This window comes from Kiloniella laminariae DSM 19542 (assembly GCF_000374005.1).
GTDB classification, from domain to species: domain Bacteria; phylum Pseudomonadota; class Alphaproteobacteria; order Kiloniellales; family Kiloniellaceae; genus Kiloniella; species Kiloniella laminariae.
Map to the genome: position 1 here is coordinate 631,523 of NZ_KB893134.1, position 54,376 is coordinate 685,898.

At 52.2% G+C, this 54,376-nt stretch carries 60 protein-coding genes and 1 tRNA gene (1 of these 61 only partly in view); 27 read left to right on the forward strand and 34 right to left on the reverse strand.

Annotated features, from left to right (window positions below; translation table 11 throughout):
• Positions 1-139: the 5' end (the start) of a polyhydroxyalkanoate synthesis repressor PhaR gene (gene phaR, locus B152_RS0103050; RefSeq protein WP_020590908.1), read on the reverse strand. Its footprint begins 464 nt before the window's first position; only the first 139 of its 603 coding nucleotides appear in the window; the start codon lies at positions 137-139; its stop codon lies beyond the left edge, outside the window.
• A 291-nt stretch (positions 140-430) separates the two neighbouring features.
• Here phaR and B152_RS25940 point away from each other — a divergent pair, with 291 nt between their 5' ends.
• From B152_RS25940 to B152_RS0103075, 5 genes are all read left to right on the forward strand, one after another.
• Positions 431-853, forward strand: a complete 423-nt coding sequence (locus B152_RS25940) for a hypothetical protein (protein WP_020590909.1) — start codon at positions 431-433, stop codon at positions 851-853.
• A complete protein-coding gene (locus B152_RS22295) occupies positions 825-1,928 on the forward strand; it encodes an alpha/beta fold hydrolase (RefSeq protein ID WP_020590910.1) in 1,104 nt (367 codons plus the stop codon). Before B152_RS25940 ends, B152_RS22295 begins: the two co-directional genes overlap by 29 nt.
• A gap of 222 nt (positions 1,929-2,150) precedes the next feature.
• Entirely contained in the window at positions 2,151-3,326 is a 1,176-nt protein-coding gene (locus B152_RS0103060; RefSeq protein WP_020590911.1) for an acetyl-CoA C-acetyltransferase, read from the forward strand.
• Between the two features lie 194 nt (positions 3,327-3,520).
• Positions 3,521-4,246, forward strand: a complete 726-nt coding sequence (gene phbB, locus B152_RS0103070; protein ID WP_020590913.1) for an acetoacetyl-CoA reductase — start codon at positions 3,521-3,523, stop codon at positions 4,244-4,246.
• A 177-nt stretch (positions 4,247-4,423) separates the two neighbouring features.
• Positions 4,424-5,107: an HAD family hydrolase gene (locus B152_RS0103075; RefSeq protein WP_020590914.1), complete on the forward strand. Its 684-nt coding sequence runs from the start codon at positions 4,424-4,426 to the stop codon at positions 5,105-5,107.
• A 44-nt stretch (positions 5,108-5,151) separates the two neighbouring features.
• Here B152_RS0103075 and B152_RS0103080 read toward each other — a convergent pair whose 3' ends face one another.
• The 3 genes from B152_RS0103080 to gloB all read right to left on the reverse strand — a co-directional run bounded on the left by B152_RS0103080 (position 5,152) and on the right by gloB (position 7,107).
• Complete coding sequence (locus tag B152_RS0103080) at positions 5,152-5,574, reverse strand: cupin domain-containing protein (RefSeq protein ID WP_020590915.1); 423 nt, start codon at positions 5,572-5,574, stop codon at positions 5,152-5,154.
• A 75-nt stretch (positions 5,575-5,649) separates the two neighbouring features.
• Positions 5,650-6,267 (reverse strand): glutathione S-transferase N-terminal domain-containing protein, encoded by a 618-nt coding sequence (locus B152_RS0103085; protein WP_026261233.1) that lies wholly within the window; start codon positions 6,265-6,267, stop codon positions 5,650-5,652.
• Positions 6,268-6,339: 72 nt separating this feature from the next.
• Positions 6,340-7,107, reverse strand: a complete 768-nt coding sequence (gene gloB, locus B152_RS0103090) for a hydroxyacylglutathione hydrolase (protein ID WP_020590917.1) — start codon at positions 7,105-7,107, stop codon at positions 6,340-6,342.
• A gap of 172 nt (positions 7,108-7,279) precedes the next feature.
• Between gloB and B152_RS22300 the strand changes: the two genes are divergently transcribed.
• On the forward strand, positions 7,280-8,041 hold the full coding sequence (locus B152_RS22300; protein WP_020590918.1) for a class I SAM-dependent methyltransferase: 762 nt from the start codon (positions 7,280-7,282) through the stop codon (positions 8,039-8,041).
• A 110-nt stretch (positions 8,042-8,151) separates the two neighbouring features.
• On the opposite strand, the gene metW is transcribed toward B152_RS22300, so the two are convergent.
• Both metW and metX read right to left on the reverse strand, forming a co-directional pair.
• On the reverse strand, positions 8,152-8,760 hold the full coding sequence (gene metW, locus B152_RS0103100; RefSeq protein ID WP_020590919.1) for a methionine biosynthesis protein MetW: 609 nt from the start codon (positions 8,758-8,760) through the stop codon (positions 8,152-8,154).
• Positions 8,757-9,944, reverse strand: a complete 1,188-nt coding sequence (gene metX, locus B152_RS0103105; protein ID WP_020590920.1) for a homoserine O-acetyltransferase MetX — start codon at positions 9,942-9,944, stop codon at positions 8,757-8,759. The genes metW and metX overlap by 4 nt, the downstream gene beginning before the upstream one ends.
• Before the next feature lie 327 nt (positions 9,945-10,271).
• On the opposite strand from metX, the gene B152_RS0103110 reads away from it, so the two are divergent.
• The 3 genes from B152_RS0103110 to B152_RS0103120 are packed head-to-tail and all read left to right on the forward strand — an operon-like array spanning position 10,272 to position 13,170.
• Positions 10,272-11,108, forward strand: a complete 837-nt coding sequence (locus B152_RS0103110) for a chorismate mutase (RefSeq protein WP_020590921.1) — start codon at positions 10,272-10,274, stop codon at positions 11,106-11,108.
• 48 nt (positions 11,109-11,156) lie between these two features.
• Positions 11,157-12,239 (forward strand): histidinol-phosphate transaminase, encoded by a 1,083-nt coding sequence (gene hisC / locus B152_RS0103115; protein ID WP_026261235.1) that lies wholly within the window; start codon positions 11,157-11,159, stop codon positions 12,237-12,239.
• Positions 12,232-13,170 (forward strand): prephenate/arogenate dehydrogenase family protein, encoded by a 939-nt coding sequence (locus B152_RS0103120; protein WP_020590923.1) that lies wholly within the window; start codon positions 12,232-12,234, stop codon positions 13,168-13,170. The genes hisC and B152_RS0103120 overlap by 8 nt, the downstream gene beginning before the upstream one ends.
• Before the next feature lie 64 nt (positions 13,171-13,234).
• Here B152_RS0103120 and B152_RS0103125 read toward each other — a convergent pair whose 3' ends face one another.
• Entirely contained in the window at positions 13,235-14,308 is a 1,074-nt protein-coding gene (locus B152_RS0103125; protein WP_020590924.1) for a DUF2125 domain-containing protein, read from the reverse strand.
• A gap of 127 nt (positions 14,309-14,435) precedes the next feature.
• On the opposite strand from B152_RS0103125, the gene B152_RS0103130 reads away from it, so the two are divergent.
• Positions 14,436-15,026: a gamma-glutamylcyclotransferase gene (locus tag B152_RS0103130; RefSeq protein ID WP_020590925.1), complete on the forward strand. Its 591-nt coding sequence runs from the start codon at positions 14,436-14,438 to the stop codon at positions 15,024-15,026.
• A gap of 35 nt (positions 15,027-15,061) precedes the next feature.
• Here B152_RS0103130 and B152_RS0103135 read toward each other — a convergent pair whose 3' ends face one another.
• Genes B152_RS0103135 through B152_RS0103155 form a run of 5 tightly spaced genes read right to left on the reverse strand, consistent with a single transcriptional unit; the run spans position 15,062 to position 18,243 of the window.
• Positions 15,062-15,262 (reverse strand): hypothetical protein, encoded by a 201-nt coding sequence (locus B152_RS0103135; protein ID WP_020590926.1) that lies wholly within the window; start codon positions 15,260-15,262, stop codon positions 15,062-15,064.
• Complete coding sequence (locus B152_RS0103140; protein WP_020590927.1) at positions 15,255-15,995, reverse strand: lysophospholipid acyltransferase family protein; 741 nt, start codon at positions 15,993-15,995, stop codon at positions 15,255-15,257. The genes B152_RS0103135 and B152_RS0103140 overlap by 8 nt, the downstream gene beginning before the upstream one ends.
• Positions 15,996-15,999: 4 nt before the next feature.
• Positions 16,000-16,629, reverse strand: a complete 630-nt coding sequence (locus B152_RS0103145; protein ID WP_020590928.1) for a YdcF family protein — start codon at positions 16,627-16,629, stop codon at positions 16,000-16,002.
• Positions 16,630-16,674: 45 nt separating this feature from the next.
• Positions 16,675-17,565, reverse strand: coding sequence for a cell division protein FtsX (locus B152_RS0103150; RefSeq protein WP_020590929.1), 891 nt, complete (start codon positions 17,563-17,565; stop codon positions 16,675-16,677).
• Positions 17,566-18,243, reverse strand: coding sequence for a cell division ATP-binding protein FtsE (locus B152_RS0103155; RefSeq protein WP_211212099.1), 678 nt, complete (start codon positions 18,241-18,243; stop codon positions 17,566-17,568).
• Positions 18,244-18,479: 236 nt separating this feature from the next.
• On the opposite strand from B152_RS0103155, the gene B152_RS0103160 reads away from it, so the two are divergent.
• On the forward strand, positions 18,480-19,286 hold the full coding sequence (locus tag B152_RS0103160; RefSeq protein ID WP_020590931.1) for a zinc-ribbon domain-containing protein: 807 nt from the start codon (positions 18,480-18,482) through the stop codon (positions 19,284-19,286).
• Between the two features lie 112 nt (positions 19,287-19,398).
• Complete coding sequence (locus B152_RS0103165; RefSeq protein ID WP_020590932.1) at positions 19,399-19,779, forward strand: response regulator; 381 nt, start codon at positions 19,399-19,401, stop codon at positions 19,777-19,779.
• An 8-nt stretch (positions 19,780-19,787) separates the two neighbouring features.
• Here B152_RS0103165 and B152_RS0103170 read toward each other — a convergent pair whose 3' ends face one another.
• The 4 genes from B152_RS0103170 to argH form a co-directional block, all read right to left on the reverse strand.
• The gene (locus B152_RS0103170; RefSeq protein ID WP_020590933.1) at positions 19,788-22,346 is read right to left on the reverse strand and encodes a DUF4175 domain-containing protein; all 2,559 of its coding nucleotides are present in this window, start codon (positions 22,344-22,346) and stop codon (positions 19,788-19,790) included.
• 67 nt (positions 22,347-22,413) lie between these two features.
• The gene (gene lysA, locus B152_RS0103175; RefSeq protein WP_020590934.1) at positions 22,414-23,685 is read right to left on the reverse strand and encodes a diaminopimelate decarboxylase; all 1,272 of its coding nucleotides are present in this window, start codon (positions 23,683-23,685) and stop codon (positions 22,414-22,416) included.
• Between the two features lies 1 nt (position 23,686).
• On the reverse strand, positions 23,687-23,953 hold the full coding sequence (locus B152_RS0103180; RefSeq protein ID WP_020590935.1) for a hypothetical protein: 267 nt from the start codon (positions 23,951-23,953) through the stop codon (positions 23,687-23,689).
• Positions 23,950-25,362: an argininosuccinate lyase gene (argH, locus tag B152_RS0103185; protein WP_020590936.1), complete on the reverse strand. Its 1,413-nt coding sequence runs from the start codon at positions 25,360-25,362 to the stop codon at positions 23,950-23,952. The genes B152_RS0103180 and argH overlap by 4 nt, the downstream gene beginning before the upstream one ends.
• A 48-nt stretch (positions 25,363-25,410) precedes the next feature.
• Between argH and B152_RS22305 the strand changes: the two genes are divergently transcribed.
• Complete coding sequence (locus B152_RS22305) at positions 25,411-25,986, forward strand: TlpA family protein disulfide reductase (protein WP_020590937.1); 576 nt, start codon at positions 25,411-25,413, stop codon at positions 25,984-25,986.
• A 94-nt stretch (positions 25,987-26,080) separates the two neighbouring features.
• On the opposite strand, the gene B152_RS0103195 is transcribed toward B152_RS22305, so the two are convergent.
• The 9 genes from B152_RS0103195 to B152_RS0103235 form a co-directional block, all read right to left on the reverse strand.
• Positions 26,081-26,965 (reverse strand): 3-hydroxybutyryl-CoA dehydrogenase, encoded by an 885-nt coding sequence (locus B152_RS0103195; protein ID WP_020590938.1) that lies wholly within the window; start codon positions 26,963-26,965, stop codon positions 26,081-26,083.
• 133 nt (positions 26,966-27,098) lie between these two features.
• Positions 27,099-28,031 (reverse strand): FAD-binding protein, encoded by a 933-nt coding sequence (locus tag B152_RS0103200; RefSeq protein ID WP_020590939.1) that lies wholly within the window; start codon positions 28,029-28,031, stop codon positions 27,099-27,101.
• Positions 28,032-28,033: 2 nt separating this feature from the next.
• Entirely contained in the window at positions 28,034-28,783 is a 750-nt protein-coding gene (locus tag B152_RS0103205) for an electron transfer flavoprotein subunit beta/FixA family protein (protein ID WP_020590940.1), read from the reverse strand.
• A 196-nt stretch (positions 28,784-28,979) separates the two neighbouring features.
• Positions 28,980-29,555, reverse strand: coding sequence for a cob(I)yrinic acid a,c-diamide adenosyltransferase (locus B152_RS0103210; RefSeq protein WP_020590941.1), 576 nt, complete (start codon positions 29,553-29,555; stop codon positions 28,980-28,982).
• Positions 29,556-29,698: 143 nt separating this feature from the next.
• Complete coding sequence (locus tag B152_RS0103215) at positions 29,699-29,896, reverse strand: twin transmembrane helix small protein (RefSeq protein ID WP_020590942.1); 198 nt, start codon at positions 29,894-29,896, stop codon at positions 29,699-29,701.
• Positions 29,897-30,062: 166 nt separating this feature from the next.
• A complete protein-coding gene (locus B152_RS0103220) occupies positions 30,063-30,908 on the reverse strand; it encodes an NUDIX hydrolase (RefSeq protein WP_020590943.1) in 846 nt (281 codons plus the stop codon).
• 129 nt (positions 30,909-31,037) lie between these two features.
• Positions 31,038-31,622, reverse strand: coding sequence for a YceI family protein (locus tag B152_RS0103225; protein ID WP_020590944.1), 585 nt, complete (start codon positions 31,620-31,622; stop codon positions 31,038-31,040).
• Positions 31,623-31,650: 28 nt separating this feature from the next.
• On the reverse strand, positions 31,651-32,208 hold the full coding sequence (locus B152_RS0103230; RefSeq protein WP_026261237.1) for a cytochrome b: 558 nt from the start codon (positions 32,206-32,208) through the stop codon (positions 31,651-31,653).
• Between the two features lie 144 nt (positions 32,209-32,352).
• Complete coding sequence (locus tag B152_RS0103235; RefSeq protein ID WP_020590946.1) at positions 32,353-34,374, reverse strand: protein meaA; 2,022 nt, start codon at positions 34,372-34,374, stop codon at positions 32,353-32,355.
• A gap of 244 nt (positions 34,375-34,618) precedes the next feature.
• On the opposite strand from B152_RS0103235, the gene ccrA reads away from it, so the two are divergent.
• Entirely contained in the window at positions 34,619-35,902 is a 1,284-nt protein-coding gene (gene ccrA, locus B152_RS0103240; protein ID WP_026261238.1) for a crotonyl-CoA carboxylase/reductase, read from the forward strand.
• Between the two features lie 166 nt (positions 35,903-36,068).
• Positions 36,069-37,727: an acyl-CoA dehydrogenase family protein gene (locus B152_RS0103245; RefSeq protein WP_020590948.1), complete on the forward strand. Its 1,659-nt coding sequence runs from the start codon at positions 36,069-36,071 to the stop codon at positions 37,725-37,727.
• A 16-nt stretch (positions 37,728-37,743) separates the two neighbouring features.
• Here the strand turns inward: B152_RS0103245 and gluQRS are convergent, their stop codons facing one another.
• The gene (gene gluQRS, locus B152_RS0103250) at positions 37,744-38,595 is read right to left on the reverse strand and encodes a tRNA glutamyl-Q(34) synthetase GluQRS (RefSeq protein ID WP_020590949.1); all 852 of its coding nucleotides are present in this window, start codon (positions 38,593-38,595) and stop codon (positions 37,744-37,746) included.
• A 42-nt stretch (positions 38,596-38,637) separates the two neighbouring features.
• Here gluQRS and B152_RS0103255 point away from each other — a divergent pair, with 42 nt between their 5' ends.
• From B152_RS0103255 to B152_RS0103265, 3 genes are all read left to right on the forward strand, one after another.
• Positions 38,638-39,267 (forward strand): DNA-3-methyladenine glycosylase family protein, encoded by a 630-nt coding sequence (locus B152_RS0103255; protein WP_211212101.1) that lies wholly within the window; start codon positions 38,638-38,640, stop codon positions 39,265-39,267.
• A 112-nt stretch (positions 39,268-39,379) separates the two neighbouring features.
• A complete protein-coding gene (locus B152_RS0103260) occupies positions 39,380-40,051 on the forward strand; it encodes an alpha/beta hydrolase (protein WP_026261241.1) in 672 nt (223 codons plus the stop codon).
• A 337-nt stretch (positions 40,052-40,388) separates the two neighbouring features.
• The gene (locus B152_RS0103265) at positions 40,389-40,970 is read left to right on the forward strand and encodes an HNH endonuclease (RefSeq protein ID WP_020590952.1); all 582 of its coding nucleotides are present in this window, start codon (positions 40,389-40,391) and stop codon (positions 40,968-40,970) included.
• Positions 40,971-40,992: 22 nt separating this feature from the next.
• On the opposite strand, the gene B152_RS0103270 is transcribed toward B152_RS0103265, so the two are convergent.
• From B152_RS0103270 to B152_RS26270, 3 genes are all read right to left on the reverse strand, one after another.
• Positions 40,993-41,508 carry a disulfide bond formation protein B gene (locus tag B152_RS0103270; RefSeq protein WP_020590953.1) on the reverse strand — a complete coding sequence of 172 codons (516 nt, stop codon included), beginning with the start codon at positions 41,506-41,508 and terminating at the stop codon, positions 40,993-40,995.
• Positions 41,509-41,531: 23 nt separating this feature from the next.
• Positions 41,532-42,113: a YqaA family protein gene (locus B152_RS0103275; protein ID WP_020590954.1), complete on the reverse strand. Its 582-nt coding sequence runs from the start codon at positions 42,111-42,113 to the stop codon at positions 41,532-41,534.
• Positions 42,114-42,306: 193 nt separating this feature from the next.
• Complete coding sequence (locus B152_RS26270) at positions 42,307-42,810, reverse strand: cold-shock protein (protein WP_020590955.1); 504 nt, start codon at positions 42,808-42,810, stop codon at positions 42,307-42,309.
• A 454-nt stretch (positions 42,811-43,264) separates the two neighbouring features.
• Between B152_RS26270 and B152_RS0103285 the strand changes: the two genes are divergently transcribed.
• From B152_RS0103285 to B152_RS0103300, 4 genes are all read left to right on the forward strand, one after another.
• Positions 43,265-43,349 (forward strand) — tRNA-Leu (locus tag B152_RS0103285).
• A gap of 364 nt (positions 43,350-43,713) precedes the next feature.
• A complete protein-coding gene (locus tag B152_RS0103290) occupies positions 43,714-44,751 on the forward strand; it encodes an isopenicillin N synthase family dioxygenase (protein ID WP_020590956.1) in 1,038 nt (345 codons plus the stop codon).
• Between the two features lie 6 nt (positions 44,752-44,757).
• Positions 44,758-45,387 (forward strand): LysE family translocator, encoded by a 630-nt coding sequence (locus tag B152_RS0103295; protein ID WP_020590957.1) that lies wholly within the window; start codon positions 44,758-44,760, stop codon positions 45,385-45,387.
• Positions 45,388-45,484: 97 nt separating this feature from the next.
• Positions 45,485-45,991: a hypothetical protein gene (locus B152_RS0103300; RefSeq protein ID WP_157230788.1), complete on the forward strand. Its 507-nt coding sequence runs from the start codon at positions 45,485-45,487 to the stop codon at positions 45,989-45,991.
• Positions 45,992-46,027: 36 nt separating this feature from the next.
• On the opposite strand, the gene B152_RS0103305 is transcribed toward B152_RS0103300, so the two are convergent.
• The 3 genes from B152_RS0103305 to B152_RS0103320 form a co-directional block, all read right to left on the reverse strand.
• Entirely contained in the window at positions 46,028-46,837 is an 810-nt protein-coding gene (locus tag B152_RS0103305) for an ABC transporter permease (RefSeq protein ID WP_020590959.1), read from the reverse strand.
• Complete coding sequence (locus B152_RS0103310; RefSeq protein ID WP_020590960.1) at positions 46,830-47,597, reverse strand: ABC transporter ATP-binding protein; 768 nt, start codon at positions 47,595-47,597, stop codon at positions 46,830-46,832. The genes B152_RS0103305 and B152_RS0103310 overlap by 8 nt, the downstream gene beginning before the upstream one ends.
• 109 nt (positions 47,598-47,706) lie before the next feature.
• Positions 47,707-48,732, reverse strand: coding sequence for an ABC transporter substrate-binding protein (locus tag B152_RS0103320; RefSeq protein WP_020590962.1), 1,026 nt, complete (start codon positions 48,730-48,732; stop codon positions 47,707-47,709).
• Positions 48,733-49,111: 379 nt separating this feature from the next.
• Between B152_RS0103320 and B152_RS0103330 the strand changes: the two genes are divergently transcribed.
• Together B152_RS0103330 and B152_RS0103335 are read left to right on the forward strand one after the other, a co-directional pair.
• Positions 49,112-49,651, forward strand: a complete 540-nt coding sequence (locus B152_RS0103330; protein WP_020590964.1) for a DUF2975 domain-containing protein — start codon at positions 49,112-49,114, stop codon at positions 49,649-49,651.
• A gap of 9 nt (positions 49,652-49,660) precedes the next feature.
• Entirely contained in the window at positions 49,661-49,867 is a 207-nt protein-coding gene (locus B152_RS0103335; protein WP_020590965.1) for a helix-turn-helix domain-containing protein, read from the forward strand.
• A gap of 9 nt (positions 49,868-49,876) precedes the next feature.
• Here the strand turns inward: B152_RS0103335 and B152_RS0103340 are convergent, their stop codons facing one another.
• On the reverse strand, positions 49,877-50,794 hold the full coding sequence (locus B152_RS0103340; protein WP_020590966.1) for a LysR substrate-binding domain-containing protein: 918 nt from the start codon (positions 50,792-50,794) through the stop codon (positions 49,877-49,879).
• Positions 50,795-50,921: 127 nt separating this feature from the next.
• Between B152_RS0103340 and B152_RS0103345 the strand changes: the two genes are divergently transcribed.
• Together B152_RS0103345 and B152_RS0103350 are read left to right on the forward strand one after the other, a co-directional pair.
• Entirely contained in the window at positions 50,922-51,335 is a 414-nt protein-coding gene (locus tag B152_RS0103345; protein WP_020590967.1) for a VOC family protein, read from the forward strand.
• Positions 51,332-52,267 (forward strand): 2-hydroxyacid dehydrogenase, encoded by a 936-nt coding sequence (locus B152_RS0103350; protein ID WP_020590968.1) that lies wholly within the window; start codon positions 51,332-51,334, stop codon positions 52,265-52,267. Before B152_RS0103345 ends, B152_RS0103350 begins: the two co-directional genes overlap by 4 nt.
• Before the next feature lie 15 nt (positions 52,268-52,282).
• Here the strand turns inward: B152_RS0103350 and B152_RS0103355 are convergent, their stop codons facing one another.
• Complete coding sequence (locus tag B152_RS0103355; protein ID WP_020590969.1) at positions 52,283-53,470, reverse strand: BaiN/RdsA family NAD(P)/FAD-dependent oxidoreductase; 1,188 nt, start codon at positions 53,468-53,470, stop codon at positions 52,283-52,285.
• Between the two features lie 67 nt (positions 53,471-53,537).
• Here B152_RS0103355 and B152_RS0103360 point away from each other — a divergent pair, with 67 nt between their 5' ends.
• Positions 53,538-54,335, forward strand: a complete 798-nt coding sequence (locus tag B152_RS0103360; RefSeq protein ID WP_020590970.1) for an NnrU family protein — start codon at positions 53,538-53,540, stop codon at positions 54,333-54,335.
• Positions 54,336-54,376: the final 41 nt, after the last annotated feature.

Below are 54,376 nucleotides of genomic sequence, written 5' to 3' on the forward strand. Positions count from 1 at the left end.
AATCCACATCCTCTTTCACCATCTGGCAAAGGTGGTCAAGTGTCACATAACTGCTGGTCGCGGTGTTGTAGAGCCTTCTGTTCGCATATTTTTTTATAACGATCGGGTCGTCGGTTTTTTCTGTTTTTGAGGTCGCCAAGTTCCTCACCTCCAATGCTTTTTCTTCCACCTGCCGAATAGCTCAGCAGGTGCGACGGTGATTGTGCACTGCTACCAAATATTGCTGCGCTGCGATGGGGTCTGTCAATGAAGAGCGTGTAAAAGCTTCAAAAAAATTGTGTTTTGTTTACTATTCTTCTTCATTGCCCCTGCGAAAATCATCCTAACTGTGCCACACTGCCAGGGGTAAGGAAACATTTGAGGCTATTGGGCGCCAGATGCTGGAGCCAAGTCAGAAAAAAGCTGCAGGTAAAAACCACTGGGATATGATGTGACTGACGAAAAAGATGTTGATGCTGTGGCCGAACGGTTTCTTGACTGGTGGATAGACAATCTCTCGGTCCAAAGTGAAACATATCTTGAGACCCTTTCTGGTAACAGTCCCGAATTCATGGGGCAGTACAGGCAGTGGCATGAATTTTACCATAGCCTGATCAAGAATGATCCCACAGAAAATCCAGTCGGGTTTGCCTGTCAGTATCCTGATTTCCCAAGTTCCGGTTCTTTCAAAGAAGGTATAGAGAAAAATGAAGCAGGGGAAAGAGCGCCAGAATATGCCGATACCTCTGCCTCTGCACATGATGTCAGCGTTGATGAGCTTGCAGAGCTCAAAGCTCGGCTTGCTGATCTCGCAGAGCAAATTGCCCGACTTGAACATTCTCCAGATGCCAGAAGACCTGGAAAAGGAAATTAAAGGGGTTCTGTCGTCGACAGATTTACTTGCTTTCCCCGCGGCTTTGGAGCGTGCAATTTTTACCCGTTACCAAGGCTTTCTTCAGGGGGTAACGTTATATCAGAATTCAGGCTATCACCGTTCACTCGAACCAAAGCCTGTTGTCTGGTCGAAAGGCGCTGCGCGCTTGCTTGATTATGGTACGACCGAAAACGCTCTTCCACTTCTGGTGATCCCTTCTCTGGTAAACCGTTTTTACATTCTGGATCTCAAAGCAGATAACAGTTTTCTGCGTTGGCTGGCAGAGCAAGGGTTTCGTCCTTTTGTCATGGATTGGGGGGAGCCGGGACCTGCTGAAAAGGATTTTGGTCTGGATGACTATATCGGAAACTATCTGAGTGATGCCCTGGATACTGTGAGGAAAATCACAGAAGTTTCTCCTGCGGTTCTCGGTTATTGCATGGGGGGGACACTTGCTGTTGCACTCGCTCGATTGCATCCGGACAAGGTATCCGCCGCGGTTTTTATGGCGAGCCCCTGGGATTTTCACGAAGGACAGGCAGAGGGAGGTGTTGCCAGATTGCGAGCGGAGGCTCTCGTCGGGCTGCTTCCTCTGGTAAAACTACAAAAACAGCTTCCCAGTGAAATTTTGCAAAGCCTGTTCGCTTCGCTGGACCAGACGCTGTCTCTGCGGAAATTCAGTGCGTTTAACCAGATGGAAAATCACAGCCGGGCGGCCGAGAATTTTGTCGCGCTGGAGGATTGGCTGAATGATGGTGTTCCTTTAACGGAGAAAGTTGCTGAGGAATGTTTGCGTGACTGGTATGGGGAAAATATAACGGGGAGAGGCGACTGGACAATCCAAAGACAAAAAATCCGGCCTGATGAACTCGGGGTTCCGGCACTTTCGATTGTGTCTTTGAAAGACAGGATTGTTCCGGCAGCATCGTCGATGGCCCTGGCAAAAGACCTCCCTGATTCGGAAACTATCCAAACCTCTTTGGGGCATATCGGAATGACGGTTAGCGGCGCTGCACAATCAAAAATATGGGAACCAGTTGCTGAGTGGCTTTGTTCGAAAATGAAAAATAAGTAATAATATTGCAATATATCGACATTTTTGTAATTATTATGTCAAAAATCTTTAATATTGGCTTGATTTTCGTTCAGCAAGCTAGTTATGGTTCTTGAGGTTATTTTGCGATGCAGCATGGTGTTGGGGCGAGTTGGCGAGTCAGGAGTGTGCTTTCTTTAAGAGTCCCCGAGATTATCGAGCATTAAAATGTAAAATATTTGTCTTATCTGAAAGGTAGCTGTGATGTCTGGAGTAGTTATTGCGGGGGCTGTCAGAACCCCGATTGGTTCTTTTGGTGGGGCCCTCTCATCTGTATCGGCTACCGAGCTGGGGACCTTGGTGATCAAGGAGGCTTTGCTGCGGGCAGGTGTGTCTCCCGCGGATGTTGACGAAGTTATTCTCGGTCAGATTTTATCTGCGGGTGAAGGTCAGAATCCGGCCCGCCAGGCGGCTCTTGCTGCAGGAATACCAGCCGAAAAAACTGCCTATCTGATTAACCAGATCTGTGGCTCCGGTTTGCGTAGCGTGGCATTGGGATATCAATCCATTGCCCTTGGAGATGCTGATATCGTTGTCGCTGGCGGCCAGGAAAATATGAGCTTGGCGCCCCATGTTGCGCACCTGCGGAACGGGACTAAAATGGGTGATGTCAGCTTCATTGATACCATGATCAAAGATGGTCTCTGGTGTGCCATGAACGGCTATCACATGGGAACAACAGCGGAAAACATTGCCCGCAAGTTTGATGTTTCACGAGAAGACCAGGATGCTTTTGCTCTGGCATCCCAGCAAAAAGCTGTTGCGGCGATGGAAGCGGGCCGTTTCAAGGACGAAATTGTACCTGTTACGGTGAAGTCTCGCCGTGGAGATACTGTTGTCGATACCGATGAGTACCCGAAACGGGACGCAACGGCTGAAGGACTTGCCAAGTTGCGTCCGGCCTTTGATCGGGAAGGTTCCGTGACGGCAGGGAATGCGTCGGGGATTAATGATGGTGCAGCAGCTGTCGTTCTGATGTCAGAAGAAGCTGCCCAGGCACGCGGCGTGAAGCCGTTGGCGCGTATTGTTTCCTGGGCGACGGCAGGGGTGGATCCGGCCATTATGGGAACTGGTCCTATTCCCGCCAGCCGGAAAGCCCTAAATAAAGCAGGATGGGATATCAAGGATCTTGATCTTGTAGAAGCGAACGAAGCCTTTGCAGCCCAGGCGCTGGCCGTGAACCGGGAACTGGGCTGGAACAGTGATATTGTCAATGTAAACGGTGGTGCGATTGCCTTGGGGCATCCGATTGGCGCATCGGGCGCAAGGGTTCTTGTTACCCTTTTACACGAGATGGAAAAACGCGACGCGAAGAAGGGACTGGCCACGCTCTGTATCGGCGGTGGTCAGGGAATAGCTCTTTGCGTCGAGCGAGGCTGAACAGATGGGAAACCGGGCGATGAATAAAGATAACAACATCATCATCGACCCGGACTCTTCCGAAATGGGCTGCCTTTTATCGAAGGCGGCCTTTTTTGTATCTGAATCCGAGACTTCGTCCCTGATATTCGGATTCAGCTGCAGAACCAATAGGGGTCAGGCCCTGTGAGACAAAATAAAGAAAGGAAAATATAATGTCTCGAGTAGCGCTTGTTACAGGTGGAACCAGAGGTATCGGTGCGGCCATTTCCATAGCTCTGAAAAATGCAGGCTATAACGTTGCCGCGAGTTATGCGGGCAATGATCAGGCGGCAAAGACGTTTTCCGAGGCAAATGGTATCGCCGTTTTCAAATGGGATGTTGGTGATTTTGAAGCCTGCCGTGCCGGTATTGAAACTGTAGAGCAGCAGGTCGGGCCAATTGATGTTCTTGTAAACAACGCGGGCATAACCCGGGATGGGACCCTGCACAAGATGGCGTTGGATCAATGGCGGGATGTGATCAGCACCAATCTTGATTCCCTGTTCAATATGACGCGCAATGTCATCGAAGGGATGCGGGAACGCGGCTTTGGCCGGATCATCAGTATTTCTTCTATCAATGGGCAAAAAGGGCAATTTGGCCAAGCCAACTATGCGGCAGCCAAAGCTGGTGTGATCGGTTTTACCAAGTCAATTGCCCTTGAAAATGCCAGCAAGGGGATCACAGCGAATGTTGTGGCACCGGGCTATATCGGGACAGAAATGGTTCGAGCGGTTCCGGCAGAAGTGCTTAACAGCAAAATTATTCCGCAGATTCCGGTTGGCCGCCTTGGGGAGCCGGACGAAATCGCCGAATGTGTTCTCTTTCTTGCTTCTGATAAAGCAGGGTTTATGACGGGCTCGACCCTGACAGCCAACGGTGGTCAGTATATGGATTAGGTCTGGATATGATCTGGCAAGGCAGGATTAATCTTTGCCTGTTATATCAGGTTTTACTGAGAACGTTCGCGGCTCCCCCTCTAATGAGCCGCGAACGTTTTTTATTGCGACCAGCTGCCCGACTTCTTAAACCTTGATTGCCTTAATTTATCGTTTCCCTGTGGAGTACCAAAGACCATGTCATCTTATCCCGAACTGATTATTTTTGATTGTGATGGTGTTCTGGTTGATAGCGAGGTGCTTTCATCCCGGGTGGTTTCCGAGACACTTGGGCGCTATGGAATAAGTATTACCCCCGATGAAACCGCTGCCAGGTTTTCCGGATTTACAGATGAAGCTATTGGCCATTTTTTTGCTGCTGAGTCCCGACCCAAAATTCCTGAAAACTTTGCTTCAATCGTTGAAGAGGCAACAATCTCCTGTTTTCCAGACGAGCTGAAGTCTCTGCCGTATATCCGGGAAACACTTGCCAGCTTGCCATGCCTTTTTTGTGTGGCATCGAACAGCCGGACGAAACGGCTGGATCTGGCGCTGGCGGCAACCGGGCTTGACCGTTTTTTTGCACCGGAATGTCGTTTCAGCTCATCTCTTGTTAAAAACCCCAAACCGGCCCCGGAGTTACATTTACTCGCCTGTCAACAGATGGGAGTGGTGCCGGAGCGGGCACTGGTCATCGAGGATACTTCCACAGGGGTAACGGCAGCGGTTGCGGCAGGTATTCCTGTTTTGGGATATATCGGTGCCTCGCATATTACAGATACGCCGCGTCAGAAAAAAGCGTTGCTGGATGCAGGGGTTTTTGCCGTATTTGAAGATATGCGCCAATTGCAAAGCATGGTGATGGATTATGCTGCGGTATAACCTGTTGCCTTGACTTGTTTTGGCATGCTTCTGTGGGACAGAGATTACGCCGGAGACCATTCTGGCGAGGCCAGTTCAAAGCCATCGAAACTGAAGGCAGGGGCGACAGTACAGCCAACCAGACACCAGCCTTCCTCGGCGTTGGCGGCTTGCCAGTGTTGCTTCGGAATAACATATTGCGGGGTTTGCCCGGCAAGCACATCAGGTCCAAGAATAACTTCTTCACCCTTTACACCATCATGGCTTTTCAGCTTTAGAGGGCTTCCCGCATACCAGTGCCACATCTCGACAGCATCAATGCGGTGCCAGTGAGAAGACTGTCCTTTTTCCAGCAGGAAAAAAATAGCGGTCTGGTCGCCACGGCTGCCATCATCAGCTGTGTGGCGATAAGTTTCCCGATACCATCCGCCTTCAGGATGAGGCTGGAGCTGAAGATGATTTATCAGGTCGCGGGCTTGCTGGTTCATTGAGAACTCCTGAATCAGAATATTGTCTGGGGATCAACAGGGCGATCCCCAGACAGTATTCGCTAAGTCGTGAGACTAGAGGTTTTTGGGAGGGGCTGTTTTGGTGACGGATGGGCGGCGTGATGTGGTTTCAAACCATTGCGCCAGCCCGGGGTGGCCTGTGCGCCAGTCCTCATCACCGTAACGGAAGTCCAAATAAGCCAAGGCGCAGACAAGAGCAATTTCGCCTATAGCAAAGTTTTTGCCGAAATCCCCGGAAGAGAGCGCCTGCTCAAAAAAATTCAGAGCCTTGTCGATTTTCATGCGCTGCTGATCATGCAGGCCCGACCATTGCAGTTTTTCCGGGCGGAGCCTGCGTTCCATAGTGCGAAGAATACTTGCATCCATGATGCCATCCGCCAGGGCGTGGGCATTTTGGCTCTGCCATCTTGCCTCACCGTTGCGCGGGATCAGGGGGACATCATCGGAAAGACTGTCCAGGTATTCGCAGATCAGAGGAGAATTACAGAGGACGCTGCCCTCCCTTGTCGTCAAGGCAGGAACCTTTCCCAAGGGGTTTGTTTGCCATATCGGCGAGTCAGCGGTGAAGGTTGGGGCAGGGACAGTTTCAATTTCCTGATCCAGCCCTTTTTCAATCGCAACCATCAGGACTTTGCGCACATAGGGGGAGGTCGAGGAGTAATAGAGTTGCATAAGGGGCTCCACAGCTTGGGGACGTGAGGTTTTACTCTAGAGTTGTTTCCTGTTGAAACAAGAAAAGGGTGCTTAAAAATTATCTTTCCTGTGACGGATTTCGGTAAAAACCTCCTCGTCAGATGCCTGGCTCATCGCGAGTATCTTTCTGATTTTTGGGTCTCCCGGGCGGAGAAAAGGATTGGTGGCAAACTCGTCACCCAGACGGCTTGGAATCGTGGGCAATTTGTCCTGCCTCAGCCTCTCTATCTCTTCTGCTCGCTGGATCAGAGCGGGATTCTCAGGGTCGATACTCAAGGCAAACCGGGCGTTGGAAAGTGTGTACTCGTGGGCGCAACAGACAAGAGTTTCCTCGGGTAAGCTGAGATACTGCTGCAGGGACTGCCACATCATTTCCGCTGTGCCTTCGAAAAGGCGGCCACAACCGAGAGCAAAAAGGCTGTCGCCGGAAAAGAGCAGAGCTGATTTTTTGAACCAGAAGGCAATATGCCCGAGAGTGTGTCCTGGTACGGAAAAAATTTCAGCAGTTTCAGAGCCAAATACCAGCTGCTGGCCTCCCTCAAGGGCGTGATCAAGCTGAGAGATTTTCTGCCGCTCCCTGGCCGGGCCGATAACCGTTGCTCCGGTTGCTGCCTTGATCTCTGCAACGCCCCCGATGTGGTCGTGATGATGATGGGTCAAGAGAATATGGGTGATTTTCCAGTCGCAGGAACTGGCTTCTCGCAGTATTGGCAGGGATTCTCCGGGGTCAATGACCGCAACAACACCAGACACAGGATCCCGCAGGAGGTAACAGTAATTATCACTGAGAATGGGGATTTGTTTGACCTCTAGCGCCATGGGGGACTGTTCCTGTTGTATTGCGTTGGCTTTTCATTTGTTAATGCGATCTTAGCGCCCTATGTTTTAAAGATCGACTGCCGTTTTTCTTTTCCGGGATTTATCTATCCTTTTCGGTGATCTTTCCGGGAAAGAGTTCAGGGACGGCAAACCTATCTTTTCAGAGAGCATCATGTGGACAGACGTTGTTGATCTACAGGATTTCTATGGTACGCGCCTGGGAGCGGTGGCGGCCCACGTCATCCGCGGGAATATCCGTGATCACTGGCGCGATGTTCGTGGGAAAACGGTGCTCGGGCTTGGTTACACGACCCCGTATCTGACACAGTTTGAAGACGAAGCCGATCGGGTGATGGCTTTTATGCCAGCGTCTCAAGGGGTTTGTCACTGGCCGAAAGGCGGACCCGGGAAAACATCACTGGTTGATGAGACGATGTTGCCACTACCAGACTATTCGGTTGATCGGGTCCTGCTGGTGCACGGTCTGGAGAGTAGTGAATACCTGAGAGATATGCTCCGCGAGATCTGGAGGGTACTGACTGGTGATGGCCGCCTGTTGATCGTTACACCAAATCGTCGGGGGATCTGGGCCCGGATTGATAAAACGCCTTTTGGCTGGGGGCATCCCTTCAGCCGTTCACAGATTGCCCAGCTTCTTGATGATACACTTTTCGTGCCGATGAGCACCAAGCGGTCTCTTTATGTTCCGCCGAGCCAAAGAGCTACAATTCTTCAAGCTGCACCTGCCTGGGAAAGAATAGGGCGACGATTTTTCCCGACCTTTGCCGGGGTTTTGACCGTCGAGGCGGGCAAGCAGCTTTATATCCCGAGTACACGCAAGCGGGCGTCCGGGATAAGACGTCCGGGGCTGGCCAATGTGCCGAATGTCTTCCAGAAAGATAGCCCTCTTCGCGAGGCCATTGAAGAAGGCTAGCCTTGAAAGGGACGGGCTGTTCTGAGCTTTAGCCGTAGCCGCGCGTCGTCTCGTATAAGGCGAGCAGTGCCTTCCTGATAGGGGCCTATATATCAGCCCGGCTTTGCCGTCTATTTCCGGTGCAGTAAAAAGATGGCCTGCTGTGCTGTCAGGTTGGGGAACAGCAATTGTTTTTGGCGACCGCGTTCATCCAGAAACAACGTCTTGGCGATGCGGATATTCATATCCTGACAAAGAGCAAAAAAATCATCGACGGTGCAGAAGTGAATGTTCGGCGTTTCGTACCACTGGAAAGAAAGGGACTGTGTCACAGGCATCCTGCCTGCAAACGCAAGGCTGGAACGTACGCGCCAGTGTCCAAAATTGGGGAACGAAACGATGGCCTTTTGCCCGACACGTAACAATTCCTCCAGAACATGCCGGGGGTTGTTGGTCGCCTGAATTGTCTGACTTAGAATGGCGTAATCAAAAGCATCGTCCGGATAGTACTGCAGATCGGTATCCGCGTTACCCTGAATAACCGAGAGGCCGCGTGCGACACAGAGATTCACGCCCTTTTGCGAGAGTTCTACCCCGCGCCCGGAAACAGCCCGGTTGTGGACAAGAAAATCCAGCAACGCACCATCGTCGCAGCCAATATCAAGCACCCTGCTGTCGGGTTCAATCATGTCGGCAATAAGTCGGAGGTCGTTCCGTAAGGTATTGTTTGCCGCCGTCATGATGTTGTCCCCTTGCCATGTCCATTGAACCAGCGCTCGGCACAGCCCTTAACAAAACCGTCAATCGTCTCGTGAAATTCAGGCTCATCAAGCAGGAAGGCATCATGACCGGCATCGCTTTCCACCTCGACGAAAGAGACATCAGCAGCAACTGCGTTGAGCGCGTGAACGATATCTCTGTTGGCTTTGGTCGGGAACAGCCAGTCGCTGGTGAAAGAGACCACACAAAAACGTACGGGAGAGTCCTTGAAAGCATTTGCCAGACGTCCCTTGTGTTCAGCAGCCAGGTCAAAATAGTCCATAGCCCGGGTGATATAGAGATAGGAATTGGCGTCGAAGCGCTCGACAAAGGTATAACCTTGGTGACGCAGGTAACTTTCGACCTGAAAATCTGCATCAAAACCATAGGTGAGATTGGAACGATCCTGAAGCCTGCGGCCGAATTTACGGTGGAGCGCAGGTTCAGACAGATAGGTCACATGCGCCGTCATCCGGGCAACAGACAAGCCGGCTCTCGGAACCTTGTTTTTTTCCAGATAGGCCCCGTGACACCAGTCGGGATCGGCCATGATTGCCTGGCGCCCAACTTCGTGGAAAGCAATATTCTGTGCCGTATGGCGCGGAGCCGTGGCAATGGGAATAGCCGCAAAAACCATTTCGGGATAACTGACTGCCCACTGCAGGACTTGCATACCCCCCATAGATCCGCCGATGACACAGAACAGTTTTTCAATGCCCATGTGGTCAATCAGGCGCTTTTGGGCACGGACCATATCCCCGATAGTGATAACCGGAAAATTAAGTCCGTAGGGTTTGCCTGTTTCGGGGCTAATCGAAACCGGACCAGTGGAGCCCATGCAGCCGCCGATCACACTGCTGCAGATTACAAAATACTTTTCGGTATCAATTGCCTTGCCGGGCCCAACCATCAAAGACCACCAGCCTGGTTTTTCTGTGATGGGGTGGGTCTCTGAAACAAACTGGTCCCCGGTCAGAGCATGACAGATCAGGACAGCATTGGTTTTGTCTGGATTCAGGGTGCCATAGGTCTGGTAAGCGATTTCAATTGGCCCAAACGACAGGCCGCTGTCCAGAGGCATCGGCTCTTCAAATAGAACACGTTGACCTGGGAGCTGGACTGTCTTGTCCTGAATTCGGATCTCATGGCAGTTGGTATCAGTCATTGCGACAGGGCTGTCTCACTCTGGTTTACCCGTTTCGGGTTTTACTCACTCTGGAAAATACGAAGAGCAGGGAAAAACATCTACTGGTACAGCAGGCTAGAGGCCTTCCCGGAGTTTGTCACTGCTACTCCGTTTTGTCTGGTCATAAAACTGTTCAAAACTGCGTGTATTATTCTTATGCAAAGCTTTTATCGCCGGGGGTGCTGTCGTGCAAGAAAGAATGGTTTGGCAGAGGTTTTTAAAGAATCTTTCCTTTGCTTTTCAACCGGGCTGTGTCTATCTGTTTGACTCGGTTTTAGGAACAGGCATCAGGGAATTTTATCTGAGATGGAACAGCTTGCCGATCTTCGAGGTCAGATCGATGAAATTGACACGCAGATTCATGATTTGTTGATGAAGCGCGCGGGTGTTATTCAGGTGATCTCTGCGCAAAACGAGCAGGCAAAATCAGGTTTGCGTCCTGGTCGGGAGGCACAGGTTTTACGGCGTCTGGTCAGGCGTCATGCAGGGGTTTTGCCCAAAGCCGTTGTTGTTAGAATCTGGCGCGAGATTTTTGCCAGTAGTGCCCAGCTTGGCAGTGAGCTGGCCGTTTCGGTTTATGCCCCGGAAAGTGATACCAGATTCTATGACCTTGCCCGGGAACATTTTGGCATGATGACCCCTATCCGGGGATGTCAGACCGTGATGTCTGTCCTTCGAGAGGTCACCGACGGACAAACATCAGTCGGGGTATTGCCACTGCCTTTTACCGGTGAGGATAATCCGTGGTGGTTGGCTCTTGCCCAGGGTGAAGCCGCAACCAACACCCGGATCATTGCCCGTCTGCCCTTTTACAATGCCAGCGGAACGGAGCTGGCCGAAGCCGTAATTGTTGCTCAGGATACACAGGAAGCTACCGGAGCTGACAGAAGTTATGTTGTTGCTGAATCCGGTGAACCCCTGTCCCGTTCAACCTTGAAAAGCCTGCTTGATAAAGCAGGTCTTCCATCGCTTAATATTCAGATCCATGCCCCTGATCCTGCGTATAGCTTACAATTGATCGAGGTGGATGATTATGTTGCTCCAGGTGATACACGTCTGGCGCATCTGGGGGAGCTTTCGGACCAGCGCATTACCCATGCCTGGACGATTGGTGGTTACGCTGTTCCCCTGACAGAGGCGTAACAACCGGCCTCAGGCCGTTTTTTTCCGATAGATATGAAAGTTCAGAGAATGGCTCTTAAACCACAACCCGGAATTATGGATGTTTCCCCTTATGTTGGTGGAGAATCTAAAGTTGAAGGTGTCGACCGGATCTGCCGCTTGGCGTCCAATGAAAACCCGCTTGGGGCTTCGGATGCAGCAAGAAAGGCGTATCAAGGCGTTGTAGACAATCTTCATCGATATCCGGATGGTGGTTCCTGTCTGCTTCGGAATGGGATTGCTGAAGCCGAAGGCCTTGTTGCCGACCAGATCGTTTGTGGCGCCGGCTCTGATGAGCTTCTGGCCTTGTTGATACGATCCTATGTGGGGATTGGCGACGAGATCGTCTACAATGAACACGGTTTCCTGATGTACCCGATTGGGGCAAAGACAGCTGGTGCTGTTCCGGTAAAGGCTGCAGAGCAGGACTTGCGGATTGATGTTGAGGCCATGCTTGGCGCGGTCACGGATAAAACAAAAATCATGTTCCTGGCCAATCCGAATAATCCGACCGGCAGTTACATCACGGAAAAAGAGCTCCGTTATCTGCGTGAAAACCTTAACGAAGATGTTCTGCTGGTGATCGATGCGGCCTATTGTGAATATGTGGACAGTCCGGACTATATCAGTGGCGCCTCCATGGTGGAGGAGTTTGGCAACGTGGTTATGACTCGGACGTTTTCCAAAATTCACGGTCTGGCATCTCTGCGTCTGGGCTGGGCCTACTGTCCTCCAGAAGTTGCCGATGTTCTCAACCGTGTCCGGGGACCGTTTAACGTGAGCCTTGCTGCCCAGGCTGCAGGTGTCGCGGCAATCAAGGACAAGGCACACATTGAGCGATCGAAAGAGCTGAATGCGAGACTTTTAAACTGGTTCCGTCAGCAAGTGGCTGAATTGGGGCTGGAAACCCGCACCTCCGTTGCAAACTTTGTCTTGCTGGATTTCAAGACTACCGAGAAGGCGGCTGCAGCACTGGAGTTTCTCAAACAACGCGGAATCCTTGTGCGCGGGATGGGAGCTTATGGTTTGTCCGGCTTCCTGAGGATCAGTATTGGAACAGACGAAGAAATGAGGGCGGTGGTTGAAAACCTGACCGTATTTGTCAATGGATGATGAAAAGGGGAAACCCCTGTTTCAAAAGGTTGCTTTGATCGGCATTGGCCTGATCGGGTCTTCGCTGGCACGCGCGATCAAGAAAAAGGCGCTGGCATCAGAAGTTGTGACCTGCGCCCGTTCCGAGGCAACACGCAACACGGTTGAGAAACTGGGCCTGGTTGATGCAGTTTATGACAGCCCGGCAGAAGCGGTCAGGGATGCTGATCTTGTCATTCTCTGTACGCCAGTCAGCACTTATGATGATCTGGCTGCCGCAATGGCACCGTCTTTGAAGGCGGGAGCCATTGTCAGTGATGTTGGTTCGGTCAAAGAATCTGTTATTCGGGATGTGGGACAACATCTGCCTGATGGGGTCCATTTTGTTCCTGGGCATCCGATTGCAGGAACCGAACACTCCGGACCGGAGGCAGGCTTCGCTGAATTGTTTGAAGGGCGCTGGTGTATTCTTACCCCGGTGGTTGGGACAGATGCCCGGGCAATCGAGAAGGTTTCAAACTTCTGGGCTGCTCTGGGAAGTATGGTTGAAATCATGACCCCGCATCGGCATGACAAGGTTCTGGCGATTACATCGCATTTGCCGCACCTTATTGCCTATACCATCGTTGGGACGGCAACGGATCTGGAAGAAACCGATCAGAATGATGTCATCAAATTCTCTGCTGGTGGCTTCAGGGACTTTACCCGAATTGCAGCTTCTGATCCGATCATGTGGCGAGATGTCTTCCTCAACAACCGAGAAGCTGTACTTGAGATGTTACAGCGTTTCACCGAGGATTTGACTGTCTTGCAGCGGGCGGTACGCTGGGGTGAGGGAGATGTTCTTGAGGATCTCTTTCGTCGGACCCGGGAAGTTCGCCGGGGTATTGTCGATGCCCATCAGGCTGGAACATTTGATGCGCGTGAACCGGATGATGAGTTGAAGAAATAATCAAGATGTTCTTTGTGAAACAGGCTCCCGATTTGGGGGCCTGTTTGCATATGGGGCGGTGCTATTATTGAACCAGGGGTGGCAAGGGAAACAAGGCTATGGGACCAAGTGAAAGCCAGCCATCCTGAAGGAGCAGGGGCACATTGATTTCATGACGTCCCCGACTGTTGGTTTTACCAAGAGCCGCAAGTGATAGTTTGATGCCGAAACTTTGTCCTTTGCTCAGAAGGTCAGATTTTTCCATCTGTTCGACTACCCCGTCAGCCCCTTCAATCCGGCTGTCGAGCTTCCCTTCGGGACGCAGCCGATTGTCGAGCGTCAGTTCCCCACGGGCATCGACAAGCAAAGGCCCCCAGCGAAGGCTGGCATCATGCAGGGATAAAAATCCGCCAGTGTCTCTCCAGAGGTGAAGTGCCTTGTCGAGTTTTGCCTTTGGGATATCGCCGTAGAGAGTAGTTTCCAGACGCAGTTGGGATATTGGACCTTTCAGGGGTGTTTTTTCCAGTTCAGGGTGGTTGATATCTTGGGCGTTCAGGGTGATGTCGAATTCCTGTAACGTTGTTCCTGCCGAAGCAGGACGAAGAGGACCCAAAGTACTGTCCAGACTTGCGATCTCCAGAGGGTGATGCCCTTCGCGCTGGATGAAGAGCGCATCGGCCTGCAGGCGGGCATGAAGAAGTTCCCCTTTCAGGGTGATCCTTGCTGTCGCTGTGGCCTTGTTGCTTTGTACTCGAACTGCGGGTTCCTGATGAGGCAGCCCATCGATCAGGTGTTCTGCGGAAAGATCGAGTGACATTGAGAGCGGAGACCAGGGAGCTGCCTCGGCGATCAACTTTTCTGTCTGCCAGTACCAGCCTTCAGGAGAGCGAATTTTGGGATTTTGCAGGCTTGCTTTCACAATAAAGGGGAAGCCCGAGAGCGCTAGTTCGCCATGGGTGATTTCAAAGCCCCGTGCCTGTTGTTTTTCAACCCAGCGTGACAAACCTGTTTCCATCTGTTTCGCGGCCCAAAACCAATAGGCAACCGCTAGAGCAAAAACAAGAATGCACAGAATGATTCCTGCAAAAAACATACGCTTTGCCAAGTTGCCGGGTGCAGGGGGGAGAGAGGATGATGTTTCTGGTGGGGCAACCGACATGGGCTCTTGTCTCGCGAGTGACTGAAAGGTGTTCTGAATAACTATTTCTGGTGATCCCTTTATGTTCGGGAAGCCAGTCGATAAACTTTCTTGTTCATACGCATAGACGATTCGGAGTAATGGAGCAATGTCGACCCCTGAACTGAGGGCCTTTTATGATGAACACCTGCCTGTTGAACCCGGCCGGGAGTTCTGGGTCTTTGGATATGGCTCCCTGATGTGGAATCCCGGTTTTCCTCATGTGGAAGTTCAGCCTGCGACACTGCAGGGATATCACCGGCATTTCTGTATCTATTCCTATTTTTACAGAGGAACACCTGACTGCCCTGGACTGGTTTTGGGACTGGATCAGGGGGAGTCCTGTATTGGCATGGCTTATCGGGTTCCGGCAGCGGAACGGGATGTGGTTCTGGATTATCTGTTCGAGCGGGAAATGATTTCCGGTGTTTATCACCCCCGCTGGGTTGAGGTTGAGTTGAAATCCGGGGAGAAAATCCCGACGGCAACGTTTGTTGCAGATGTTGAACACGAACAATATGCCGGAAAGTTGAGCAAGCAGGAGCTGATTGCCCATGTTCTGCAGGGAGTGGGCAGCAGCGGTCGCTGTTACGAATATCTTGAAAATACCGTTAAACACCTCAAAGCACTAGAGATCAACGATCCTGGCCTTGAAGAGCTGTTGCTGGAGGTTCAGGAAGCCATGAAGACGCTTCCCTGAAAACCTAAAAACCTATGGTCACTTGGAGAGGTGCTTTAGTGTAACAGTGTGTTGAAATAGGCAATCAGGGCATCGACGTCGGTCAAGAGCCAGAACAGGCCGATGACGATTATGCCGCCAAGCGGTAATGTATACCAGGGATGGCTGATCGGGACATGTTCGCCACAGGCATAGCAAATGTCATCGTCCCGTCCTATCTCGGTGGAGCATTTGGGGCACTTTCTCGGCTCAGCCATTCTCTTTCGCCTCTGCTTGACGGGCCTCGTCCATTAGACGGTTACTGGCTTCTTCAATCGTGTCTTGCATTCTCTTCATGAAAGCCTTGCGATCAAGACCAGGGGGGATCGGCGGCAAATACTCCATGATAATCTTGCCTGGTTTCTTGACAAAAGCATCGCGTCCCCAGAACAGGCCAGAGTTCAAAGCCACGGGGCTAACTGTTACACCAAGTCCGGTATAGAGAGCTGCAATCCCTGTCTGATAACTGGGTTCCTGGCCAGGTGTTGCCCGAGTGCCTTCAGGGAAAATGATAATAGGCCGCTTGTCAGATAAGGGTTTTTGAGATTCCTTGATCATCTGGCGCAGGGCTTTGGTTCCTGCCTTCCGGTCAATTGCGACGACCCCGCCTTTCCAGAGATACCAGCCGAACATCGGAATACGCAACAGCTCTTTTTTCAGAATAAAACAGGGGTTGGTATTAAAGGCCATCAGGGCAATGGTTTCCCAGGCCGACTGGTGTTTGCTGACAAGAAGAAAGCCTTGATCCTTTGGACGGTTTTCTACGCCCCGGATTTCATATGTCGTGCCACAGATTACCTTGAGCAACCAGAAGACCACGATCGCCCAGTAATGCCCGGCGACAAGCATGAAGCGTTGTGGAAAGACCATGAGGAGAAGACAGGGGGTGAAATAGAGAAGACACCAGATCAGATAGCAGACGTTAAACGTCAGGGAACGTAGAAAAATCATTGGTTTATCCGATCAGTTTGTCTCGTAAATCTTCACCCCAGTTTCGTATCTGGGCCAAAAGAAATTTATTATATTCAGAAAGAATCAAGGTCATGCTGCCAGGCCACATCCACCAGTCCTTGTGTCTCACATTTGCAGGAAACACCGGATAAGGCTGGATGGTTGCCCTGGGCATGGCATGACGGAATTCCAGTAAACTTCGGGGCATATGATAAGAAGCTGTCACAAGACGCAGGGATCTGTACCCCTGTTCATCCAGCCAGCTCTTGGTTTCAAGGGCGTTGCCTCTGGTATCATCTGCTTCATATCCCAGGGTGACACAACATTCCAGATTGTTGGGGGCCTGTTGGGAAAGCGAGAGCAGCTCCCGAACCTCAACGCCTTGATAGACACCCGAGATAAAAAGTTTTTTTGCCTGGCCGTTGGCGAGAAGCTCCAGACCTGTATTGATCCTGTCACTGCCGCCCGTAAGCACGACGATGGCATCAACAGGTGCGACATCGTTGCTTGTTTCTTCGGGCAGGGTCGCCGCAAACCAGAAAAAGCCCCCGATCCAGAGGAGAAGGCTTGAAACAATAACAAATGAGCTTAACCGCAGGCTAATAAAGCTGCCTTTTGCTGATCTACGAAACACAAAGAGAATCTTTCCTGTTTTTCACATCACCATTCCCATGTCGTATCACGGCATTAAGGCGAGACTGCGAAGCACAGTCAGTCGGGCAGTGATCATGGCAACAAGGGAGGCCCCGACCGGAATAAGAAGGAGAAGACCCCATTCTGTTGCGGTGAGGGTAAAGCTTGGAAGCAGGGCACTGTTTGCCTGTCCGAGAAGGGTGCTGAAGGCTGCGATGGTCAGGCCGGCAAGGAGGAGACCTGCAAAACCACCCGCCATACTCAGCTTCAGGGCATGAAGCTGAAACCGGTTGGCGATGTAGGCATCCTGGGCCCCCATCAAATGAAAAAGCTCAACGACCTGTCGGTGAATGGCAAGGCCCATTCTGGTGACAAGGATAACCATAAGTGCTGCTGCCCCACCCACCAAAAGCACAACCAACAGGGAGACAGTTCCAATGATTTTGGCAAGGCCCAGAAGATTTCCCAACCAGCGTTGATGGTCATCAATACTGGCTGTTGGCAGTTTTTCAGCCGTTAAGACCTTTACGGCGTCAAGCGTCCGGGCGGAAGATTGCGAAAGCTCGATGGAAATAAGCAGGGGGATCGGCAGATCGTGGAGTACGACATCTTTTCCCAGCCAGGGTTCAAGCAGTTTATTCAGTTCACCATCGGTGAGCATTTCCGCTTTTTTGACATCGGGAATTTTTTTAAATTCCTGCAGAAGCAACGCAGTCTTTTTTTCGATGGCCTGACGTTCAGCAGGTGACTGGCCTGCAGGAACCTGGATCGTAAGGCTGTTGGACAAGCCCTGATCCCAGCGATTGGCCAGTTTGTTCATGGTGAGGGCAACAATAAGGGACATGGTTGCCAGATAAACCATGACGGCGATCAGCCAGGGTAAAAAACGGCTGGAGGCATCTTTGTCCAAGGGAACATCGTTACGAGAACCGAACATTCAGGCTGCCCCACTCTCGGTGTTCTGTTCTATGGTTTGCGCCGAGCGAATCAGACGGACTTCACCATTGATGATCTTGAATACCGGGTGGTTAAACCGGTTAACGAGGGCTTCGTTATGAGAGGCAACGACGATGGTTGTGCCCCGTTTGTTGAGCTCTTCGAAAAGAAACAGAAGTCGCTCGGCTATTTTGTCATCCAGATTCCCGGTCGGTTCATCGGCAAGCAGCAGACTGGGGCGGCCGATAACAGCCCTGGCGATTGCTACGCGTTGCTGTTGGCCGCCAGAAAGAGTTGGTGGTTTTGAATCAAGATTATCCGCAAGCCCAACCCAGGCAAGAAGTTCACTGACGTTACGTCGTACCTTTTCCAGCGGCATGCCGGTGATGGTCAGCGGGAGAGCAACATTTTCCAGGGCACTGAGGTGATCAAGCAGGCGGAAGTCCTGGAATATAATACCAATTCTTCTGCGCAACATGCTGGTTTCTTTGCGATCAAGCTGTGAAACATCGCGCCCGAAAAGGCTGAGCCTTCCTGTGGTAGGGCGATGAGCCAGATACATCAGGCGCAGTAAAGAGGATTTCCCCGCGCCACTGGGGCCGACCATGAAATGAAATGATCCGGGCTCCAGTGTCAGGTTGACCTGATGAAGCACATCGGGACCGTTTCCGTAGCGCAAATGGACATCCTGAAAACGAACCAAAGGTTTGAAATCCATGGCAGTGAAAGAGGATCAAACAATGGCATATTTTATCTGGGAGCGTAAAGGCTTGTGCTGCTAATATTCTCTGAGTCCCGGAGTGGGAGACAAAACTGGATGTGCTTGTCTTGCCTTCGCTTTTCCCGCACCCTATAAATTAAAGTCGTAATGATATCGTTACTCCCGAATATGCTTCTTCGCTGGTGGTGGGCCCAATGATTCTTTCTTGTCCTGAATGTAGCAGCAAGTTTCGACTTGATTCTGCAGCACTGGGTACTGACGGACGTAAAGTCCGGTGCAGCAGTTGTCGCCATGTCTGGTTACAGCTGCCGGAGGAAGAAACGACCGAAATAGAAGTTTCTGACGCAGCTGCTGAGAACAGTGGCAGCCAGGTTGACGGGGGATCTTTTGATAACGAGACAGATGATTTTTCTGATGAGGCGCTAAGTGGACCACCTCCGCTTGATGATGACTTTGTTGAGCCGGGTAAAAAAATCAGAAACAAGCGTCCGAAAGGTTTTGCCCCGGACCGTCAGGAAAAGAAAGGTCGCGGGGGATTGTGGGGCTGGCTGTTGCTCCTGCTGGTTCTGGGCGGACTGGGTTATGGTTTCTGGTTCGAAAGAATCCTGATTGTCTCGACGGTGCCCGAAGCGATGAAACTCTATGCTCTGGTCGATCTAGAGGTCGAGTTCCCGGCAGGGAAAGGTCTGGAGATTGAAAACCAGAAGAATGAACGGGCGACGAACGATGGCAAGAAAGTCATCGTCGTTTCAGGAGATGTGAAAAACATCACAGGAGAAGTTATTATTGTGCCCAAGCTGATCGGTGCTTTGCTCGATCAGGATGGAAGGGCTGTATCCCGGAAAACGCTAAAGCTCGATGTGTCTTTCCTGGCACCGAACGAGACAACCAGCTTTTCCATAGAACTGGTAAATTCCTCCAAAGCCGTGCTGTCGGATGTGCGCTTCATTTCTGATGAAGAAGCTTTGCAAATTCCTGATTTTGAACCGTTGGAAGAGTAAGAAAACAGTCTGAATTCTTGTGGCGACTTATGCCATAGCTTCACGCTTCCCATCGTGATACCTTGTAGGTAACATAACGTTAACCAAACTTTTTGTTGCGGTGGTGGATACGATGGCAAAAATCTTGATTGCCGAAGATGACAAAGCTGTTCGTAGCTTCGTTGCCCGTGCGTTGACGCACAAGCAACATGAAGTAAAGACGGTTGGCGATGGGATGCAGGCCCTGGAAGCGCTGCATGAAGAAAGTTTTGATCTTTTGATTACAGATATCGTTATGCCCGGCCTGGACGGCATAGGTCTTGCTCTCAAGGTTGCCAAAGACGCACCGGACATGCCTGTACTTTTGATGACCGGATATTCTGCGGAAAAACAGCGGGCTCATAATCTTGAAGAGCTGGTTTTCCAGGTTGTGACCAAGCCTTTCAGTCTTAAACAGATCTGTGCTGCTGCTGAAGCGGCGCTTGAAGGCAAAGCCTTGCAGCTGGAGACCTAGAAAAAAGGCTAAAAGCGTTCCAGCAGTCGCTGAATATAAGTTTTTTCTTCCTGACTTCTGTTCCGGTCATTCCGTCGTTCTCTCAGCTCCTGCAAAATCCCCCTGCTTTCGAGGAAATCAGCTTCTTTGGGCAGAGGAACACCTTGTTTTGTCATGGTACGGCCGTTTTCACCAAGATTTCGCCCAAAGGGATCGCGGCCTTTGCCACTTTGACCTCTGACCCATCCGCTTCCGCTTTCTGGTGCCTGACTGAGCATTTGCAGAAATTTTTCAGCAGCTTGTTCTGCCCCGTTTTGAAGTTTTCTCAAGCTGCGGGTTTGTGCCTGAACCGCCTGCTCCGTTTCCGTACCATCGCCATCCTGCCCCTGGAGTGCATCACGGGCGATGCCCATTGATTGCTCAGCCTGTTCGAGGTCATCAGGGATCTGCCCAAGCATGTCCTGTAGCTGTTGCATCAGTTGCTCCAGCTCCTGGCGGAGCTGTTCCTGGCTCTTGGCATCTCTCGCCTGGCGTTCACCCTCATTCTCTCCTTCGCCTTGGCCTTTGTCACCAGGGCGGCTGTTTCCGGGAATGTTCCGCGAAGAGGGTTGTTCGCCGGGTTCTTTCTTTTGCCCGCCTTGTCGACTTTCGTCCAGTTCCTGCTGTCGCTTATAACTGTTTTCCAGAAGCTCTTCCTGTCGTTTGATCAGGTCCTGCAGTTCTTCGAAAGCACGACGGCCAGCCTCGCTCATCGGGTTTTGCTGTTGTTGGCCCTGCTGGAAGGCCATATTCTCAAGCATGTTTTGCAAGTCTGAAAGCAGCTTCTGAGCTTCGTCGAGCTGTCCGTTTTCTGCCAGCATCCTTGCCTGGTCAATCATCTCTTGCAGATCTTTTTGATCAACCGTCATCTGGTCGTCGGGAATCGGAGAGGGGGGCTGGTTCTTTTCGTTTTTGAGAAATTCTTCAAGCATGTTGGTCAGCAATGAATCGACAGCCTGTTGCAGTTGATCCATGAGCTGGGCGATTTCTTCCATACCAGCATCTGCCGCCAGGGCCTCACGGAGCTGTTCCTGTATCTGTCTCAGGTCTCTTTGGGCTGTACTTAACCGGCCGTTTTCGAGATGGAGAGCTGTTCTCCACAACAGGTTTTGACTTTCAGCGACACTGTCTTCGGACGGCCTGTGCAGCAGATTTTTTCCGGCAACCGAAAGAGCCAGGGAAACCAGACTGTCATAATCGTAATTTTGCGGCTGTTTGACCAAAGCATCCAGGGAAAGCATGACCTTGACGTTATTTCGGCGCTGGACAAGATCCTTGCGCAGGCTAACAAGGGTTCTGGCCAGAGGGTGGGTGAAGGTTCGCTCGGGCAATCTTATCTTTACCTGATCCCCGAGGCCGATTTGTCCAATTCTATCTTTTGTACTCAATTGCAGCCAGACTTCTTCGCCTGCCCAGATATGGTCCGTAAGATCCAGGAAGTGCAGGCTCTGGTATTGCTGTTCATTGCTGGCGGGCAGAGGCAGGGTGTATTTTTCAGCTGCATCAGGGTCGTTTTGCCAGAAGGTGATACCGAGTTCGGTGGTGCCGTAGTCATCGCGTGTTTCAAAAACCAGTCTGAGTAATCCCTGGGTGTTTCCAAGAGGTTTTTCGAGCAAGATGACACTGGGCGGCAGGTCTTCCTTGAGATCGAATTCTGTTTCGATCAGGCTTTGAAAGCCTGATCTGACAGAGAAAGTGCCGCTTTCTGTCAATTGAAATGAGCTTTGGAAAGAGGTCTCTCCGGTCTGCTCGAAAGCAAGATCCTTGCTCGCCAACCTCAGGTCTGGAGGGTTCTCAGGACCATGAACCTGGATAATGGCTCGGCTGTTTTCGGGGAGGTCCAGTCGAGGAGGAATGTGAAAATCCTGATCAAAAAACAGGGGTGCGGCCCCGGTGTAGTCAGGGGGGGTAAGCCAGATGCTGTATCGGGTGCCGACGCCGGACGATGTGGTCAAGAGGCTGCTAATATTTAAGCTCTTGTTCAGGCGTTCCGGCCAGAGATCAATTGAAAAGAGGGCAATAAACAAGCCCAAGGCCAGGAGGCTGCGTAACCCGTAGGGATCTTTGCTTATCATCAGAGGGGTGGTCTGGGGGATACGCAAGGATTTGAGGTCACGGGCAAGCCGAAACTTGTTTTCTTGCCAGAGCCGGAGGCCGTTTGCCGTGACCTGAACAGGACGGTCACCCAGGCTACTGAGGGGACGGTGGGCCAGAGAGTTGTTTACTTCGAGCCGTCGATAGATCGCGTGTCGGCTGGGTAACCTGACCTTTAGACAAAACCAGACAGCAGTTCCCAGAAGCAACAGGCCAGAACTGATGAGGAAAACAAGATGAAGCCATACTGGGAAGTTGCCGACTAATCCAAGAAGCATCCAGAGGGCAACAGCTGAGAAACTGACGCAGAAGGGCCAGGAGGCAGCCCAGAAGGCATCAACAGAAAGAACCAGCCGCGTTAGAAACACGGCTTTCCGCAAATTTCGCGGCAGATCGGGCTCTGGTCTGTCGCCTCCGGTTATCTTGGCTGTCGAGGGCGGGTTGTCTTTCTGCATCAGTACAAATGATTCCTGTAGAAATTCATTTGAACATCCCGCCCTGAACAAGATTATCCGTAAAGGATTATGAGGATAGCCACTCAGGCAGGAGGTCCTGACCTATAAGTGTATCATAATCAATCCGTTTGCGAACCACTGCATATTTATCCCCTTTGACCAGCACTTCTGGTGCATTCAGCCGGCTGTTGTAACTGGAAGACATCACCGCGCCGTAAGCGCCAGCTGATTCCATTGCCAGAAGGTCACCTGCTTTTACAGGAGGAAGAGGTCGTTGGCGGGCAAAGGTGTCGCCTGATTCACAGATCGGGCCGACAACGTCACAAGATGAAATCTCCGCATCTGCTTCCGGTTCGTTCAAAGGAGTTATGTCATGCCAGGCGTCGTAAAGGGAGGGGCGGATCAGGTCGTTCATGGCTGCATCTATAATCACGAAGCGCCGATTTGAACCCTCTTTGACATAGATGGTCTCTGTAACCAGTACACCTGCATTGCCAACAAGGAAGCGCCCGGGTTCAAAGATGCATTCCGCATCCAGTCCCTGTACAACTTCACTGACCGTTTTGGCGTAAATAGCAAGATCTGGCGGGGTTTCATCATTGTACTGAATACCGAGACCGCCCCCAAAATCAATACGTTTGAGGGGAAGACCAGCTTGTTTGAGTTCGCTATAGAGGCCTGCCAGACGCTCGAAAGCGTCTTTGAAGGGGCTGGCATCGGTCAATTGAGAACCGATGTGAACCGCAAGGCTTTCGATAGCTATATTGGGAAGGTCGGTGGCTCGCTCGACAAATTCACGTACCCGCGGAATATCGATACCAAACTTGTTTTCGGCCTTACCTGTAGAAATTTTGGCATGGGTCTTGGCGTCAACATCAGGGTTTATCCGAAAGGCGATGGGAGCCACGACACCCATTTTTTGAGCAACGGCAGAAAGGGCTTCCAGCTCAGGCAGGGATTCCACATTAAACTGCAGAATGCCGACTTTCAGGCCGAGAGCCATTTCTTCGGGCTTTTTACCAACTCCGGCAAAGACAATCTTCTTGGGATCTATGCCTGCCGCAAGAGCACGGCGCAGTTCGCCTTCGGATACAACATCTGCTCCGGCTCCGGCTGCGGCCAGTGTACTGATGACAGACTGGTTGGAGTTAGCCTTCAGGGCATAAAAGATTGTACCTTTAACGCCTGCATCTTTAAGGGCAGAGGCAAAGGCATTATAAGCGTTGACCATCGCGGCGGTGGAATAGCAGAAAAACGGCGTTCCGACTTCGCGGGCAATGTCTTCCAGCGGCAGGTCCTCTACATGGAGCCTGCCGTTGCGGTATTCAAAAGAACTCATATCAGTTTCCGTAAGTCGTGGTCTTGGTCCGGGAATTTTTGCGGATATTCAAACCCTGAGGCAGAAGGTTCTCTTCTTCTACAGTCTGTGCCGGAGCAGAGGAAGTAGCAGGGGTCACTGAAGGAGGATAGGGATACTGTGCCGGATAGTCCCAATCACCCTCAGGCCGATCAAGTTTGCCGACCTTGCCACAACTGGCCAGGAGCAACAAACCCGCCAGGAAAATCCCGGCTCTAAAGACAGTTTTCCCTGTTGAGGAATAGGTCATCGGATAAAACGCTCCCGGGCGGCTTTGGCCGCTGCCTTGACATTTTCAGGTGCGGTGCCACCAAAACTTGTGCGGCTCTGCGTGGATTGCTCAACGGTAAGAAAACGGAATATTTCCTGTGTGATCCTTGGCTCGACGGACTGCATTTCTGCAAGATCCAGTTCACTGATATCACATTTTTTGTCTTCTGCCTTCTTCACAATCGTACCCGTAACGTGATGGGCATCCCGGAAGGGGAGACCAAGTTCACGCACAAGCCAATCGGCCAGGTCTGTCGCTGTCAGAAAACCGTCAGCAGTGGCGGCATGCAGTTTGTCGCGGTTGGCTTTCATATCGGTAACCATACCAGTCATAGCTGTTACGCAGAGGATCAGGGTATCTGCAGCGTCAAAAACAGGCTCTTTATCTTCCTGCATGTCCTTGCCGTAGGTCAGGGGAAGACCTTTCATGACGACGAGCAGGGTGTTGAGCGAGCCGATAACACGTCCGGCCTTGCCCCGGATCAGTTCTGCTGCATCGGGGTTTTTCTTCTGCGGCATGATCGAGCTGCCGGTGGTGAAAGCATCGGAGAGGGTGACAAATCCAAAGCCCTGAGAGCACCAGATGACCAGTTCTTCAGCAAAGCGGGAGAGATGGATGGCCATGATGGCCCCGGCGGACATGAATTCGAGAGCATAGTCACGATCAGAGACAGAATCGAGGGAGTTTGCGGTCGGACGATCAAATGCAAGAGCCGTGGCCGTAGCGTGACGGTCGATTGGAAAGGATGTTCCGGCCAGAGCTGCAGCACCGAGGGGGCATTCATTCAGACGCTTGCGGCAGTCAACCAGGCGGCTGCGATCCCGGCCAAACATCTCGACATAGGCGAGCATATGATGCCCGAAGGTAACTGGCTGTGCTGCTTGCAGATGGGTATAGCCGGGCATGACTATGTCGTGGTTTTTTTCGGCCTGATCAATCAGAGCCTCAATCAGCAGCCCGGTCTGTTTATCCAGCTCATCAATTGCACCGCGAACCCAGAGTTTAAAGTCTGTTGCAACCTGGTCGTTTCTGGATCTGGCGGTGTGCAAACGGCCTGCTGCATCGCCGATCAATTCACGCAATCTGTTTTCGACATTCATATGAATATCTTCGAGCGCAGCAGAGAAGGTAAAACGTCCTTCCTGGATTTCTCGCAAAATTGTGTCTAGACCTTCAAGGATTGCCTTGCCATCTTCAGGGGAAATGATGCCCTGTTTAACCAACATGGCGCAGTGAGCTTTGGAGCCTGCAATATCCTGTGCAGCCATGCGTTTGTCAAAGTCGATGGAAGCATTGATTTTTTCCATAACTTCCGCGGGGCCTACGGTAAAGCGGCCGCCCCACATGGCGTTGGCTGTGGTTTCACTGGCTGTTTTGGTATTTGACACGGTGTTCTCTTTCGTCTTTTCAGGCGTGCGACTTATGGACTTTATATTATGACTTTGGCTTACGCCTATCGTGTGTTTTCAGTTTTTATCGGGCTCTATTCGGCGGTTTTGTTCCTGCAGATAACCGGGGCAAGTGCCGAAACTTCCAACAAGCCCCCGCTGGAGGGGCGACTCGAGGGGAACTTTACTCTGTTCGATCCGCCTGTGCCAGTGCCGATCGAAAGCTTTGAGGATGAAGAGGGAAATCTTCGGTCTCTAAAAGATTTTGAAGGGCAGGTATTGCTTCTGAACTTTTGGGCCACATGGTGTCCTCCCTGTATCAAGGAAATGCCAGATCTGGACAAGCTGCAAGCCGAGCTTGGCAATGTTTCCTTTCGGGTTGTTACTTTGTCTGAAGACAGGGGCGGCCTTAAACAGGTAGTACCTTTCCTGAACGATAACGCTTTGAAAAATTTACCCCCTTATGTGGATGTAAAAGGCAGGGTTGCACGTGCCTTTGGCCTGAAAGGTTTGCCATCTACCTATTTGATCAACAAGGAAGGGTTGATTGTCGGTGCTTTGATCGGGCCGTTTGAGTGGTCAGCGCCGGAAGTAAAAAAACTTATTACCTTTTATACAAAGTAGGCCGTTGATTTAACCAAGGTGAAATTCTGATGATAAAAAGCCCGAGATCAGTAAGATCGTCGGGCTTTTTTGTACTGTTAGACCGCTTGTCAGATTACCGGGTCGGGACGGGAACCTCGCCACCGTAATCATAGAAGCCCCGGCCAGCTTTTTTGCCGACCCAGCCTGCTTCAACATATTTGACCAGCAGGGGACAGGGGCGATATTTGGTATCAGCCAGGCCGTCGTAGAGGACGTGCATAATGGCAAGGCAGGTGTCCAGGCCAATAAAATCAGCAAGTTCCAGTGGTCCCATGGGATGGTTGGCCCCCAGACGCATGGCGGTATCGATGGAATCGACGGTGCCAACACCTTCGTAAAGCGTGTAGACCGCTTCGTTGATCATGGGCAGAAGGATTCTGTTGACGATAAAAGCTGGAAAATCTTCGGAAGAAGCCGATGTTTTGCCGAGCTTTGCAGTCATGTCCTTGATCAGCTGGTAAGTTGGCTCTTCGGTTGCGATACCCCGAATAAGCTCGACCAGCTGCATCACCGGTACGGGGTTCATAAAGTGCATGCCCATAAACTGGCCGGGACGTTTGGTAACGGCAGCCAGACGGGTGATGGAAATGGAAGAGGTGTTGGAACAGAGAATGGCTTCCGGTTTCAGCAAAGGGCAGATTTTGCGAAAGATATCTTTTTTGATCTCTTCGTTTTCTGTTGCTGCTTCGATGACCACATCGCACTGGGCCAGACTTTCCATTTCAACAGAATTTCTGATTCGGGGCAGGGCAGCTTCCATTTCGCCTTTGGCGATTTTTCCTTTGGAGGCCTGACGTTGCATGTTTTTCTTAATGATACTCAGGGCACCGGTCAGCTGTTCCTGGCTGATATCGACCATGTGAACATCATAGCCAGCAAGGGCACAGACATGTGCAATCCCACTACCCATCTGGCCTGCGCCGATGATACCGACTGTTTTGATTTCCTGAATTGTCATACTCGTCATGGGCCTTCCTGCCACATCTGCTTCCCGAAACAAGACGCTATCACAGATGATAGCGTCTTGCCGCAGGATATTATTTTAGAGCGACTGAAACCGTTCAGATTAACAAATTTGAACGGTAATCTCCCTAGCCGAGTTCTTTTTCAAGCTCGGGGATGGCATCAAAAAGATCAGCAACCAGACCGTAGTCTGCCACCTGGAAGATAGGTGCTTCCTGATCTTTGTTGATTGCCACGATAACTTTAGAGTCCTTCATTCCGGCCAGATGCTGGATTGCCCCGGAAATCCCGACTGCAATGTAGAGGTCAGGCGCCACAACCTTACCGGTTTGACCGACCTGATAGTCGTTGGGAACATAGCCTGCATCAACGGCAGCACGCGAGGCACCAACAGCCGCACCCAGCTTGTCAGCAACGCGTTCCAGCATGGCAAAGTTTTCACCATTCTGCATGCCGCGGCCACCAGAGATGACAACACCAGCGCTGGTGAGCTCCGGACGTTCGGATTTGGTCAGTTCCTGGCCAATAAAAGTTGACAGGCCAGCATCACCGGTTGCATCAACGTTCTCAACTGCAGCAGAACCACCTTCGTCCGCAGCTGCTTCAAAAGCGGTTCCACGAACAGTGATCAGCTTGATAGCATCGCTGGACTGCACGGTTGCAAGTGCGTTTCCTGCATAGATCGGGCGAACGAAAGTATCAGCGCTTTCAATGGCGGAAATTTCGGAAATCTGCTGGACATCAAGAAAGGCAGATGCACGCGGCAGAATATTTTTCCCGTAAGTTGTGGCAGGAGCCAGAATGTGGCTGTAGCCAGAAGCCAGTTTGACAATAAGCGGCGCAATGTTTTCGGCGACATCCTGAGCATATTCAGGGGCATCGGAAACAAGAACCTTGGCTACACCGGCGATCTTGGCAGCAGCAGCGCCTGCATCGGCGCAACCGGAACCGGCAACCAGTACATGAACGTCACCACCGAGCTGAGCAGCTGCGGTCACTGTGTTCAGGGTTGCGGACTTGATCGTCGTATTGTCGTGTTCGGCGATAACAAGAATAGACATCGTCAGATCACCTTTGCTTCGTTCTTCAGTTTGTCGACCAGCTCGGCAACGGAGCCAACAATTACACCGGCAGCACGCGCAGGTGGTTCGGTCACTTTGAGCGTTTTGACGCGTGGAGCAACTTCTACACCGAGATCTGCCGGACTTGTTGCATCAATCGGCTTTTTCTTGGCTTTCATGATGTTCGGCAGAGAAGCGTAGCGGGGCTCGTTCAGACGGAGATCAACGGTCAGAACGGATGGAAGCTTGACACTGACCTTTTGCAGACCGCCGTCAACTTCGCGGGTGATTTTGAGCAGATCGCCGTCTTTTTCCATTGCGGAAATGAAGGCACCCTGCGACCAGCCGAGCAACGCAGACAGCATCTGTCCGGTCTGGTTGTTGTCGCCATCAATCGCCTGCTTGCCAAGGATGACAAGACCGGGATCTTCATTGGCAACAACAGCCTTGAGCAACTTGGCAATAGCCAGCGGCTGAAGGTCTTCATCACTCTGGATGTGGATGCCGCGATCTGCGCCCATGGCGAGACCTGTACGGAGAGTTTCCTGAGCCTGGGCAGGCCCGGCGGAAACGACAATAACTTCGCTGGCAATGCCAGCTTCTTTCAGACGCACAGCCTGTTCAACCGCAATCTCGCAGAACGGGTTCATCGCCATCTTGACGTTTGTGAGTTCAACGCCAGTCTGGTCCGACTTAACCCGAACCTGTACGTTCGCGTCAATGACACGTTTGATCGGGACGAGTACTTTCATAGAGAAGTATCCTTAATTATCACGCTTTCCCTAAGCAGATCTGTGGGTTTTTCCATCAAATTTCTGCTCTCTTACAGCCAGTCGCCGGGAACCTTAGGCCCGCCGGCATACACTGTCAATGACCGCCTACCGAGTTTTTCCCGAGTTTTCCCTGAGAATTTTCGCTGAGAATATTCGGGAGAATTTTCGGGGCGGATCATCTGTTCGCTCCAGGTATCCAGAGCACATCTCTGGCACCGTTGTCATTGACGTGACGGGCCAGAACAAAAAACAGGTCCGAAAGCCGATTGATATACTTGAGGCCTTCGGAGTTGATTTCTTCTTCCTGTATCAAGGCTGACACCAGTCTTTCGGCACGACGTGCCACGGTGCGCGCCTGATGCAGATAAGCTGCTGCAGCGGAACCGCCAGGCAGAATGAATGATTTTAACGGTGCTAGGTCGGCATTGATCTGGTCGATTTCCTGCTCAAGCCTGGCGACCTGTTCGGCGGTAATGCGCAAAGGGGGATAGGCAGGGTCTTTTTCTTCAGGGCAGCAGAGATCCGCGCCCAGGTCGAAGAGATCGTTCTGAATACGGGAGAGCATCGCATCAATCGGCGCGTCAGTCGAGCCCCCGGTGTGCAGGCGAACCAGGCCGACAATCGCGTTGGTTTCGTCCACAGTTCCATAGGCCTCGACACGAAGATCATGCTTGAAGACACGTTTCCCGGAACCAAGAGATGTTTTCCCCTTGTCCCCGCCGCGTGTGTATATTCGTGTCAACTGTACCATTATGGTTTGGCTCCGTACTGCAGGGGCCGAATTCAGACCTTCTGCAAGATGAAATCACAACATAGCCTATAGATCTTTGTTCAGGATATCACCGTTGCGACTGGCTTTTGATGAATTGAACAAATCCGTAAGATTCCTTTTACTCAGCTGCCTTTGGCCAGCAATGCGAGGACGAGCACCAGCAAAGCGATGCCTTGGGCAATAACCCGGTAGCGCATGAAGCGGTTGGCGTTGTTTTTGTTGAACTCTCCCCCTTTGGCCATGGTGAAGAGGCCGATGAAGAGGATGATCAGGACGGCTGCAAGAGATAGAACGATGAGGACGTTGAGAAAGGTTTCCATGTGTTTACTGTCTCGCAGCGCTGGATGTTTTTATAGGATGACGGTGTGTTTTTGAAAATTGTGCATTGCATCATTGCGCAAAGGGGCGGCAGAGAAAACCCAAAAACCGGATTTTTTCTGCAAGGAGGCTTTGTTCTTCTTGCACCTTCGGGTGCAGGGGGGGAGCTCAGATGCTCTGGCGTTGCATACCACTAGCAAGGGAACAGTAATCCGGATCATCCGGTGTGATATAGCCCTCGCGAATCAGAAAGTGGATAATGACCAGACTAACATTGAATTTGAAGTCGTCACTGCTTTTGATCCGCTCGATGACCTGTTCCAGGGGCCAGAGATAGAACTCTTCAACTTCACCGTCAGTGTTCCGGGGCATGAAGCCTTCAGGCAGATAGAGGTCATAAACAAAAAGGATGTCATTGCGCAAGCCGTCCTCACGGGCGCAACGGTAGGAGACGATCCCGGCCGGTTTGGCCTTTTGTACAAGGGTTTCTGGAATATCGGCTTCTTCAGCGGCTTCCTTGACGAGGTTTTCGTAAACACCAAGCCCGAAAGGTTGCCCCCCTGCAACAATGTGATCCAGTTTGCCGGGCGCGTTGGGTTTGTCGAGCGAGCGTTTTCCGACCCAGATCTTTAATCCTGAAGCTGTGCGCACCAGACCGTTGACGTGAACACCATATCCCCGGATGCCAAAATACCCGGCAGCACCACGGTCCAGCTTCATAACCGGAGTTTGGCTCCAGTCGTTGGTTACGGGATAGTATTCATCCCGCCAGCGGGAAATGCTGTCTTCAGCAACGAGCTGACGGATGACGCTTTCAACTTTTTCTGTGCGGTCATCAAAACTTTGCAGGCTGGGGTAAAGAGTGACCTGCTGTTCATCTACGACAAAGACTTGGGGGAATTTGGCAAGTTTTTGAGCAAACTCGTGGGTGATATGCCCAAAAATCTCTGCGTCGATCAGAAAGGGGCGGTATTTTTCCGGCTGCCAGGTATGGCAACTGGCTACACGATCCATAAAGGCCACAGGAGACTCCCTAAAGGCTGGTCCAGTTCAGGGGCCATAGTGCGTTGGAAGTCCGTCTGTCACAATCCTGAATTTGGCCTGCTCTGTTGGGAAGAGAGGGTTGCTTAAGAATCTTGCCTGTTATTTTGTTGCGATACCTTCGATGGCAAAGGTGATGCGGACCATCTCGCCAATAACTGCCGTGTCGAGCCATTGGCCGTTGCCGATGCCATAATCCAGCCGTGAGATTTCTGCCGCACCCTGGGCTCGCAGTTCGTCGCCTTCAACCGAGGCCTGGAAAGGCAGGTCGATTTTTTTGGTGACGCCGCGCATGGTCAGGGAGCCGTGGGCGACAAAGCTGTCGGGGGAAAGCTGTTCGAAAGACGAGGCCTCAAAAATGGCTTTCGGGTGCGCGGCGGAATCGAAAAAAGCATCAGAACGGATCAGCTTATCCCGATCACCAGACTGGGTGTTGACTGATTCGGTCGTGATTTCTACACGGATATGACTGTCTGTGAGCTCTTCCGGGTGGAAGGTAATTTCGGCCTGGTAGTGTTCAAATACACCAGGAACTTCCGCACCAGACTGTTTGGCAACAAAGCCAACCTGGCTCTGGTCGTTTTTCACAGACCAGAGCGTTGCTGCTTCTGCGTGGGAACGGCCCAGAAACATGATGCCAAACACCAGCAGGGCGACTGAAAAAATAACGCGAAATAGAAATTTCATGACGGGTTCGATTCAAAAAATGTCGGGTTCAGCTCCGCGGTTTGCCAAAAGGCATCATGCGAAGCAGGACTGTGTCTTTATCTAGAAAATGATGCTTGAGCGCTGCGCCGGCATGAAGAAGGACCAGTGCTGCGATACCCCAGCCGATATAGAAATGGGAAGCGGCCAGAAGATCTGCAAGTTCTTTGTTGGCTTCAATTATACTTGGCAGGCTGTAGTGGTTAAAAAACACGATGGGATATCCGCTTGCCCCGGAATGGGCAATTCCGATCAGGGGCTGAAGGATGAAGGCTGCGTAAAGCGCAAGGTGTACGGCGTGAGCTGCAAGTTTTTCCAGAACGGGTTGTCCGGAAAGCGGAGGCGGGGGCGGAGACAAAAAGCGCCAGACCAGTCTGGTCAGAGCCAGGGCCAGAACGATCAATCCTAGGGACTTATGCAGGTTGTAATACCAAACCTTGTCAAGACCGAGCGGAAGCTCTCCCATCCAGATCCCGAGAATGATCAGGGTGATGATCAGCAGGGCCATGGACCAGTGCAACAGCTTGGCGATAGCTCCATAGCGTTCTGCATCATTTTTGTATTGCATCTGATCCAATCCGGCGGTTTCGACCATTCTCTGGCCCGTTGGCAAAACATGGTTCGCTATAACTCTGTAGTTGAGAGATAGGAAATGTTTTCGGCAATCAGTAGTCACAAATGGGTGATGAGAATGTTTACCGGGGGGAAATAATCAGAAGGCAGTGTCTTTGCTCTGGGTCCTGGAGGCAGTTGAATCAAGAATGGTTACAATATCAGCAAGGATGGACGTGAGGTCATAGTCCTTGGGCGTATAGATGGCTGCGACACCTGCCTTGAGCAGGGCTGCGGCATCTTCGGGCGGGATGATACCGCCCACAACGACGGGGATGTCAGGCAATCCGGCGACCTTAAGGCGGGAAATGACTTCTGTAACCAGGGGGCCGTGCGATCCCGACAGGATGGAGAGGCCGACAATGTGAACATCCTCTTCCAGGGCGGCATTGACAATCTGCGCCGGGGTAAGGCGGATGCCTTCATAGACCACCTCAAAACCGGCATCCCGTGCCCTGACAGCGATCTGTTCCGCGCCGTTGGAGTGACCATCCAGCCCGGGTTTGCCAACGAGAATCTTGGCGCGTCGTCCGAGTTTCGCCGAGACCTGGTCAAGCTTTTGGCGAATTTCAGTCAGTGAGTTGATGTCATTGCTGACTGCACTGGCGCGACCAACACCTGTTGGAGCCCGGTACTCGCCAAAAATTTCCCTGAGGGCCTGACCCCATTCGCCAGTTGTGACACCCGCATGGGCGCAGGCAATTGAACTCTCCATGATGTTTTTGCCTTCGCGCGCAGCTGCCTGTAGGTCTTCGAGAGATTTTTTGACTTGCTGCTGATCGCGTTTTTCCCGCCATTCCTTCAGGCGGGAGATCTGTTCGGCTTCGGCCTTGTCGTCAATTTTCATATAGCCACCGTCCCCGCCACTGGTCAGAGGGGACAGTTCGGTTTCGGTATGTTTGTTGACGCCAATAACCGTCAGATCGCCGCTTTCGATATCCCGAAATCTCCTGGCTGCGGATTCAACCAGTTTGCCTTTCATATAAGAACTCTCGACAGCAGCAACCGCTCCGCCCATTTCCTCGATCCGGGCAAGTTCTTCGCGCGCTTCCTGCATCAGTTCTTCCACCTTGGCTTCAATCACAACCGAACCATTGAAGATATCACCATATTCCAGCAGGTCAGTTTCGAAGGCGACGATCTGCTGAAGCCGGAGAGACCATTGCTGGTCCCAGGCACGAGGGAGCCCCATTGCTTCGTTCCAGGCGGGTAACTGAACAGCGCGGGCTCGGGCATCTTTCGAGAGGACAACGGCCATCATTTCAAGAAGGATTCGGTAAACGTTGTTTTCCGGTTGCTGCTCGGTCAGGCCAAGAGAGTTAACTTGGACGCCATAACGGAAACGGCGATATTTTTCTTCTTCAACACCATAGCGCTCGCGGCAGATCTCATCCCAAAGGCGGGTGAAGGCCCGCATTTTACACAGCTCGGTGACAAAGCGGACGCCGGCATTCACAAAAAAGGATATGCGTCCGACAACCCGGGCAAAATCCTTGTCGGGTACCTGTCCGGCAGTCTTGAGCGAATCGAGAACCGCAATCGCGGTCGCCAGGGCATAGGCAAGCTCCTGTACCGGTGTCGCGCCTGCTTCCTGAAGGTGATAGGAGCAGACATTCATCGGATTCCATTTGGGAATTTCTGTGTAGGTGAAGGCAATGACATCCGTGATTAGTCGCATGGATTGCCGCGGCGGGAAGATATAGGTGCCGCGTGAAAGATATTCCTTGATCAGATCGTTCTGGGTCGTGCCGGAAAGGCTGTCGCGGGGCAGTCCCTGCTTTTCGGCGCAGGCGATATAAAGCGCCAGCAGCCAGGGGGCCGTGGCGTTGATGGTCATGGAGGTGTTCATCTGATCCAGCGGGATCTGGGTAAAGAGCGTTTCCATATCGCCAAGGTGGGAGATCGGTACGCCAACCTTTCCGACCTCGCCTTTTGAAAGAGGGTGGTCGGAGTCGTATCCGGTTTGGGTCGGGAGGTCAAAAGCGACGGATAACCCGGTTTGCCCCTTGGCCAGATTTGTCTTGTAGAGCGCATTGGAAGCGGCAGCAGTTGAATGTCCGGCGTAGGTGCGAAAGAGCCAGGGTTTATCGCGGGACTCAGGTTTTGCTGCACTTGCGTTCATGATCATTTTTCCTGTTCTGTCGATATCAGGATTTTTCCCTGATTTTATCGTTATAGACTACATTAATGTTACATATAGACATAAAGTTTCTTTATTTATTAATCTATAGCAAAATTATAACAATTGTGCATTGCAAAAAAAACAAGCCCCAGCTAAGCTTGTTTTCAAGCGGCGACAGACCTACCGCCATCCGAAGAAATCTGAAGACCGTCACAAGGCGGCTGGAACGGGGATGAGGCTCAAGATGACTGATACAGCTAAAGTAGTGGACCTTACTGTCCATCAGGAAAAAAAAGATCTCTATGAAGTTGGTGAAATCCCGCCTATGGGACATGTGCCGAAACAGATGTATGCCTGGGCAATCCGGCGGGAGCGTCAGGGCGAGCCGGAAAAGGCGATGCAGGTTGAAGTGGTTGATGTCCCCACACTGGAAACCAACGAGGTTCTGGTTCTGGTTATGGCGGCAGGGGTTAACTACAACGGCGTCTGGGCCGGACTGGGTAAGCCGATTTCCGTGTTCGATGTCCACAAAGAACCCTATCATATTGCCGGTTCTGACGCATCAGGGATTGTCTGGGCAGTCGGTGCCAAGGTTACCCGCTGGAAGGTGGGTGATGAGGTTGTGGTTCACTGTAATCAGGATGACGGGGACGATGAGGAGTGTAATGGCGGCGATCCCATGTTTTCTCCCTCCCAGCGTATATGGGGTTATGAAACGCCAGATGGTTCTTTTGCCCAGTTTACAAGAGTCCAGTCCCAGCAGCTCATGCATCGTCCCCGTCACCTGACCTGGGAAGAATCCGCCTGTTACACTCTGACCCTGGCAACCGCCTATCGCATGCTTTTTGGTCATCGACCCCATATTCTCCGGCCGGGCCATAATGTTCTGGTCTGGGGGGCTTCGGGGGGGCTGGGTTCCATGGCAATCCAGTTGATTGCCACCGCAGGCGCCAACGCCATTGGAGTGATTTCGGATGAAACCAAACGAGATTTTGTGCTTTCCCTCGGCGCTAAGGGCGTTATCAACCGCCGCGATTTTGACTGTTGGGGACGCTTGCCTGAAGTCAACGACGTTGAGGGTTACAAAGACTACATGAAGGAAGTCCGCAAGGTCGGCAAGGCGATCTGGGATATCACCGGCAAGGGGAATGATGTCGATTTTGTCTTTGAGCATCCCGGGGAGCAGACCTTTCCGGTCAGCTGCAACATTGTCAAGCGCGGGGGCATGGTGGTTTTCTGTGCCGGAACAACCGGTTTTAACCTGACCTTTGATGCCCGTTTTGTCTGGATGCGGCAAAAACGTATTCAGGGCAGCCACTTCGCCAATCTGAAACAGGCGTCGCAGGCAAATCAGCTGGTGATTGAACAGCGTCTCGACCCCTGTATGTCCGAGGTTTTTTCCTGGGATGATATCCCGCGCGCGCATACCAAAATGCTCAATAATCAGCACAAACCCGGGAATATGGCTGTGCTGGTGCAGTCAAAGCGTCCGGGCTTGCGTACGCTGGAAGACGTGGTTGAAGGCTAGGCCTTCGCCGGTTGCCGACAGGGATTGTATCTGTTCGGGGGTCTCGAACTCCCGGATGGTTGCAAAGCCGTTCCTATAACCTGCTGTTGTAAGAACGCCCCTGTCGGAACCCACGCTGTCCCCGTGTCACAGTTTCATTATCCTGCGTGTTAAAAGGTTCCAAATGATGTCTCATGATCCGCTGCTGTTCTCCCGCTGCGAGAAGGCTGTCGCTGCTGCCACCGTTTTGTTGGAAGAGGCGAAGCAGTCTGTTGCTGGTCTGGTCAAGCAGGAGGGGCGCATCAGCTCTGAACTGCTGGAGGAACAGCAGTTTGCAGCACATGGTCTGGCCTGGATGGCAACCTATGTTGCGGCGCTGGATACATTGCTGAACTGGGCGCGGAAACTGGAGGAAGTAGGGAGCTTTCGGGAACTCGAAGCGCTGCTGCTGAAAATTGCCTTTGGCGAATATCTTGCGCAGATCAGTGGCGGGATTGCCATCAGCCAGGTCGAAGTTTTGCGCCCGGTCGACATGGGGCTTTCAGAAGAACAGGTTGCCACCTTTGAAAGCGAGGCGGTCAAAATTCTGATTGCACAGGGAAACACAGTCGAAAACCGCAAGGCGTTGTCGGGATATCTGGCGAACAGTCTCGAAACTGGACACTTCGGAGCCACGGGTCTTGGTGATGAAACGCTGGAGATGATCCGCGGCCAGTTTCACAAGATTGCCGATGATTATCAGGATGCGGCTCATGGCTGGCATCTTCGGGATGAGCTCATTCCGATTGAGGTGGTTGAGCAACTGGCTGAACTTGGCATCTTTGGCCTCACCGTACCCGAGGAATATGGCGGGCTGGGGATGGGCAAGCTGGCCATGTGTGTTGTAACCGAAGAGCTTTCCCGCGGATATATTGGTCTGGGCTCACTTGGAACGCGGTCTGAGATTGCGGCTGAATTGATTCGTCTGGGGGGAACCGAGGAACAAAAACAGTCATGGTTGCCGCGGATTTCCTCGGGTGAAATCTTGCCAACTGCGGTCTTTACAGAGCCGAATACGGGATCAGATCTCGGATCCTTGAAGACCCGGGCGATCCGTGACGGGGATTGTTATCGCATCACAGGCAACAAGACCTGGATTACCCATGCGTCGCGCAGCGATATCATGACCTTGTTGGCCCGGACCAACCCGGACGAGCCCGGCTATAAAGGGCTGTCGATGTTCATTGCGGAAAAACCGCGCGGCAGCGAAGAGGCCCCTTTTCCGGCAGCAGGGATGAGCGGGGGCGAGATCAAGGTGCTCGGTTATCGCGGTATGAAAGAGTATGAGCTTGGCTTTGATAACTTTGAAGTCAAGAGCGAGAACCTGCTGGGAGGAGAAGAGGGGCAGGGTTTTAAACAGCTGATGGCGACTTTTGAATCCGCAAGGATCCAGACTGCGGCCCGGGCAGTAGGGGTAGCACAATGCGCCCTGGAGCTGGGCATGCAATATGCCCATGAGCGTATCCAGTTCGGCAAGCCGCTCTACAGTTTTCCACGGGTGTTCGGCAAGCTGGTCTGGATGGTGGTGGAAACCATGGTTGCCCGCCAGTTGACCTATGCAGCAGCCAGGGAAAAGGATTCTGATCTCCGCTGTGATATCGAAGCTGGCATGGCAAAGCTTTTGGGGGCGCGTGTAGCCTGGTCCAATGCGGATAATGCTCTCCAGATTCATGGCGGCAATGGTTACGCCGAGGAATACAAGATCAGCCGGGTCCTTTGTGATGCGCGGATCCTCAATATTTTTGAGGGGGCCGCAGAAATTCAGGCGCAGGTGATTGCCAGGGGACTCTTGTCTGGGCGCAACTAGATTTCTCTAATGCCGTTCATAAGAGGCCAATCATTTTGCGGATGTCATCAGGTTTTTTCCCTTCTTCGCGCAGGACCCGGATTGCAAGAGCATTATGGCGTTTTGCCAAACGAACACCCTGATCGTCACTGACCAGTTCGTGATGGTGCCAGCGGGGCACAGGCAGATCGAGCAAAGCCTGTAACAGGCGATGAATATGCGTGGCCTCAAAAAGGTCCCTGCCGCGGGTGACATAGGTTATGCCCTGCAAGGCGTCGTCCAGCGTGACCGAAAGGTGATAGCTGGTGGCAATATCCTTGCGGGCCAGGACCACATCCCCGAAAATTTCCGGCGTGGCATGCACGTCTCCTGCTGCGAGGTCCTGCCAGAACAAGGTGCCCGATTGCGCCAGAGCGCGATCCATATGTAGACGCAGGGCATAAGGCGCTCCGCCGTCCTTGCGGTCTTTTTGTTCACTCGAGGACAGATGTTTGCAGATCCCCGGGTAGATGACACCATCCGGGCCATGAGGAGCGTTGCCTGACTGCCCGATTTCCTCAGCGATATCCTTGCGGGTGCAGAAACAGGGATAGATCAGTCCTCGCTGTGCCAGTTTGTCCAGGGCGCTTTGATACTCAGGCAGGTGTTCTGATTGGCGGCGTACCGGTATTTCCCATTCCAACCCCAGCCAGGCGAGATCTTCATAAAGGGCCTGCTCAAAAATCTTGCGGCAGCGCGTGGTGTCGATATCTTCGATACGAAGCAAGAAACGTGCAGACACCTCGCGGGCTTTCTGCCAGCTGAAGAGTGCAGAGTAGGCGTGCCCCAGATGGAGATATCCAGTGGGGGAGGGGGCAAAGCGGCAGGCGGGTGTTTCAGGTCGGATCATGATCTGACAAATGTGCAATGACCAGGGGGAAGAAGTCCAGTTGTGAGTGATAGAAAAATATCAGACGAGAGCTTGCGCCCTGCACTGGTGGCACTTTCCGGCCTTGACCCGGATGTTGCCCGGGCCTTTGCCGAACATGGTCTGCCGCCGGAACGTTCCCAGGAAGCCGGTTTCGACGGGCTTATTCGCATGATTATCTCGCAGCAGGTTTCGGTCCAGTCAGCCCGTGCCATTCTCGGGCGCTTGCTGGAGCAGGTCGGTGAGATCACACCAGAAGCAATCCTGAAACTGGATGACGAGGGGATGAAAGCCGCTGGCCTCAGTCGCCCCAAACAACGGTATGCTCGTGGATTGGCCGATGATGTTCTCAGCGGAAAACTCCAGCTGGATCTGTTGCCGGGGATGGAGGATGAGGCAGTTATTGATCATCTGATTGCGGTAAAGGGGATCGGGCGCTGGACCTGTGAGGTCTATTTGCTTTTTGCTTTGCGGCGCCCCGATGTGATGCCTGCAGCCGACCTTGCCCTGCAGGAGGCAATGAAACATCTCAAGGGACTGGAACAACGGCCAAGTCCTGCGGAAATGTACCGCCTTTCTGAACTCTGGCGTCCCCATCGCAGTGCCGGGGCCAGGTTCCTCTGGCACTATTATCGCCATGCCGGAATTGCCTGAAAGCCCGCTTGCTGACTCCTGCAGACAGATATTTATTAACCATTTTTGTTAAATTCGTGACCTCGGGCGAAAATTCGTGTAAAAGTATAGTGTTATTCATGGGGGGCATGAAATGTCAGAGGTAGTTTTAACGGGCCCAAGGCACGAGCCAAGCTCGGGCGGACCGGCCAAAGAATTAATCATTATGCTGCATGGTCTCGGTGCAAACGGACAGGACCTGATTGGTCTTGCGCCTTTTTTTGCCCAGGCTCTTCCTTCCGCTGCGATTGTTTCTCCTGATGCGCATCAGGCCTGTGATATGGCCCCGATGGGACGTCAGTGGTTCAGTTTGATGAGCAGGGATCCCGACCAGATTTTGGCTGGTATTAAAGCTGCGGCACCGATTGTCGATGCTTTCATCGACCAGCAAATGGCGCATTACAAGCTTCCGGCAGACCGGGTTTTGCTGATGGGATTTTCCCAGGGAGCAATGATGGCCTATCATGTTGGTCTGCGCCGTAAAGAGGCCTTTGCCGGAATGATGGCCTATTCCGGGATGCTGGTATCATCTGATCTGCTCAAGACGGAAATGACCAGCCCCTGTCCGGTGCTGGCGATCCACGGGGACAAGGACGAGGTTGTGCCGTCTCAGGCTCTGCCTTCTGCTGTGAAGGCTTTGCAGGACCACAATGTGCCAGTTTATCAGCAGATGATCTCGGAACTTGGTCACGGAATTGACGAGAACGGTATCTCCATGGGCGTGGGCTTTGCGCTTGAGGTTCTGGGCTACAGCATAGCTGAATAAAAAATTCTCTTTGGGGGCTGCCCCTCCCTCCCAGATAACAGGCTGTCCTCATATGAGCGACAGCCTTTTTGCTGTGTGCCTCAGTTCCAATCCGACCAGATCGGGTTTGTGAAGACGTGACGACAGTCGTGTGACAGTGGAATCTGAATTTTGTGTTTCTTTTATTACGCGCATACAAAATGTTGTATGTATTCGAAATATGCAGTATTTTTAAATAGATGCTGGTTCCAGGTTGGAACGAAGGAAGTTTATTTCGGACAAGCTGGCAGGCAGCATCGACAGGCCCAAGTTTTTGATGATTCCCTAGGTGTGTTTGGTAATCCTGCGGAGGAAAGACGTGGTTTCCTTTTCTGCCAATCCGGCGTTAGTTCTCAATGCAGACTTTCGACCGCTCAGTTATTTCCCTCTTTCTTTGCTGTCATGGCAGGATGCGATCAAGGCTGTGTTTCTTGACCGGGTCCAGATTGTTTCAGAATATGATAGCGAGGTTCACTCGCCGTCCTTTCAGATGCGTTTGCCTTCTGTTGTCGCGCTGAAAGATTATGTCCAGCTGGATCGCCGTCCAGCCTTTACCCGCTTTAATGTTTTTTTGCGAGATTCCTTTACCTGCCAGTATTGTGGTGTGAAGCAGGCGTCTGAATTGTTGACGTTCGACCATGTGGTGCCACGCTGTCAGGGTGGCGGCACGTCCTGGGAAAATATCGTAACGGCTTGCCAGTGTTGTAATCTGGCCAAGGGCGGACGTTCTCCCGGACAGGCACGGATGAGCTTGCAGTCCTGGCCCTGTTGCCCCACGGTTCATGAACTGAACATTAAAGGACGTGCTTTCCCGCCAAACTATCTGCACCAGAGCTGGCGAGATTTTCTCTATTGGGATACGGAACTGGAAGGGGAAAGCGGCATATCGCTGCTTCACTAAAACATTTTGACGGGTGCTGTCTTCAGGAAGCGGTGTTTTTTCTGAGAGCCATAAGGCAGATCACAGCCAATGCCAAAGCAATCACCATATTGTAACCAGCCATAGAGATCCCAAAAAGATCCCAGGGGATCTGGTCACAGCGGGCGACAGGCTTGTCGAGCAGCTGGGCCATCAGCTCTTCGCTCGAGAGCGAGAGATCAATGGCATCACCCTGACACTTGCTGCTTCCTTCCCACCATTGCTGTTCAACCCCGCTATGGAAAGCGGCCACGGCTGATTCAATGAAGAAGGAGAGCCCGGCAAGGGCAATAAACAGTCGGGCGAGAGCAGGGTGTTTACGCAGGAGCCAGGCTACCAAGCCAATTGCAGCTGCGCAGACATAGACCCACCGCTGGTACATGCAAAGAACACAGGGGGAAAGGCCACCAATATATTCAAACGCCAGAGCTCCTGCGAGCATTGCCGCACTGGAAAGGATGGTCAGGAGCGCCATCCAACCGGTACGGAAATCAAACAGATTCTCTGTGAATTTTGACATGGTCTTTCCCCCCGGGATTTCTGTCAGAGCAGGTATTTGAGGGCAACAAAGCCCCCGACCAGAAGTATGCAGAAAATTGTGGCGAGAATATTGAGATACTTTTCGATAAAAATCCGGATTGGTTGACCAAAATACCACAGAAGCCCGGCCACAAGGAAGAAGCGTGCGCCGCGAGCACCGACAGAAGCGATCGAGAAAACCCCGAAGTTCAGCTCAAAGAAGCCTGAGGCAATCGTGATGACCTTGTAAGGGAAAGGTGTCACGCCAGCGATAAAGACAATCCAGGCGCCCCACTCGTGATATTTCTCGCGGAAGCTCTCAATGTAGTCTGCTTTGCCGTAAAATTCGATAACCGGTTGGCCCACGGATTCAAACAGAAACGCGCCGATACCATATCCCAGCATCCCGCCGAGAACAGAGGCAATGGTCGCGACCAGTGCAATTTTCCAGGCCTGGTCCCGGGCAGCAAGAACCATGGGAATAATCAGAATGTCCGGTGGAATGGGGAAAACCGAGCTTTCGATAAAGGCGATAAAGGCGAGGGCGAGCAGGGCATGGGGGTGCGCTGCAAGCCCCATGGTCCAGTTATAGAGGCTGCGAAACACAGGGAGCTTCCTTTTGTTGATCTGGTGGCGAAGCAAACAGGAGCAGGACTGATACGTCAAGGCAGATTGACGTGATTCATTCAAGCATCAGGCAAGCATCAGGAATTTTGCCAGGAAAATCGGGCCGCAGATCTTCCGGCCACAGATCTTTAGGGGCTCAGGGAAAGCAAAAACTTGGGAGGGAAAAGTTTTATTATTCGATCAATTGCGCCAGTGTCGCCAGTGGACCCTTGTCTCCATCTTCGATTTCCATTCTGATTCGCTGGTTCTGGGCGATGCGGAAGATGCCGGATCTTTCCAGAATGCGGGCGGAGATAAAGATATCCCGGCTGCCGTCATCAGGAGCAACAAAGCCATAGCCCTTGTCGGCATTGAAGAACTTGACCACACCGTCGATGGTGGGCAGCCCACTCTCGCTGCCTGGCGGCGGCGGTGGTTCCGGCAGGGATTCGACCCGGTGGATATGTTTGACCTGCAGGCCCTTGTCTCCGTTGGTCAGATCACAGACCAGTTCAGCTCCTTCGGGCAGAGATCGGTGGCCTGCCCGTTCAAGAACCGAAATGTGGAGGAACGCATCGGGCAGGTCTTCTCCCGCCTGGACAAAGCCAAACCCTTTGGTGGCATTGAACCATTTGACGCGGGCTTGAATGTCAGGCAGTTCGATTTCTGCCTGGTCGAGTGTACTGGTTTCCAACATGGCGCACGGTTACTCCCGGACTGACCTCTCTGTTGAACCTGCCAGCTATCCCTCCCTGTCTGCTGCAGGGCTTCCCGGGAAATCACCGGGAGGATGTCTCGCAAGCTTGGAGGGAAATGTTCGTCTTTGATCGGCCAGAACGTTGAAAAGCTTCCCCCCAGAACCTGGCCGTTGGAACAGATCATACCCTTAATTAAGGGTTAAGTTCCAGTGACACTTTACTAAAATTTGCGAAAGAAGGCAAAAATGCAGGTTTGGCGTGTGAAATGCTGCCTTCTCATGGTCGCAGGTGCCAGTTGCAGAGGCGATGATGATGAGAAAAAGCTGAGCTAGCTAATGCTGTCGGAATGATATCGACAGGGAGTATCTGTGCTGGAGAGCGACAGGCCGGATTTATTTTTACAAAGGAGACTTGCCAAAGACGCTGGCATAAGTAATATGCGCATCCACGAGAGCCCCCGTGGCGGAATTGGTAGACGCGCGTGACTCAAAATCTCGTATCTTCGGATGTGCCTGTTCGAGTCAGGCCGGGGGCACCAATAATTTGAAAAATAAAGAGGCTTGAGCCAACCGCTCGCCTCTTTATTTTTTTGTCTGGAGCAATTCTTCCTGACGTCTTTTCTGTCGTGACGCCACTGCTGTGGCATTTCTGTGTGATGAGCGAAATTGTTCCCGCCCAAAATCACATTCATGGTTGAAATTTTAGCTATTGCTTATAATACTTGAGTGTTCGCGTCAGGAATGATGGTCACAGCCTTTTTCAGCGCTTTGAGCTGGAACGGCGCTGTGATTTTTACGTTGAACAGGAGGTATCCCTAGCAAGGCCGGAAAACAAACAGCAAAACAGGCCGGGAGTAGTCCGAAGAGGGCACGACAGGGATGGCGGGAGAATAGAGGGGTCTTATGGGTAGTCTCCCGGTGATTGATATTGCGCCACTTGCAGGAGATGATCCGCGGGCGTTTCGACGGGCTGCCGATCAGTTGGGGCGGGCGGCGCGCGAGGTCGGCTTTTTTTATATCACCAATCACGGGGTTTCTCCGGATCTGATTGCCCGTGCCTATGGGGCGGCGGAAGAGTTTTTTGCCCTGCCGGACGAAATCAAATGGCGCTATTACATTGGCAAAAGTGCCAACCATCGTGGCTATGTCCCCTTTACCGACAAGGGGGCTTATGATGATGAAGATCACCGCAGTTATGAAGCCTTTGATCTGGCGTTTGAATTGCCGCGGGATGATCCGGATTATCTGGCGGGAAATCTGTTGCTGGGGCCAAATGTCTGGCCTGAATCCACGTATTTTCGTGAAACCATATCGACCTATTACCAAGCAATTTCCGGGGTAGGTTTTCGCCTTTGTTCGGCGCTGGAGCTGCATCTGGGTCTGGCGCGGGGAGAAATGACCAGCCTGATGCGCAAACCGATTGCCCAGTTGCGGTTGCTGCATTATCTGCACAGCCGCTCCAGCTTTGTGAAAAAGAGTGTCAACATGGGGGCGCATACAGATTATGAATGCCTGACGCTGCTGCATCAGCGGCAGAAGGGCCTGCAGATTCTTGATTCTGGCAACAGCTGGACCGATGTGCCGGTCATGCCAGAGAATTATATCGTCAACATCGGCGACATCATGGAAGCCTGGAGCAACGGAGCTTTTCGCGCGACCCCGCACCGGGTGCTCAACCTTGCGCCGGAGCGTTTTTCCATGCCTTATTTTGTTGCCCCGGACTATCACACGCTGGTCAAGCCGTTTGAGCGCTTGATCTCACCAGAAAATCCGCCAAAATACGAAAGTTTTCTGGCGGGCATGCATCTGGAACGCATGTTGCGGCGGGATTTTTCCTATCTGCGCGAGCGCAAGAAGGATTCGCTGTTTCCGCTGCCGGGCAGCGATCTTGCCGACTTTCGCAATCCTTTTGAAAACCGTATTACTGCATTGAAGAGTTGAGGTGTGATGCCCAGTCTGGATACCATTATCGCTGTAACAATTGCCGGTTTGTGGCTCAGCGCGACACCGGGTCCCTCCATGCTTTATGTGGTCTCCCGGACTGTGGGACAAAGCCGCTCTGCCGGGCTGGCTTCGGCAATTGGTCTGGGGCTCGGCGGGGTGATTCTGGCATTGATCGCGGTGCTGGGGCTGGCCGTGGTTTTTCAGAAATCCTCGCTGGCTTATAACCTCTTGACCTTTGTCGGGGCTGGTTATCTGACCTATCTCGGCCTGATGATGATCCGGGAAGCGATCAGGGGAGACCAGCGGACCCTGTGTGTGGAGAAGGTTGAGCAGGCAAGTTTTATCCGGATTGTCTGGCAGGGCATTCTGGTCGAGGTGCTTAACCCCAAGACAGTTCTTTTTTTCCTCGCCTTTCTGCCACCCTTTGTCGATACCAGTCGTGATGATGTGATGCTGCAGATGCTGGTTCTGGGTATTCTGGTGCCCCTGACAGCCCTGCCTTCGGATATTCTGATGGCTTTTGCCGGGGGCTGGGCTGCCGGACGAGTCAATAACAACCCGGGCATCAAGCGGTTGTTTTCTCTTAGCGGTGGCCTGTTCCTGATCGGAATTGCGATCTATCTGTTTATCTGACCGTTTCCTTTTGAAGGCGCAAGCAAGGCGCTTGGCTTCGCAGATCAACCATCAGCGTGAAGCGGTAGCAGATATCTTTGCGCAATAGGTTCGACTGATGAAATCCTTGGTGATGGTGCCGAGGAAGTGGAGAGAGTTTAAGGAATTGGAAAAGCTAGATTCGGTGCGAGCGCAGGTGTTGGCAGAGTTGGCCAAAGAGCAGGGAAGCCAGTTACGTTTTATGGCGGATCTGGATCTGCGTCTGGTATTCGGATATCTCACAGCCCAGTTTATTCTTGTTGGCTGGATCTCGGCACAACAGTCTCTGACCTTGTCCTTGGTCTGGGCGATTCTGCTGGTGAATGCCCTGCTGTTTTGTGTGATTGTTCTGTTGCTGGTACGCCATGGCCGCCGTCGGCATCAGGCATCCTTGACACTGCGGAACATCGACATCGCGCTGCAGCTTTATGACGAAGGGGCCTATTTTGACGGGCGGATCAAGAATCCAGATCGCCAGCGCAGCCGAAACCCGCTGCTGCTGTACTGGCACCCGATCTATATCGGCATCTGTTCTGTCGCTTTTGTCGTTGTGACCCTGCTGATCAGCTTCACGCGTTTCGCCTAAATCCGGATGACGGGAAATCGGCAAAGCAGGTGGGGTTTATGTGCGCCAACCGAGCAGCCATTTTTCCAGCAAGCCAATTGCCGCACTCATGCCCAGCCCCAAAAGCGAGAGAATGGCGACGCCTGTGAAGAGACGTTCCAGATTATAAAGTGATCCCGCTTCGAGGATATAAGCCCCGATCCCGTATTCCGCGCCGAGCATTTCTGCAGCGACCAGAAGAATGATGGCGATTGCCAGGCTGATTCGCAAGCCAGAGAGAATACCCGGCATGGCACCTGGCAGAACAATTTTCCGGACGATCGAGAACCAGGAGAGGGAGAAACTTTGTCCCATGCGAATCAGGGAACGATCGACGTTGTCAACGGCACCGTAAGTGGCAACAACCGTCGGCGTGAAGGTACCAAAGGCAATGAGCGCATACTTCGAAGTCTCGTCAATGCCAAACCAGATAACAAACAGTGGTAGCAGGGCGATTTTGGGAATCGGAAAGATCGCGGCAACCAGTGGAACAAGCCCGGCGCGGAGCAGGGAAAAAAGACCGATCAGGATGCCAATACCAATGCCAAAGCTGGCACCGATGGTTGCGCCAATCAGCAGGCGGCTGAAGGAGGGAACAAGATGTTTCCAGAGCAGGCCGCTGTTCCATAGGTCAATAAAGGTAGACAAGACATCTGACGGGCGCGGCAGGGTGAGCGGTGTGATGAAGCCGCTACGGGTTCCCATTTCAAGCAGGGCGATCAGGGCAATGAAAAGGGCTGCACCAGCCCAGCGGTTTGGTCTTGGGGCGAAGCCGCCGCCTCGGAACAGGACTGTCTTCGGCGGATTTTCTTGAGATATCTCAGGCATTGACCAACTCCTGATCTGCGGCCATGGCTTCATCGCGCATCAGATTCCAGAGGTGTTGCTGCTGGCGCTCCAGATCGGGATGTCCCAGAGTGCGTTCCGCGAGGGGGATGTCGATATCTACGACTTCACGAATACAGCCGGGTCGGCGGGAGAGCACGACAACAGCATGCCCCAGTCGTACGGCCTCGTTGAGGTTGTGCGTTACGTAAACCGCGGTGAAAGCTTCTCTGGTCCAGAGATTGACCAGATCGTCCATCAACAACTCCCGAGTTTGGCTGTCGAGGGCGGAAAGCGGTTCATCCATCAGCATCACGGCAGGCTTGACGGCAAGGGCGCGGGCAATGGCAACCCGCTGTTTCATGCCCCCAGACAGTTGTTTGGGAAGGGCCTGGCGAAAATCGGTCAGCTTTGTGCGGGTCAGAACGTCGGAGATGATGACTTCGGTTTCCCGGTTTGTGATGCCGTGGTCTTCCAGGACCAGACGGATATTGCCTTCGACGCTGCGCCAGGGAAGCAGGGCAAAGTCCTGAAAAACATAAGTGAGCGGATTGAGACTGTCGCCAGGCGGATCACCAATCTGTACCACCTGACCTGTGCTTGGGCGTTCAAGCCCGCCAATCAGCCGCAGCAGGGTTGATTTCCCGCAGCCGGACGGTCCGACAATACAGACAATTTTTCCGGCAGGAATGTCGAGGTCAATATCCTGCAAAACGTCTGTTGCGCCATAGCGATGGCCAATTTTTTTTAATTGCAGGTTCATGAGGTTTCCTGTGTCGGGCGCTGTGCTGTTTGGGGAGAAGGGGCAAGCTGAACTGTTCCTGGTCTACCTGCCCCTTCCTCTCTATGCTGTCCTTGCGGAGCAATCGTGATCACTTTGTGACGTAGGAACTGTCGACGAGGGTTTCGTAGGTTACGCTGTCATTGATCAGCTTTTCCGATTTGAACCAGTCCAGTTGATCCTGAACAGAGGCAGCATTCAGGGCGGCATTCGGGCTGATGCGCATCGCGCCGTTGCGAATGCTTGGTTCTGCCTCTTCGAAAGGCTTGTCGGCATAGACATACTTGTGGACCAGATTCACCATTTCGAGCGCAGCTTCGTCTCCGGCAGTCTTGTCAACGAGGGCAGCGTTGAAATCCGCGGCACCCCGGGAAAAGGCACGCAGGAAAGCTTCTGTCAGGGGGCGTTTGTTGGCGGCGTTTTCTGCCGAGGTGAATACGACGGTAACCTGATAATCGGGGATATAGTCAGCCACATTACCAATAATGTGAACCGCACCGCTTTTGTCGAGAGGCTTGGCGATATGCGGCTGGATTGTCCAGCCGTCAACCTGGCCTGATTTTAAGGCTCCGATAATGGCTCCGACTTTCTGGAGCGGTTTATAGCTGAGGGTTGTGCCTTCTTTGGCAGCAATCTTTGCGCCCATGTAGTGGAAGGAAGATCCGGCCTGGGTGACGGCCCAGGACTTTCCATCCAGTTTTGAAGGGTCTGTCAGACCAGCCTTGTAGGCAGCATCCGAGACCAGGATTTTCTGCCCGTCAACACCTGCTTCTTCTACCAGTGCGCCGCCGATGACCTTTGCTGCACCTTTTTCTGCGAGCGAAACCAGCCCGCCGGAAATTGCCGTCACTGCATAGTCAACATCCCCGGAGGCAACCGCAACGGCCATAGGCTGGGCAGCCTGAAAAAAACGGAAGGTAACATCCAGCCCTTCGTCTTTGAAATAACCGCGTTCATAAGCCACAAAACTGGCAGCGTGGCTGGTAAAACGTAGGGCGCCAACATTGATTGCGGTGTTTTCGGCATAGGCTGATGTTGCTAGCGAGGGCAAAAAGGCGAGGCCGCTGATCAGACCGAGAAGCTTGAGTGTGTTTCTTTTGCTGGAGATGTTTATCATGGTCTTCCCTGCATGGTGATGATTGGCTGTGGTTCTTTTTTGATTCTGCAATCAGTTTTAAAGCGCGCGGCTGCAATTTAAAAGACCAGTATTTTCAAATGTTTTCCAACGGTGACAATCATTGAGCCAAGCGGGAAGCTGTTCTGGCAACTTACGGGACCAGAAATATTATCCTGAAACTTACTTTGAAATTTACCCTGAGATTTATGGAGTTTGTCCGGGATCTGGCAGGGGGAATCCTTTGAAATAATTAAGCGGATGAAGAATGGACAAGATTTTATCGATAAAAATTTATTGTTTATCGATAATTTTTTCTTGATAAACGGAATTGTTTTTGCTTTTCTGTTTTAGAAATATTTATTCAGAGAGAGTTCTTCAAATGCCCAAAACCAGTCTTGATCGTATTGGCGGTGCCAGTCGGAAATATCGTTTTCTCTTTACCTTGTTGCTTGTCCTGATACCTCTGCTGGATCTGGCCTATTGGGGGTTCTTCAATCATCTGCCTGAAGGGTTCCATGACGATTTGCCTGTGGCGATTACGGGCGAGCTTACGGCTCTGCCGCTTTTGCTGGCGTTTGTGGCCAGTTTGCTTCCTTTATCTGTCACGCTTTATGGTTTGTTTATCTTGAGAAAGCTGTTCGGTCTTTATGAGCAGGGCATAATTTTTGCCGAAGAGAACGTTCGCTGCTTTCAAAAGCTCGGTTATTGTTTCATTGCTTCCGTGGCAGCCGGGTTTCTTTTTACTCCTTTGGCCAGTGTTGCTCTGACCTTTAATAATCTTCCGGGGCAGCGAGAGCTGGTGCTTGATCTGCGCAGTGATGATTTGCTGGCGCTGATTGTTGGCGGCATTATTTTGCTGATTTCCTGGGTGATGGAGGAAGGGCAAAAGCTTGAAGATGAACAACGACACACGGTTTAGGTAAGGTCCATGGCAATTGTATTGAATCTTGATGTCATGCTGGCCAGGCGCAAGATGAAGTCGGGGGAACTGGCCCGGCGTATCGGCATCACCGAACAGAACCTTTCCATCCTCAAGACCGGAAAGGCAAAGGCCGTTCGCTTCACCACACTGGATGCAATCTGTCGGGAACTGGAATGTCAACCGGGGGATCTGCTGGAATTTCAGGAGGATTGAAGCGGGAGTTTATTCGCCGCTGCCGGGCTGTTTGGCGGCGGCATCCTTTAACAGGCCAGACAGATAGGAAATTGCAGTTTCCTTGCCAGAAGCTCTTTTGCGGAGCAACAGGATCTGTCTGGTGTAAGCCGGATCGGGCAGGATAACCTTGTCCAGCTCTAGCCCTTCGGCCCAGGGTGTTGGCCAATTTGGAACAAGGGCAAGACCAAGATCTGAATTGACCAGTACCGCTATGGCTTCCAGAGCATCCAGTTCACAAAACTCCCGGGTCTGAATGTGATGCTCTTTCAGGTACCGATCGACAAGTCTGCCTCCCCAGGCATTGCGGTCATACCGAATAAAAGGCTTTTGTCCGAGCAGGAGATGCAGCTTTTCTGGTTGCCACTTTGTCAGGGGAATCTCTCCGGTTGCGCCGATCAGGCAAAGTGGTTCTTGATTCAGAAGGTCTGCGATCAGAGTTTTGGGCAGAGTAAAAGGTGGTGCAGAAATTACAACAGCATCAAGCTCGTCCTGTAGCAGCCTGTTGTAAAGCTGGGACGAGGTGCCGGGATGGAGTTTGACCTCCAGATCTTCCCCAGGATTCCCCTGTCTGCCCAAGGAACGCAGGACGGAGGGGAGAAGGCTGGTCATGCTGGTCGAGATGGCACCGATCTCAAGACGTCCGGTCAGGCTTTTCTCATTGAGGGACAGGAAGAGTCTGCGTTGCTCATCAAGCAGTTGTCGGGCATGAGGCAAAATACGCTGTCCTGCTTCGGTCAAGACAACAGTTTTGCCTGATCTCGTGACCAGGGAGGTGCCGAGCAAATTTTCCAGAGCCTTGATGCGTTGTCCCAAGGCTGTCGCGGTCAGTCTCTGGGCGCGCGCGGCTTCAGCCAGGGAGCCAAGGCGATCCAGATAGATCAGGCTTTCCAGAAACAACAGATTCAAAGAAAAGCATTCCTTCTGTTTGAAGAAAGAATAATACAGTAATTCTTTTGTTGTGGCTGTGCTAGAAAATCTCGAAAACAGTTGAAATTTTAAAAACGCAAAAAATGTATCAAGTCGGGAGATCCAGATGAAAAGCTTGTTCCATCTTGCCTATAATGTACGTGATCTTGAGGCTGCAAGATCCTTCTATGGAACACTGCTCGGCTGTTCCGAAGGACGTTCAGCGCCGACATGGGTTGATTTTGACTTCTTTGGCCATGAAATTTCCCTGCATCTGGGAGAGCCTTTCAACGTTGCGAACACAGGCCGGGTTGGTGAACATCTGGTGCCCATGCCACATCTGGGGGTGATCCTGCCATACGAAAATTGGCGGGAGCTTGCGGACCGCTTGAAAAAAGCTGACATATCTTTTGTACTGGAACCGATGGTTCGTTTTGAAGGGGAACCGGGGGAGCAATGGACCATGTTCTTTTACGATCCGTCCGGTAATCCGATTGAAATCAAGGGCTTCAAGTCTATGGATAAGGTGTTTGCATCATGACCATTCTGCTGCTGACTTCTGTGCCCCGTGAAGAAGAAGCCCAGTGGCTGTTCTCTTTGCGCGCAGCGCTGCCAGAGGAACAGATCCTGTTGCCTCAGGATTTGTTGGACAAAGCTGCGGTTGATCTTGCGATCGTTGCCAATCCACCCAAAGGCGTGCTGGCAGATCTGCCCAATTTGCGCTGGATCCAGAGTCTCTGGGCTGGCGTAGATGCCCTGCTGGGGGATCCGACCTTGCCATTGGAAGTGCCGCTGGTGCGTTTGGTTGACCCAACCTTGGCACGATCCATGGCTGAAGCCGTGGCGACGCATGTGCTCGTCTTGCACCGGAATCTGCCGCTTTATGCCAGGCAGCAACAACAGGCTAAATGGGAGCAGCACGTATTGGCCCTGGCCGCGGATCGTGTGATCGGCGTGATGGGGCTTGGGGAAATGGGGGCGCTTTCAGCAAAGCAGTTATGTCAGTTGGGTTTCAAGGTGCAGGGCTGGAGCCGTTCTGCTAAATCGATTTCCGGGGTTGACTGTTTTGCGGGACCGGAAAGCTTGCCAGCATTTTTATCCGGGCTTGATGTCCTGGTGAACCTTTTGCCTCTTACCGAAGAAACCCGGGGAATTCTCTCAAAAGAACTTTTTGACCGTTTGCCCAAGGGAGCAGGGGTGATCAATTTCGGCAGGGGCGGGCATCAGGTTGAAGAGGATATTCTGGCTGCCCTGGATGCAGGGCGGTTGTCTCATGCCGTGCTGGATGTTTTTTCTCAGGAACCTCTGCCTGCTGATCACGCCTTCTGGTGTCACCCGGATATTACGCTGTTGCCGCATGTGGCTGCGCCGACCAATCCCCGCAGTGCCGTAGAGATCGTGGCTGACAATATCCGGCGATACAGATCAACAGGTGTGTTACCAAAAACAGTTGAACGTTCAGCAGGGTATTAGGTACTGCTGAAGCAGCTATACGGCTTGCCCAGCGGCATGACCACAGGCCCAGGCCCACTGGAAGTTAAAACCGCCGAGATGGCCGGTGACATCCATGACCTCGCCAATAAAAAACAGGCCGGGCTTGGTCTTGCTTTCCATGGTGGCTGAGGAAAGGTCTTTGGTATCGACCCCGCCCAAGGTGACTTCAGCCTTGGCATAACCTTCATCCCCCGCCGGGGTAATGATCCAGTTATGAATGTCTTCAGCGATTTTGTGCAGCTTTTTACTGCCGAGGTCAGCGGGTGTCCGGTTCTCGGCCTTTCGTTCAACCCATTCCTGGGCAAAGCGTTTGCTCATAAAAGGAGCAAGAACATTGGTCAGGGCTTTCTTGCTGTTTTCTGTCGCAACCAGGTCAGCTTCGATATCTTGGTCCGGCAGCAGGTTTATAGAGATACTTTTTCCGGGCTCCCAATAGGATGATATTTGCAGGATGGCCGGACCGCTGAGGCCGCGGTGGGTGAAAAGAAGGTTTTCCTGAAATTTCTGTTTTTTTACCGAGGCGATACAGTTTTGGGATACACCGCTTAAGGTTTTACAAAACTCTTTGTCGGCCTCGTTCAGGGTCAGTGGCACCAGAGCTGGGCGCAAAGGCGTCAGCGGCACGCCAAACTGCTTCGCGATCCGGTGACCAAAATCTGTAGCACCAATTTTTGGAATAGATAAACCGCCCGTGGCGATCACCAGAGAGTTACAGGTCAGGGGACCATCACTGCTTTCCAGAGAGAATTTTGCGCCTGAGCCCTGTTGCGGCAAGGGACGCACACCTTTGACGGTCACGGGATTTTTGACCGTTACTGATGCAGAGCGGCATTCTGCGAGCAAAAGATCGATTATGTCTTGGGCCGAGTTGTCACAAAACAGCTGGCCAAGGGTTTTTTCGTGCCATTTGATGCCGTGTTTTTCCACAAGGTCGAGAAAATCACGCGGCGTATAGCGTGCCAGAGCTGATTTGGCGAAGTGGCGGTTGTTCGAAAGAAAATCAGCTGCTGTGGTATGGATGTTGGTGAAGTTGCAACGCCCGCCACCGGAAATTCGGATCTTCTCACAGAGCTTGCTGGCGTGATCAAGAATCAAAACCTTGCGGCCCCGCTTTCCGGCTTCAATGGCGCACATCAGCCCCGCTGCACCTGCGCCGATGATGATGACGTCCCAGCTCTGCATCTGTTTTACTCTGTTATGGAGACAAGAGAGAGGGTCATACCTGAAAAGAAGAGAAAATCCAAGGCAGATGCCTTGGGCAGGCTGGCTGGGGCAGAAGAAGCAGGATGAAGACGTGTTAGGGCTGTTATCTGCAGGCGCTGCTGTCATACTGTCGGAAATAATGTCAGATATGGCTTTTGATGGAGCGGAAAGGTGTGTTGATATGCAGGAGGGCGCAGGAGTACCCTTGCAGATTGTCGGTTTATTGGTTTTTGCGGTTTTGCATCTGGCAACCGCGACACGGAGTTTCCGTTCCCTCTTGGTCTCTCGTTTGGGAGAAGGCCTCTACAAGAGCCTGTTTTCTGTTTTATCACTCCTGAGTTTTGCTGCTGCCCTATACGGGTATGCCCGCACCGGGTTTGTACCTTACTGGCCTAATGATGCCGCTGTGGTCCTGCTACAGAGTTTTCTGATCATGCCGTTGGCTATTATCCTGTTGGTCAGTTCCTACGTGTCTCGGGGGACGCAGCGTTTAACCCGGCATCCCATGTTGAGTGGTGTCGCTCTTGCCTGTTTCGGTCATGTGCTGGTCAATGGGGACCAGTCCGCTGTGATCCTGTTCGGCGGTCTGGGGATTTATGCTGTTATCGCGATGGTCTGGAGTGATCAACAGCGTCGTCATTCCTCTTCTGAACAGGATCAGCTGTTCCTGTCCCAGACGGGATATCTGCCAAAGATATCTCGGCTCAAATTCCAGCCTGGTGATACTCTGCCCCGGTTGGGTGTGATGGGGCCAGCGATAGGCCTGGTGGCTTATGGTCTTGCCCTGAGTTACCACGGCCAGCTTATTGGCGTTTCTCCCTTGGCTTCACTGGTGGGCGGGTAGCTGCATTGCATTATCCAGGGTGAAGTTTACTTGCATTTTTC

What these genes read in the sequence shown, in the direction of transcription:
- B152_RS0103335 (WP_020590965.1), top strand. Translation starts at nt 49,661, where the DNA reads ATGGCAATTGTATTGAATCTTGATGTCATGCTGGCCAGGCGCAAGATG.
- B152_RS0103295 (WP_020590957.1), top strand. Translation starts at nt 44,758, where the DNA reads ATGCCCAGTCTGGATACCATTATCGCTGTAACAATTGCCGGTTTGTGG.
- B152_RS0103210 (WP_020590941.1), bottom strand. Translation starts at nt 29,555, where the DNA reads ATGGTACAGTTGACACGAATATACACACGCGGCGGGGACAAGGGGAAA.
- B152_RS0103075 (WP_020590914.1), top strand. Translation starts at nt 4,424, where the DNA reads ATGTCATCTTATCCCGAACTGATTATTTTTGATTGTGATGGTGTTCTG.
- B152_RS26270 (WP_020590955.1), bottom strand. Translation starts at nt 42,810, where the DNA reads ATGTTGGAAACCAGTACACTCGACCAGGCAGAAATCGAACTGCCTGAC.
- B152_RS0103300 (WP_157230788.1), top strand. Translation starts at nt 45,485, where the DNA reads ATGAAATCCTTGGTGATGGTGCCGAGGAAGTGGAGAGAGTTTAAGGAA.
- B152_RS0103230 (WP_026261237.1), bottom strand. Translation starts at nt 32,208, where the DNA reads ATGCAATACAAAAATGATGCAGAACGCTATGGAGCTATCGCCAAGCTG.
- gluQRS (WP_020590949.1), bottom strand. Translation starts at nt 38,595, where the DNA reads ATGATCCGACCTGAAACACCCGCCTGCCGCTTTGCCCCCTCCCCCACT.
- B152_RS0103125 (WP_020590924.1), bottom strand. Translation starts at nt 14,308, where the DNA reads ATGTCGGTTGCCCCACCAGAAACATCATCCTCTCTCCCCCCTGCACCC.
- metX (WP_020590920.1), bottom strand. Translation starts at nt 9,944, where the DNA reads ATGACTGATACCAACTGCCATGAGATCCGAATTCAGGACAAGACAGTC.
- B152_RS22295 (WP_020590910.1), top strand. Translation starts at nt 825, where the DNA reads ATGCCAGAAGACCTGGAAAAGGAAATTAAAGGGGTTCTGTCGTCGACA.
- B152_RS0103180 (WP_020590935.1), bottom strand. Translation starts at nt 23,953, where the DNA reads ATGACCTATTCCTCAACAGGGAAAACTGTCTTTAGAGCCGGGATTTTC.
- B152_RS0103130 (WP_020590925.1), top strand. Translation starts at nt 14,436, where the DNA reads ATGTCGACCCCTGAACTGAGGGCCTTTTATGATGAACACCTGCCTGTT.
- metW (WP_020590919.1), bottom strand. Translation starts at nt 8,760, where the DNA reads ATGACGGCGGCAAACAATACCTTACGGAACGACCTCCGACTTATTGCC.
- B152_RS0103350 (WP_020590968.1), top strand. Translation starts at nt 51,332, where the DNA reads ATGACCATTCTGCTGCTGACTTCTGTGCCCCGTGAAGAAGAAGCCCAG.
- B152_RS0103205 (WP_020590940.1), bottom strand. Translation starts at nt 28,783, where the DNA reads ATGAAAGTACTCGTCCCGATCAAACGTGTCATTGACGCGAACGTACAG.
- B152_RS0103330 (WP_020590964.1), top strand. Translation starts at nt 49,112, where the DNA reads ATGCCCAAAACCAGTCTTGATCGTATTGGCGGTGCCAGTCGGAAATAT.
- lysA (WP_020590934.1), bottom strand. Translation starts at nt 23,685, where the DNA reads ATGAGTTCTTTTGAATACCGCAACGGCAGGCTCCATGTAGAGGACCTG.
- B152_RS0103085 (WP_026261233.1), bottom strand. Translation starts at nt 6,267, where the DNA reads ATGCAACTCTATTACTCCTCGACCTCCCCCTATGTGCGCAAAGTCCTG.
- ccrA (WP_026261238.1), top strand. Translation starts at nt 34,619, where the DNA reads ATGACTGATACAGCTAAAGTAGTGGACCTTACTGTCCATCAGGAAAAA.
- B152_RS0103060 (WP_020590911.1), top strand. Translation starts at nt 2,151, where the DNA reads ATGTCTGGAGTAGTTATTGCGGGGGCTGTCAGAACCCCGATTGGTTCT.
- B152_RS0103225 (WP_020590944.1), bottom strand. Translation starts at nt 31,622, where the DNA reads ATGAAATTTCTATTTCGCGTTATTTTTTCAGTCGCCCTGCTGGTGTTT.
- B152_RS0103360 (WP_020590970.1), top strand. Translation starts at nt 53,538, where the DNA reads ATGCCTTGGGCAGGCTGGCTGGGGCAGAAGAAGCAGGATGAAGACGTG.
- B152_RS0103260 (WP_026261241.1), top strand. Translation starts at nt 39,380, where the DNA reads ATGTCAGAGGTAGTTTTAACGGGCCCAAGGCACGAGCCAAGCTCGGGC.
- B152_RS0103160 (WP_020590931.1), top strand. Translation starts at nt 18,480, where the DNA reads ATGATTCTTTCTTGTCCTGAATGTAGCAGCAAGTTTCGACTTGATTCT.
- B152_RS0103110 (WP_020590921.1), top strand. Translation starts at nt 10,272, where the DNA reads ATGGAACAGCTTGCCGATCTTCGAGGTCAGATCGATGAAATTGACACG.
- B152_RS0103170 (WP_020590933.1), bottom strand. Translation starts at nt 22,346, where the DNA reads ATGCAGAAAGACAACCCGCCCTCGACAGCCAAGATAACCGGAGGCGAC.
- B152_RS0103245 (WP_020590948.1), top strand. Translation starts at nt 36,069, where the DNA reads ATGTCTCATGATCCGCTGCTGTTCTCCCGCTGCGAGAAGGCTGTCGCT.
- B152_RS0103150 (WP_020590929.1), bottom strand. Translation starts at nt 17,565, where the DNA reads ATGTTCGGTTCTCGTAACGATGTTCCCTTGGACAAAGATGCCTCCAGC.
- B152_RS0103165 (WP_020590932.1), top strand. Translation starts at nt 19,399, where the DNA reads ATGGCAAAAATCTTGATTGCCGAAGATGACAAAGCTGTTCGTAGCTTC.
- B152_RS22300 (WP_020590918.1), top strand. Translation starts at nt 7,280, where the DNA reads ATGTGGACAGACGTTGTTGATCTACAGGATTTCTATGGTACGCGCCTG.
- B152_RS0103135 (WP_020590926.1), bottom strand. Translation starts at nt 15,262, where the DNA reads ATGGCTGAGCCGAGAAAGTGCCCCAAATGCTCCACCGAGATAGGACGG.
- B152_RS0103305 (WP_020590959.1), bottom strand. Translation starts at nt 46,837, where the DNA reads ATGCCTGAGATATCTCAAGAAAATCCGCCGAAGACAGTCCTGTTCCGA.
- B152_RS22305 (WP_020590937.1), top strand. Translation starts at nt 25,411, where the DNA reads ATGACTTTGGCTTACGCCTATCGTGTGTTTTCAGTTTTTATCGGGCTC.
- B152_RS0103310 (WP_020590960.1), bottom strand. Translation starts at nt 47,597, where the DNA reads ATGAACCTGCAATTAAAAAAAATTGGCCATCGCTATGGCGCAACAGAC.
- B152_RS0103215 (WP_020590942.1), bottom strand. Translation starts at nt 29,896, where the DNA reads ATGGAAACCTTTCTCAACGTCCTCATCGTTCTATCTCTTGCAGCCGTC.
- phbB (WP_020590913.1), top strand. Translation starts at nt 3,521, where the DNA reads ATGTCTCGAGTAGCGCTTGTTACAGGTGGAACCAGAGGTATCGGTGCG.
- B152_RS0103270 (WP_020590953.1), bottom strand. Translation starts at nt 41,508, where the DNA reads ATGTCAAAATTCACAGAGAATCTGTTTGATTTCCGTACCGGTTGGATG.
- B152_RS0103080 (WP_020590915.1), bottom strand. Translation starts at nt 5,574, where the DNA reads ATGAACCAGCAAGCCCGCGACCTGATAAATCATCTTCAGCTCCAGCCT.
- B152_RS0103235 (WP_020590946.1), bottom strand. Translation starts at nt 34,374, where the DNA reads ATGAACGCAAGTGCAGCAAAACCTGAGTCCCGCGATAAACCCTGGCTC.
- gloB (WP_020590917.1), bottom strand. Translation starts at nt 7,107, where the DNA reads ATGGCGCTAGAGGTCAAACAAATCCCCATTCTCAGTGATAATTACTGT.
- B152_RS0103200 (WP_020590939.1), bottom strand. Translation starts at nt 28,031, where the DNA reads ATGTCTATTCTTGTTATCGCCGAACACGACAATACGACGATCAAGTCC.
- B152_RS0103320 (WP_020590962.1), bottom strand. Translation starts at nt 48,732, where the DNA reads ATGATAAACATCTCCAGCAAAAGAAACACACTCAAGCTTCTCGGTCTG.
- B152_RS0103355 (WP_020590969.1), bottom strand. Translation starts at nt 53,470, where the DNA reads ATGCAGAGCTGGGACGTCATCATCATCGGCGCAGGTGCAGCGGGGCTG.
- B152_RS0103140 (WP_020590927.1), bottom strand. Translation starts at nt 15,995, where the DNA reads ATGATTTTTCTACGTTCCCTGACGTTTAACGTCTGCTATCTGATCTGG.
- B152_RS0103120 (WP_020590923.1), top strand. Translation starts at nt 12,232, where the DNA reads ATGGATGATGAAAAGGGGAAACCCCTGTTTCAAAAGGTTGCTTTGATC.
- B152_RS0103290 (WP_020590956.1), top strand. Translation starts at nt 43,714, where the DNA reads ATGGGTAGTCTCCCGGTGATTGATATTGCGCCACTTGCAGGAGATGAT.
- B152_RS0103220 (WP_020590943.1), bottom strand. Translation starts at nt 30,908, where the DNA reads ATGGATCGTGTAGCCAGTTGCCATACCTGGCAGCCGGAAAAATACCGC.
- B152_RS0103345 (WP_020590967.1), top strand. Translation starts at nt 50,922, where the DNA reads ATGAAAAGCTTGTTCCATCTTGCCTATAATGTACGTGATCTTGAGGCT.
- B152_RS0103195 (WP_020590938.1), bottom strand. Translation starts at nt 26,965, where the DNA reads ATGACAATTCAGGAAATCAAAACAGTCGGTATCATCGGCGCAGGCCAG.
- hisC (WP_026261235.1), top strand. Translation starts at nt 11,157, where the DNA reads ATGGCTCTTAAACCACAACCCGGAATTATGGATGTTTCCCCTTATGTT.